The sequence below is a fragment of the Cupriavidus sp. GW822-FHT02D05 genome (assembly GCF_058802485.1).
In genome coordinates, this window is sequence record NZ_JBXAOE010000027.1 from 57,022 (window position 1) to 113,057 (window position 56,036).

A 56,036-nucleotide genomic window follows, 5' to 3' on the forward strand; every position below is an offset into this window, starting at 1 on the left:
CTCAGTGGAGATAGTCCAGATGCAAGCCAGATTCCTCGCCGCGGTGCCCGCCGCCCTGCTCGCCGCGCTGTGCTCGAACGCGGCTTTTGCCCAGGTCGATGTCAGCAACGCCTGGGCGCGCGGCACCGTGCCGGCGCAGACCGCCACCGGCGTGTTCATGACCCTGCATGCGCACGAGCCCGCCAAGCTGATCGGCGTCAGCACGCCGGCGGCAGCCACAGCCGAAGTGCATGAGATGAAGATGGATGGCAACGTGATGCGCATGCGTGCCATCGGCGCGCTCGACCTGCCCCGCATGCAGGACGTCGAGCTCAAGCCGGGTGGCTATCACGTGATGCTGATGGGTCTCAAGTCGCCGCTGAAGAAGGGTGACACCGTGCCGCTGACGCTCAAGATCGAGCAGGGTGGCAAGGTGACCGAGCAGAAGGTCGACGCCGAAGTGCGCGACCTCACCGCAACGGCGCCGGCCGCCGGCGCGCACGGTGACCACAAGCACTGAAGCACTGAGCCGTACAGGCAGCTAGCTGGGCTGCCTAGCTGCGCAGGCTGATCGCGTCGTCCGGCTCGTCGCCTGCGGCCACCGCGATCACGCGGTCGCGCAGCCAGCTATGGCCGGGATCGGCGTCGGTACGGTCGTGCCAGATCAGGCTGAAGCCAAAGCCCGGCAGGGGGAAGGGCGGATCGAACACCGCGAAGCGCGGGTCCTCCTCGAACGCGGCCAGGCTGCGGCGCGCAGTGGTCAGGACCAGGTTGGTGCCGGCAATCAGCGCTGGCGCCACGCTCCAGTGGGGCAGCACGCAGGCAATCTTGCGCCGCCCGCCCACCTTGGCCACAGCGGCGTCGATGGCATCTACGCGCTCGCTGTGGGCCGCCACCAGCACATGCGAGCGGGCCAGGTACGCCACCTGGTCAAGCTTGCCCAGGCCGCGCACCGTGGCCGCATCCACCATGCAGGCATAGGTTTCCTCAAATAGCTCCGTGCAGTGCACGCCTTCCGGGGGCTGCCCGAACACGCCCAGCGCCAGGTCGATCTCGCCGTCCGCGACCTTGGCTGTCATGGCTTCGCGGCTGGCCTGGCTGACCACCAGGTCGATGCCAGGCGCGATCTTGCGCACCGCGCGCAGCAGGCCGGGCAGCAGCGCCATGGCGCCGTAGTCGGACATGGCCAGGCGGAAGCTGCGGCGCGCCGTGGCGGGCTGGAAGCCGGAAGGCCCCAGCAGGATGCGTACCTGCGCCAGCGCCTCGGCCAGCGGGCCCGCCAGTTCGTGGGCGCGCGCGCTCGGCACCAGGCCGCCCTGGCCACGCACCAGCAGCGGGTCGTCCAGCAACTGGCGCAGGCGGCCCAGCGCGTGGCTCACCGCAGGCTGGCTGAGGTGCAGGCGCAGCGCGGCGCGCGAAATATGTCGTTCGGCCAGCAGGGCTTCCAGCACCACCAGCAGGTTCAGGTCGATACCGCGGAGATCATTCATGCGGCGCATATTAACGCTACGAAACGAGAATTGGTAATTCGCGGCGCAATATTTCACACTGGGGCATCCAATTTTTGGCGAAGGAGATGCCACAATGCCTGGTATAAATCACTTTTCGCCGGCGCTTGCCGGCCTCGTTCCCGTCCTGGTGGCCATTGTTTCCGGGGCGGTGATCCCCTTTCAGGCCGGCGCCAACGCCGCGCTCGGGCGCAGCCTGGGCCATCCGCTATGGGCCACTGTGGTGTCGCTGCTGGTCAGCCTGGCGGTGGTGGTGCCGCTGCTGTGGCTGCTGAAGGTTCCGCTGCCCTCGCTGGCGGTGGGCGGGCCGGGCTGGATGTGGGTCGGTGGCGTGGCGGGCGTGTACTACATTACCGTGGCACTGGTGCTGGCTCCGCGCCTGGGCGCAGGCGGCTTTATCGCGGCGGTGGTGGCGGGGCAGATGGTGGGCGCGCTGCTGCTGGACCAGTTTGGCCTGGCGGGTTTCGCGGCGCGCGCCGTGACGCCGGGGCGCATGGCCGGCGCCGCGCTGGTGGTGCTGGGGGTGGTGGTGATGCAGTTCGCCGCGGCGGGCGCGGGCAGCACAACGCCAGCGCAGTCGGCGAACTGATCAGCCCTTGGTTTGCGCCTGGCCGGCATCCTCGCGGCGGCGTGCCAGGCAGGCGGGGCAGAGGCAGTGCTGGCCCGGCACGATCTGGCGGGCGGGCAACAACGGCTGGGTGGCGCACCAGCAGTGGGGCAGGCCGGCGGCATAGCCGCAGACAAAGCCGGCGCCGCAGGCGCTGCAATGCTCGATGGGGCGCAATTGCCCCGTCAGCACCGTGGCCGGATCGCTCACGGCTTGTCCCCGGGCAGCTCGTCTTCCTGGCCCAGCCGGGACATGGCGGAGCGCATCAGCCTCATCTGGCCCGAAAAATTGGTGCATGCATCGCAGATGGCCATGTGTCCGCGCATGCGCACGCGCTCGAACCAGCTCAGCGGCCGGTCCATGCTTTCCATGGTCAGGTGGTGGATCTCGCGGCAGTTTGGCAGCAGCCGGCGGTGGGGTGGCGTGTCAGGCATGGCTTCCTTCGGTCGGAGAGGCGGTTTCGGGCCGGGGCAGCTTGCCTGGCTGCCCCGGCCTGCTTACAAGCTCGGGCGAGCGTCAGGCGCTCACGCCTTCTGCCCAAACCAGTTCAGTTCCAGGCACTCGCGCAGGCGCATGCGGGCTCGGTACAGCATGACCCAGGCATTAGTCGTCGTGATCTCGAGTTCCTGACAGATTTCTTCGGTTTCCAGCTCCAGCCATTCCCGCATCATGAAAATCCGGCCGATCTTGGCGGGCAGCTTGTCCACGCACAGCTGGAGGATCTCGAAGAACTCGCGGCGCTCCAGCGCGCGGTCCGGGTTGCCCCAGTCGGAAGGTGGCGTATGGTAGTGGCCGTTCTTGGCGAACAGGGCGTCGAAGGCATCGATATCCGACTGCGCCTCGCCGTCTTCGTCGCCGCCGCCCAGCGTCAGGCGTACTTCGCGCCGGCCGCTGCGCAGCGTATCGATGATCTTGTGCTTGAGGATGCCGATGAGGTAGGTCTTCAGCGCGGACTGGCCGCTGAAGCGCTCCGGGTGTTCCAGCGCGGCTACCAGGGTGTCGGAGACGGTATCCTCGGCCAGTGCCTGGTCGCGTAGTTGCAGGCGGGCGAAGCGCAGCAAATGGGGGCGCAGGGCGCTAAGATCGTCGGGGTGCAGGCTCATTGTGTTGCCGCTATTCGGTGGCGATGCGACTGTTGGACAACCGTTGGACAACTGTTGCGTGGATAGAACGCCATGGTGCGCCGCAGTACGCATGCACCGGTTTTGAACCCCCGCTGCACCACCGTCTGCACGCGTGCGCCACGGTTTCTTGTAAAATCGGCGCCTGCCGCGGCCGGAGGTGGCCTATTCGGGGTAAAAAGCCCCTTAACCAATCGCTCACCGCCGGTCAGAATTGCCATGATACCTGTTGAATCTCACGGATGTCCCTTGCCATGAACGCCGACACCCCTGGGCCTGCCGCTACCGCGGTGGCCGCAATTGCCCCAGCCCTCAAGGCCGAAATCCTTGCCGAGGCGCTGCCCTATATCCGCAAGTTCCACGGCAAGACCATTGTGGTCAAGTACGGCGGAAACGCGATGACCGAGGAAAAGCTCAAGCACGGCTTCGCGCGCGACGTGATCCTGCTCAAGCTGGTCGGCATGAACCCGGTCGTGGTTCACGGCGGTGGCCCGCAGATCGACGAAGCCCTGAAGAAGGTCGGCAAGGTCGGCACGTTTATCCAGGGCATGCGCGTTACCGATGAAGAGACCATGGAAGTGGTCGAATGGGTGCTTGGCGGCGAAGTGCAGCAGGACATCGTCATGCTGATCAACCAATATGGCGGCCAGGCCGTGGGCCTGACCGGCAAGGACGGCGGCCTGATCCGCGCCAAGCGCCTCAAGATGCCGGACCGCGAAAGCCCCGGCGCCTTCATCGACATCGGCTTCGTGGGCGATATCGAGGCCATCAACCCGGCGGTGGTCAAGGCCCTGCAGGACGACGCCTTCATCCCGGTGATCTCGCCGATCGGCTTTTCCGACGACGGCCAGGCCTACAACATCAACGCCGATGTGGTGGCGGGCAAGATGGCCGAGATCCTCAAGGCCGAGAAGCTGGTCATGATGACCAACATCCCGGGCGTGATGGACAAGGCCGGCAACCTGCTGACCGACCTGTCGGCGCGCGAGATCGAGGAGCTGTTCGCGGATGGCACCATCTCCGGCGGCATGCTGCCCAAGATCTCGTCGGCGCTGGACGCGGCCAAGAGCGGCGTGAATTCGGTGCACATCATCGATGGCCGCATCGAACACTCGCTGCTGCTTGAAATCCTGACCGAACAAGCGTTCGGTACCATGATCCGTTCGCACTAGAACGCATCTACGGCAGCGCGCGTCGCGCGCTGCCGCTTCACTTCTTTTTCTTCCTGCGTGCCCACTATTTCCCCGCCCTTGCGCCGCAGCCTGCGCGGTGCGCGCCGACGCCGCCCAGCGGGCGACAATTCCGGCCGCACGGTCTGGCTGTTCGACCTCGACAACACGCTGCACGACGCGTCGCATGCGATCTTTCCCGCCATCAACCAGTTGATGACGGCGTATGTCGCGCGCGTGCTGGGCAGTGACGAGGCCACCGCCAGCGAAGTCCGGGTGAAGTACTGGCAGCGCTATGGCGCGACGCTGCTGGGCATGATCCGCCACCACAACGTGGACCCGGCCGACTTCCTGCGCGCCGCGCATGATTTCCCCGAGCTGGCGGAGATGGTGCGGGTGCAGCGCGGCCTGGTCGGCCACCTGCGCCGCCTGCCCGGGCGCAAGATCCTGGTGACCAACGCACCGGAGCAATACGCGCGCGCGGTCATGAAGGTGGCTGGCATCCAACAGTGTTTCGAGCGGGTGGTCGCGATTGAGGACATGTGGGTGCACGGCCATCTTCGGCCCAAGCCGGACCGGCGCATGTTGCGCCGGTTGCTGGTGCAGCAGCGGGTGGCGCCGCACCGTGCGGTGCTGGTGGAAGACACGTTGTCCCACCTCAAGCGCTACGCGGGCACGGGCATTCGCACGGCCTGGGTGACGGGCTACCTGCGCACGCTGGCGCCATCGCGTCCGCACGACGTGCCGATGCCCGCGGGCTCCGCGGTGGCGGGCGCCAGCGGTGACGCCGTGCTGCGCAGCACGCTGGATGCGCAGGACCGGCAGCACACCGGCCACGCCGCGCAGGAACATTCGGTGACGCTGGTGGCGGCCGAGACGCAGGATCCGCCCGCGCTGGCGACTGGCACGACAGCGCCGCAGGCGCTGCCGGCATCGGCGCCGCGCGTGCGGGCGCGGATCGTAAATCGCCCCGGCTATGTGGACGTAAAAGTACAATCCATGCATCAACTCCAACGACGAATGCGGAGAATCGGGTCATGATGCACAGTAACGGGCACCCATCGGGTGCGGCTCCGGCCGCTGCCGGGCAGGGCGCAGGCGCGGACGGGGCGCCGGCACGCAAACGCCCGCGTCCTGGCGAGCGGCGTGTGCAGATCCTGCAGACGCTGGCCGGGATGCTGGAAGTGCCGCGCGGGGAAAAGGTCACCACCGCGGCGCTGGCGGCCAAGCTCAGCGTATCGGAGGCGGCGCTGTACCGCCATTTCGCCAGCAAGGCGCAGATGTTCGAAGGCCTGATCGGCTTTATCGAGCAGACCGTCTTCGGACTGATCAACCAGATCACCACCCAGGAAGAGCATGGTTTGCGCCAGGCGCACGCCGTGGTGCGCATGCTGCTGTCCTTTGCCGAGAAGAATCCCGGCATGACGCGCGTGCTGACCGGCGAAGCGCTGGTGGGCGAGCATGATCGCCTGCAGGAGCGCATCAACCAGGTAGTGGACCGGATCGAGGCCTCGCTGCGGCAGTGCCTGAAGATCGCCATCAGCCAGGGTGCGTTTCCGCCCGACGCCGATGTGCCGGTGCGCGCCGCGCTGATCGTGGCGACCGTGCAGGGGCAGTGGCACCGCTACGCCAAGAGCGGCTTTCGCAAGCTGCCGAGCGAGAACGCGGACGCGCAGTTGCGCGTGTTGCTCGGCTAGGCCGCGCCATCGGCCATGAGAAAGGGCAGGCTCGCGCCTGCCTTTTTTTCGTCATCAGGCCGCCGGCACATGGATGCTGGCCTTGATGTGCTTCAGGTTGGCCACGATGGTAAACGTCATCACGATCAGCAGGGACCAGGAACTCCACTTGCCCACATGCACCGCCGACCACGCGCCAAGCTGGTTGGGGTAGTGCCATACCGCGAAGAACGTGCTGATGTTCTCCGCGATCCAGACGAACAGCCCGATCAGCACGAAGGCCAGCAACAGCGGCATCTCGCGCTCGCGGTCCAGCGGGCGGAAGCGGACTGTGGTGCGCGCGTACAGGCCTGCGATGCCACAAGCCAGGTACCAGCGGTAGTCACCGATAAAGTGATGGGTGAAGAAGTTCGCGTAGACCAGCGCCGCCATCAGGCCCGCCATCCAGTACGGCGGGTGATGGCGCACATTCACGTCCAGCATGCGCCAGGCCTGGATGATGTAGCTGCCTACCGCCGCGTACATGAAGCCCGAGAACAGCGGCACGCCCAGCACCTTGGTGTACGCAAAATCCGGGTAGCTCCAGGACTGGATGCCACCCGAGACCTTGAACACCTCCAGCGCGAAGCCCACGACGTGGAACAGGCTGATGGCCTTTAGTTCGTCCAGCGTTTCCAGGCGCGCCCACACCATCGCCGCCTGGATGCCGAGCGCGGCTGCCAGCAGCAGGTCGTAGCGCGGGATACCAAGCAGGCCGCCGCGCGGGACAGCGAACACGCAGAGGAAGAACAGCCCCGCGAACAAGCAGGAGCGCGCCTCCTTGACGCCGAAGGCCAGGAACTCGCACAGCCCGCGCCGCGCGCCGGTGAGCGCAAGGCCAGGGCGTGGCGCGGTCAGGATACGGTCGAGCCGGTTATGCGCGGGGCCATGGTCGTAGTGCAGCCCAGGGCGCAAGCGGGGCGAATCGCGCATGCGTGTAGCGGTGGTTGTCATGCTGGCGTCAGTCCGCACAGGCGCGCACCGGCACGCGGCGATCGACAGGCCTGATGCGATCGCACCAGCGGCGCAGCGCAGCACCGAGCGTGGCGAACGCCAGCAGCGGCAGGCCGATCCACGCACACTCCAGCCAGAAGCGCGCAGCGCCAAACAGCCCCGCGCCGGCCAGCGGCAGCGGCCGCCATGGCAAGGTCACGCGCTGCGCCGTCAGTGGGTAGAAGAGCGCCGTGCCGATGCCGCGGTCGGTCAACAGGTCCAGCAAGGGATGCGACACGGTGCTCAGTGCGATGAACAGGAACGCGATGCCGCGCTGCCAGCCGCAGCGCCGCGCCGCCAGCGCGGCCAGCAGGCCAAGCGCCACCGCGAAGCCGATCGAGTGGGTCAGGCCGCGGTGGCCCAGCAAGGTGTTGTAGCGCACCCCGGCGTACCAGACGTTGAGCATGTCGACATCCGGCACGATGCTCGCCGCGACGCCAGCCAGCACCAGGCCGGCCGGCACCCGCCGCCGTCCCAGCACGGCCGCCAGCGCGAGTGGCGGGGCGCAATGAAGGTAGGTTGGCATGGCGTTGCGCCTTCGCTCAGGCTGATGCCGAGGCGGCAGCGCCGGCGTCTTCTTCGCCGGCCGGGGCGGCAGGCTTGTCGCGCAGCGGCTGCCATGCGGCGCCCGCGGCGTACCAGTCGATGCGCCGGGTCATGACCATGATGGCAGCCAGGATCACGAACATCAGCAGCGAGCCCAGCATCAGCGCATTGTCCTCCGACAGCAGCAGGCCATAGAGCGCGCCGTACAGCACCGTCAGCAGCGTGGCAAAGGCCAGCCCGCGCCGCCAACTCTGCAGCACGAACGACAAGTAGAAGCCCAGCAACCCGATGCAGGCACCGCTGGCCGCCAGGTAGGCCAGCGCGAACGAGATATGCTCGGACAGGCTCAGCAGCAACAGGAAGAACACCGCGAGCGCCAGGCCCACCAGCAGGTACTGGATCGGGTGGATGCGCAGGCGCTTGATGAGCTCGAACATGAAGAAGCCGGCGAAGGTCAGCAGCACGAACATGGCGCCGTACTTCACCGCGCGCTCTGCCTGCAGGTAGATGTTGACCGGATCGATCAGCGTCACCGACACCGTTTCCAGCGTGCCGTCGCCCGAGCCAGCGAGCTGGCCGCGAGCCTTGGTGTTGTACGAGGTCACGCTCCAGTTGCTGCGAAAGCCTTGCGCGGTCACGCTGCGGGTGCGAGGCAGGAAGTCACCGTCGAAACTCGGATGCGGCCAGGCGGAATCGAGCGAGATATCGTTCTGGTCGCCCACCGGGGTGAAGGCCAGCGACTGCGCGCCCAGCAGCGGCAAGGTCAGCGAGAACGGCACCACGCGCTGGGCCTGTGCGGACCTGCCATCCAGGCCGGGCTTGGCGGCCTTGGCGGGCGGCAGGTCGATCTCGGCGTGCAGGCCTTGGGACAGGCTCTTGAGCAGTGCGCCTTGCTCCAGCTTAAGCGCCTTGCCGTCCAGCTCGAACGCAGGCGCCGCCATCAGGCCGCGCGTGTCGCTGATGCCGATCGTGATGTATGGCTGGCCCACCTCAAAGCCGACGTGGCCGGCCGAGCGCGGCAGCTCGGCCGGATCGGGCAGCGCGATGGTGCCCTGCCAGCGGCTTTGCATCTCGTACACCAGCACCTTGTGAATGCCGCGATAGCGCTCGCTCGGCGTGACCTCGCCCTTGACGCGCAGCGTGGTGGGGAAGACCAGCAGCTGCCCGGCCTCCGCCTGCAGCACGGTGGCATTCGGCCGCTTGGGGTCGCTGCTGTCCGTCACACGCAGGATCTCCTTGTACGGCAGCACCAGCACCGGGCCGGTCAGGGTTTGCGGGCCGGCGTAGCTCTGCCAGACGCTGCGCACCGCTTCCTCGCGGTAGTGCTTGCGGTCCTGCACGGCGTTGCCCACGAGGTGCAGCGGGATCAGGATCAGCAGGATCAGGAACGCCGTGATGGCGGACTTGAAAAACAGGATTCGGTTCATGGCGGCAGGCGCGCGGGAGTGACGATGCCGCTAGCTTAGGCTTGCCATGTGAGCCGCCGCGGAAGCCTGCGTGAAGCGATTCGCGCGCTTGTGTGTTGAGTGTGAAGCCGCTATGCCGCAGGCAGCGTCAGCGTCGCGCACGCGCCACCCTCGGCGCGGTTGGCCAGCGTGATGTCACCGCGATGCAGCGTGGCGATCTCGCGTACGAAGCACAGGCCCAGCCCGGTGCTCTTGTCTTGCCCGCCGGGGCGCGGCAGCGAATAGAAACGCTCGAACAGGCGCGCCAGCGCATAGTCGGGAACGCCGGGGCCGTGATCGGTGACGCGCACGGCGATCATGTGAGCGGGCTCATTGCCGTGCGCCACGGACACGTCGACCGTGCTGGCCGCTGGCGCAAAGTCGATGGCATTCTCCAGCAGGTTGCCCAGCGCCTGGTGCAGCAGGAACGGATCGCCCCTCACCACCGCTGCGGGCTGGCCCGGCGGCAGCAAGCGCAGCGTCAGGTCGCGCTGGCGCGCGCGCGGCTCCAGCTCATGCAGCAACTGCTCGATCAGCGGCTCCAGCGCAACCGGCGCGTGGGTCTCCAGGCTCTGGCGTTGCTCCAGTGCCGCGAGCGCCAGCAGCTTGCGGATCATTTCCTCAAGCCGCTGCGCCTGCCGCCGGATATTGGCGACGAAGCGGTTGCGGTCGGCGGCCGGCATGTCCTCCTGCAGCAGCTCGGCGGCGCCGCCGATGGCCGCCAGCGGGCTCTTCATCTCGTGCGTCAGCGTGTGGATATAGTGCTCGACGTACTGCTTGTCCTCCAGCCGCAAGCGCATGCTCTCCACCGAGCGCCCCAGCTCGGCCAGCTCGCTGGCGCCGCGCAGCGGCATCTCGGCACGCTCGCCCGACGCCACCGCACGCGCGTAGCGCTGCAGGCGGCGCAGGCCGTGCACCAGCCACAGCGTGCAGGCCAGGCCGATCACGAACGCACCGCCCATCAGCAGCAGGCCGTTGAGCAGGATCTTGCGCTGGCTGCGCTCGATGAACGGCGCCATGGTCACATTGGGCTTGGCCACGGTCAGCACGCCGATGGTCTTGTTGCCGTCGCGGATGGGGGCTGCCACGTGCATCACCGTGCTGGCGTCGTCGTCGGGGTTGGCGCGGGTGCTGCGCGCGCCGTACTCGCCGCGCAGCGTGCGGTAGACGTCGTTCCAGCGCGAGTAATCCGCGCCCACGGCGGCCTCGCCGGAATCGAAGCGCACGATGCCGCGCTCGTCCGTGATGTAGATGCGGTAGCCCACCGCATCCTTGTGCATGCCCCACACATTGGCGTCGACCTTGTCCTCGCGCAGCCGCGCCAGGCGGCGCGCGAAGGCGCCGTTGGCAATGCGGCCGCTCTTCATGTCGTCGGCGGCCAGCACCGCCAGCACGTGGGCGGTGTCGACCAGCGTGTCTTCCATGGCCTGCCGCACGCCGGGCTTGACCTCCTGCACGAACACCCGCAGCGTGAGGAAAGCCGCCAGCCCGACGATCAGGAAGAAGCCGAGGAAGATGCGAAGCCCGATATGCATGCGTAGCCGTGGGTGCGTTGTGAGTGAAGTGAAGGAGGGACTCAGCCTTCGAGCGAATACCCCATGCCGCGATGGGTGCGGATCGAATCGCACTCGGGATCGAGCGCGCGCAGCTTGGCGCGCACCGTCTTGATATGCGTGTCGACGGTGCGGTCGATGGTGTCGACCGCGTCGTGCCAGACCAGGTCCATCAGCTGCGCGCGCGAATAGATGCGCCCGGGGTGCTGCAGCAGCAAGGCCAGCAGCCGGTACTCGTAGCGGGTCAGGTCGAGCCACTGGCCGCGCCAGGCCAGGCGCGCGCCGTCGGCATCGAGCGTGAAGCCTTCAGGCGGCGCCGGGGCTTGCACCGGCTCCTGCGCTGTTGCGCGCTTGCCGGCACGCCGCAGGATCACGCGTACCCGCGCCGCCAGCTCGCGCGGCGAGAAGGGCTTCACCACATAGTCGTCGGCACCGATCTCCAGGCCGACGATGCGGTCGATTTCCTCGTTGCGCGCGGTGAGGAAGATCACCGGCACATCGGAGAAGGTGCGCAGCGTGCGGCAGACTTCGAAGCCATTGATGTCGGGCAGGCCCACGTCCAGGATCACCAGGTCCGGCGCCTGCGCGCGCAGGCGCGCCAGCGCGGCGCTGCCGAGCGCGCAGTGCTCGACCGTCATGCCTTCGGTGGAGAGCGCATAGAGGATGGTGTCCGCGATCGCGGATTCGTCTTCGATGACCAGGATGCTGGGTGGTTTCGTCAAGGCTGGATTGGCGTTTGGTTAGCGTCTGGCGGCGCGCCGCCGCCGGCGCGTTTGTTTGCTCTATAATAAGCGGGTCGCGCCGATTTGAAGACTGGCTTGCGGGCGCGCGGCGGCATGGTAACCCCTGGAGGATTGGTTTTGGGGGTTCCGGCAGCCAATATAAATGCGGCTAAAGAGGTGGGTCGGTTCCCTGCCACGCAAGGCACCGGCACGCGGGACGCAAGACCCGTGCAAAACCCGATTTGGCTGCGCCGTCGTTGATGCTGTGCTTGATGTCAGGTTTGATGTCATCCGCAGGCAACGTCCACGCAAGGCCGGTCGGGTTTTTTTACGCCTGTTTGCCAACGGGCTTATTCCATGACAGACGTAGCTCCGCCTCCTGCCGCGCTTGCCCTGCCGACCGACTCGGTCGGCATCGTCGCGCCGCAGTGCATGCATTTCACCGAGCCGTTGAAGCTGCGCAACGGCACCTCGCTCGCCGACTACGACCTGATGGTCGAGACCTACGGCACGCTCAACGCCGCCCGCTCCAACGCCGTGCTGGTGTGCCACGCGCTTAACGCCTCGCACCACGTGGCCGGCGTGTACGAGCACGACCTGCGCGATGTCGGCTGGTGGGACAACATGGTCGGCCCGGGCAAGCCGCTCGACACCGACCGCTTCTTCGTCATCGGCGTCAACAACCTTGGCTCCTGCTTCGGCTCGACTGGCCCGATGAGTGCCAACCCCGCCACCGGCCAGCCCTACGGCGCCACCTTCCCGGTGGTCACCGTGGAAGACTGGGTCAATGCCCAGGCGCGCGTGGCGGACCGGTTCGGCATCACCCAGTTCGCGGCGGTGATGGGCGGCAGCCTGGGCGGCATGCAGGCGCTGGCCTGGAGCCTGATGTACCCGGATCGGCTGCGCCACTGCATCGTGGTGGCCTCCACGCCCAAGCTGTCGGCGCAGAACATCGCCTTCAACGAGGTCGCGCGCAGCGCCATCCTGTCGGACCCCGATTTCCACGGCGGCAACTACTACGCGCACGGCGTCAAGCCCAAGCGCGGCTTGCGCGTGGCGCGCATGATCGGCCATATCACCTACTTGTCCGACGAGGACATGGCGGAGAAATTCGGCCGCGAGCTCAAGACCGATGACATCCGCTTCTCCTTCGATGTCGAGTTCCAGGTGGAGAGCTACCTGCGCTACCAGGGCGACAAGTTCGCCGAGTACTTCGATGCCAACACCTACCTGCTGATCACGCGCGCGCTCGACTACTTCGATCCGGCGCTGGCCTTCGGCGGCGATCTCACGCGCGCGGTGTCGCAGACGCAGGCCAGCTTCCTGGTGGCCAGCTTCACCACCGACTGGCGCTTCGCCCCCAATCGCAGCCGCGAGCTGGTCAAAGCCCTGCTCGACAACAAGCGCCCGGTCAGCTATGCGGAGATCGATGCGCCGCACGGGCACGATGCCTTCCTGCTGGACGACCCGCGCTATCACAACCTGATGCGCGCCTACTACGAACGCATTGCCGAGGAGATAGGCGCATGAATGCCGCGGCCAACCCCAATATCCTGGCGCTGCGCCCCGACTTCCGCGCCATCGCGCGCTGGATCGAGCCCAATTCCACCGTGCTCGACCTGGGCTGCGGCGACGGCAGCCTGCTGCGCGTGCTGCAGGACGAGCTCGACGTGCAGGCCTACGGCATCGAGATCCAGGACGAAGGCGTGCTGGCATGCGCGCAGAAGGGCGTGCATGTGATCCAGCAGAACCTGGAAGGCGGCCTGGCGCTGTTCGAGGACAAGAGCTTCGATACGGTGATCCTGTCGCAGACGCTGCAGACCATCCACAACACTGCGCAGGTCCTGCGCGAGACGCTGCGGGTCGGGCGCGAATGCATCGTGTCCTTCCCCAACTTTGGCTACTGGCCGCACCGGCTGTCGGTGTTCCGCGGGCGCATGCCGGTGTCGGAGGCGCTGCCGTACCAGTGGTACAACACGCCGAACGTGCGGGTGCTGACCATCAGTGACTTTGAGTCGCTGGCGTCCAAGGTCGGCCTGCGCATCCTCGACCGCGTGGTGATGCACGAGGGGGTGACGGTCAACTGGGGCTCGAACTGGCGCGGCAGCCTGGCGGTGTACCGGGTTTGCGCCGCCTGAGCCGGCGAGGGCGGGGGCTGCGCTTAGCCGCCCGCCGTGCTAGTCGTGGGTCTCCAGCGCGGCCTGCGCCACCAGGTAGTCAATCAAGGCGCGCACCTTGGGGGCCAGGTGGCGGGTTGGCGTGTAGACCGCGAAGGCCGTGCCCACGTAGGGCTCGAGGATTTCCCAGTCGTCCAGCACCGGCACCAGGCTGCCCGACGCCAGCGCCGCGGCGGCCGAGAAGTCCGGCACCAGCCCGATGCCCCCGCCGGCCTGCGCCATGGCGACAATGGCCGCGCTGTTGTTGAGCGTGACCTTCGGCGGGATGCGCAGCGCCACGGTCTGCCCGTCGCGCTTGCGCCGCAGGCTCCAGCGCTCGCCAAAGGCGCCATAGCCCAGGTAGAGGCAGCGATGCCCGGCCAACGCCGCCGGCTCGGCTGGCGTGCCATGCCGCGCCAGCCAGCCGGGTGCTGCCACCAGCCGGTAACGCACCGCGCGGATTGGCCGCGCCGCCAGCCCCGGCGCCAGTTCGCGCGCAATGCGGATGGCCACGTCCACGCCTTCTTCCACCAGGTCCACCAGGCGGTCCGCCAGTGTCAGTTGCAGGTCCAGCGCGGGAAAGCGGTCCAGCAGGGCCGGCAGCCGCGGCGCCAGCCAGGCCTGCCCGAACACCACCGGTGCGCTGACCCGCAGCACGCCGTGCGGCTCGCCGCCGTGGTCGCTGGCCAGCGTGCTGACTTCCTGCGCCGCGGCCACCATCCGGGCGCACGCGGCGTGCACTGCCTGTCCGAGCTCAGTCAGGGTGAAGGCGCGCGTGGTCCGTTGCAGCAGGCTCCCGCCGATGGCCGCTTCCAGCCGCGTCACATGGCGGCTGACGGCGGAGGGTGTCATGCCAAGCTCGCGGGCGGCGGCGGAGAAACTGCCGCATTCCACCACCCGGGCGAACACGGCCATGGCGTTGAGTTGCGCGACCGGCATGGACTGGCTCCCGCATTTGTGATTACAGATCAAATGGTAATTGCTTATCGGATGGATTGTTGACCTGAATGCACGATGGAACAATGACGTCCAAGCGTACGAAGCTCCGTAGGAGACATCCATGAATATCGATCGATCTGGCGCCGCCGTGGTTTCCCCGGCCGCCACCCCGGCCCCGCAGGCCACGGAACCCGCCCGGCGCGGCGGTGCCTGGCGCATGGTGGCCGCCATGGCCTTGTCGGGCACCATCGGCTGGTTCGTGGTGACCAGCGGGCAGTCGCCGCTGGACGTCGTGTTTTTCCGCTGCATCTTCGGCGGCGCCGCGCTGCTGGGCACGCTCGCCCTGCGGCGCAGCTGGCAGCCCATGCGCACCCGCGACTGGGGCTGGCTGGCGCTGGGCGGCGTTACGCTGATCCTCAACTGGCTGGCCTTGTTCTCTGCCTATTCGTACAGCGGCATCTCGGTGTCCACCGTGGTCTATCACACCCAGCCCTTCTTCCTGCTGCTGCTGGCGGCGCTGTTCCAGCGCGAGGCCATCGCGCCCGGGCGGCTTGCCTGGCTGGTGCTGGCCTTTGGCGGCGTGGTGCTGATTACCGGGCTGGAGCACGGCGGTGCCACCGGCGGCATGCTGGCCGGGGTCGGGCTGGCGATGCTGGCGGCGTTGCTGTACGCCATCACCACCATGGCCACGCGCCGGCTCAAGGGGATTCCGGCGGGGCAGATCGCGGGCCTGCAGATGGCGATGGGGGTGGTCATGCTGTTCCCCCTGGCGCATCCGGCGGTCGAGACGTTCGGCGGGCGGACCTGGGGGGCATTGCTGGCGCTAGGCCTCGTGCATACCGGCGTGATGTACACGCTGCTGTATGGCGCCTTCCAGCGCCTCAACGTGCTGTCGATCGCCACGCTCTCGTTTGTCTATCCGCTGGTGGCCATCGTGATTGACGTGCTGGTGTTTGGGGTGGTGCTCACGCCGCTACAGCTCGCTGGCATGGCGCTGATCCTGTTGGCGGTGATCGGCAACCAGCTCGGCTGGAATCCGCTGCGGCGGGCGCGGGGCTGACCCGGCGGCGGATTGGAGGGGCGCCCGGTTGACGCGGTGCCAGCGCCTGTCTGCCGTTTGCAGTATTATCGAACGATCGTACTTTTTTTGGTCCCCAACATGTCCGCCACGCCAGCCAGCCAGACCATCCATTCCTTCGACCACGCGATCGCGCTGGAGCCGGCGGGAGGCAATCTTTTCCACGGCCGCACCACGCCGGCCTACTGGAACATGATCGGCCCCTTCGGTGGCATCACTGCGGCCACCTTGCTGCAAGCCGTGCTGCAGCATCCCGAGCGGCTGGGCGATCCGTCCGCGCTGACCGTCAACTTTGCCGGCCCGATCGTCGAAGGGCCGTTCGTGATCGAAGCGCGTCCGGTGCGCACCAACCGCAACACCCAGCACTGGACCATCGAGCTGCGCCAGGGCGACGAAGTGGCGACCACGGCTACCGCCTTCTTCGCCGTGCGCCGCGAGACCTGGAATTGCGGCGAGGCCGTGTTCCCGCAGGTGCCGCCGGCAAGCGATGTCGCCCCGATGGCCGGTTTCGCACCGGTGCGCTGGCTGGATGCGTATGAGTTGCGGCCGGTGCGCGGCGCCAAGCCGAATGTCGAGGCCGGCACCGAGAACCCGGACAGCGTGACCCAGTTCTGGCTGCGCGATGCGCCCGCGCGTACGCCGGACTTCGCCGCGATGGCGGCATGGTGCGACACCTTCTACCCGCGCATCTTTCTCAAGCGCGCCGGCTTCGTGCCGGCCGGCACGGTGTCGCTGACCACGTATTTCCATGCCGACGCCCCGACCCTGGCCGCGCTGGGCAACAGCCACGTGCTGGGCAGCGCCCAGGCGCAGGTGTTCCGCCAGGGCTTCTTCGACCAGAGCGCGCAGATCTGGAGCCCGCAGGGAGAACTGCTCGCGACCTCGCACCAGATCGTCTACTACAAGCAGTAAGAGGCCATTCTGAAACAGCCTCCAGGCGAGTAAGCGTTCGCGCTGCTGGGTGTCGGGGGCTAGGCCGCGGCGCGGGCCCGGGCTTCGTAGCGATGCACGGTGTTGCGCATCGCCCATAGCAGCACGACGCCGGGCACCGCCGCCACCACGGTGCTCAGGTAAAAGGCCGACCAGCCGAAGGCCTCCACCAGGTAGCCCGAGCTGGGGCCAACATAGACGCGCCCGACCGAGGCCAGCGCCGAGAGCAGCGCGTACTGGGTGGCCGAGAACGAGCGGTTGCACAGCGTCATCAGCAGCGCCACGAAGGCCGCCGTGCCCATGCCGCCACAGAGGTTCTCCACCGCGATGGTGGCGCCCATGGTCCACAGGTGCGGCGGCGTCACCGCCAGGATCCAGTAGCCGAGGTTGGACACCCCCTGCAAGATGCCGAACAGCATCAGTGAGCGGTACAGGCCAAGGCGCACCATCAGCGTGCCGCCGAACAGCGCGCCCACAATGGTGGCGGCCAGCCCTAGCGTCTTGTTGACCAGGCCGACTTCACCGGCCGAAAAGCCCACGCCGCGGATCAGGAAGGTGGTGGACAGGCTGCCGGCAAACGCATCGCCCAGCTTGTAGAGCACGATCAGCAGCAGCAGCCACCAGGCGCCCGGGCGCGAGAAGAAGTCGCGCAGCGGGCCCAGGATGGCTTCCTCCATGGAGCGTGGCGTGCGCGCCGGCGATTCCGCCTCGGGCGCCCACAGCAGGCTGACGATGCCGATGCCCATCAACCCCGCCATGAGCAGGTACATCTGCTGCCAGCCCATCACGCGGTCGGCCAGCCACAGTGCCAGCCCGCCCGACACCAGCATCGCCAGCCGGTAGCCCAGCACCTTGACCGCCGCTCCCACGCCACGCTCCGGCGCGCGCAGCACGTCGGTGCTGTAGGCGTCGAACACGATGTCCTGCGAGGCAGACAAGAAGGCCACCAGCGTGGCCAGCGCCGCCAGTGTCCACAGCGCCTCGTGCGGCGGGCAGAAGGCCATGCCCGCGATGCCCAGCACCAGCCCGATCTGGGTCACCAGCAGCCAGCCGCGGCGCCGGCCCAGCAGCGGCGGCGTATAGCGGTCCATCAGCGGCGCCCACAGGAACTTGAAGATATAGGCCTGGCCCACCAGCGAGAAGAAGCCGATGGTCTTGATATCCAGCCCTTCCACCGTCATCCAGGCCTGCAATGTGCCGGAGGTGAGTGCCAGCGGCAGCCCGGACGCGAAGCCCAGCGTGAGCATGGCGCCGATGCGGCGATTGCGGAAAATGTCGAGATAGGCTTGAAAGGTCATGAATCAGGATGGCGAGCGGGGCTGTCGGGGCAATCGGGGCAATCAGGCTGGGCAAGGCGCCGTGTATTATTGCATTACCGTCAGCGCCGCCCCGATGCGCGGGATGCGCAGGGCCCGGACCGTGTCCTGGCCGCATCAACCCTTGCCCACCCTGCTTGCCGAAAATCGCATCCAAGGAATCGTCCATGTCCGATCGCCAGCGTTGTCAGTACCGCCACCGGCGGGCCGGGATTGCGTTGCCACGTCGACTGGCCGCGCTGGCGCTGGCGGCCAGCGCCGCGCTGAGCATGAGCGCGGTCCAGGCCCAGGGCCAGGCCCAGGGCCAGGCCCAGCCGCAGGACGCTGAAGATGGCATCCGCGTGCAACGCGGCGGCGCGTCCATCCGCCAGATCGTGCCGGTCGAGGTCATCGAGCAGCAGGCCTCGCAGGAGTACGAGCAACTCAAGGAAGAGGCGCAGGCCAAGAAGACGCTGGTTGGCGACAACAACCCGCAACTGGTGCGCCTGCGCGCCATCGCCAAGCGCATCCTGCCGCAGACCCCGCGCTGGAACGAGCGCGCGAAGCAATGGAAGTGGGAAGTCAACCTGATCAACTCCAAGCAGGTCAATGCGTTCTGCATGCCCGGCGGCAAGATCGCCTTCTACTCCGGCCTGCTCGACCAGCTCAAGCTGACCGATGACGAAGTCGCCATGGTGATGGGGCACGAAATCGCCCATGCACTGCAGGAGCATGCGCGCGAGCGGGCGGCCAAGTCCGAGATCACCAACCTGGGCGCCAACGTGATCTCGCAATTGTTCGGTTTCGGCAACCTCGGCAATATGGCACTTGGCACCGGCGCGCAGTTGCTCACGCTGCGGTTCTCGCGCTCGGACGAGACCGAGGCCGATCTGGTTGGCATGGACATCGCCGCGCGTGCCGGCTACGACCCGCGCGCCGCCGTGTCGCTGTGGCAGAAGATGGGGGCGGTCTCGCAATCGTCGGCGCAGTCGGGCTCGGAGTTCCTCTCCACCCATCCATCGGGCCGCACCCGCATCGCCGAGCTGGAAAAGCACCTGCCTGAGGTGCTGCCGCTCTACGCGCGCGCGATCGATTCCAGCGTCGGCCAGCTGCCGGCCTATCGGGCCAATATGGCCAACCTGAGCGGCGCGCCGGTCGACAGCGGCGACGACGACCGGCAAAAGCCACTAAAAAAGTAAAGACGCCTGAGAGGCGCTCTTTATGGCGGATCCTGTACGATAAATACATCGAACCGGGGCAATGAGGAGAAGACCATGAAGCGTTGGGTGCGATTCAGCCTGATGGCCGGCGCGTTGCTGGCAGGCGGCAGCGCGCAGGCGGCCGACCAGCTGCTGAGCCTGCCGATCGACAAGGCGCTGGCGACACCGGGGGCCAAGGAACGCGTGGACCCGTCGATCCGGCTGCTGTTCGGTTTCAACAAGCTGCCGGGCGCGCAGGACGGCCAGTCTTTCAAGACAGTCAAGCGCATGCGCCGGCCTATCGACAACAGCCGCTCCACCGGCGGCCCGCCGCCGCCGGCCGACGACGAGTTGTGCGCCACCCTCTTCGTGCAGGCGGTGCAGGAGTTGCAGCAGCGCGCGACCAAGGAAGGCGGCAACGCCGTGGTCGATATCCGCAGCAACTGGAAGGACGACGAGACCGCCAGCGACAGCACCTACGTCTGCGCCAAAGGCAGCGCCTACCTTGGCGTTGCGCTCAAGGGCGTCGCGGTCAAGGCCGGGATCTGACCGACGGGATTTCCCGGGGCGAAAAAAAGCCGGCGAAACCATCGCCGGCTTTTTTTCATTCGTTCGGCTGGTGCCGCCGCACTAGCGCTTAAGCGTGTCAGGCGCTCAGGCCAGTCGCCTCGTCCGCCCCGACATGCACGTTCATGCATTGCACCGCAGCGCCGGCAGCGCCCTTGCCCAGGTTGTCCAGGCGCGCCATCAGCACGATGCGCTCGGCCGAGCCGAACACGAACAGGTCCACGCGGTTGGTGTCGTTGCTGGCCTGCACGTCGAAGAAGCCGCCGTCCAGGTTGGCCTCGTCGCCCACCGGCATCACGCGCACGAACTGCTCGCCTTCGTAGTGCTTGCGGTACAGATCGGCGATCTGTTCCGGCGTGACCTTGCGCGCCAGGCGATCCGGGTACACCGGCACCGTCACGGCCAGGCCCTTGAGGAAGTTGCCGACGATCGGGTTGAAGATCGGCGCCTGCGCCAGGCCGGCCTGCACGCGCATCTCGGGCAGGTGCTTGTGCGCGAGGCCGAGCGAGTAGGGGCGCGGGCTGTCCAGCTTCGGGTTACCGCCGGCTTCGAACTCGGCAATCATTTGCTTGCCGCCACCGCTGTAGCCGGTCAGCGAGAACGCGGAGACCGGGTAGTCGGCCTGCATCACGCCGGCTTCCACCAGCGGGCGCACTGCCATCAGGAAGGCGCTGGCGTGGCAGCCCGGCACGGCGATGCGCTTGCTGGCGCGGATCTTCTCGCGCTGGCCGCGCGTGAGTTCCGGCAGGCCGTAGGCCCAGCTGTCGGTGGTGCGGAACGCCGTGCTGGCGTCGATCACGCAGGTATTGGGATTGGTCACCAGCGCCACGGCCTCGCGGGAGGCAACGTCGGGCAGGCACAGGAAAGCGACGTCGGCAGCATTCAGAAAGCGTGCTCGTTCGGCCGGATCCTTGCGCTTGTCATCGGCGATACGCAGCAGCTCCACATCGGAACGGCCGGAGAGATAGTCGAGCAACCGGAGACCGGTGGTGCCTTCCTGACCATCTACGAACACTTTGAAAACCATGGCGGACTCACTCGGAAATACGAAGGGTCCCATGCCGGAATCGGATGGGAAGCAGCATTGTAACTAGGTTGGGGGAACTGGTGCAGGACACGCGCGACGTGCCCCGACGTGTCCAATACGTACAAGGGCGAAACGGCCACCGTTCCCGCGCTCTCGGGCGGCTTTTGTCCGGCGTGCGGGGAAATCATGACTGGCAGGACCAAACCGCCGCTGGCGCTGGTCAAGCTGCTCAAGGTGCTGGAGCGGCACCCGGAGCTGCTTGGAGAGGTGCGCTAGGCGTAACAGGTGCGCCCTCGGCCGCACCTGTTATAGCGGGAAGTCGTAGTCGATCGACAGCGGCGCGTGATCGCTGAACTTCTCGTCCTTGTAGATCGAGGTGGCGCGCGCGGTCTCGGCGATCTTCGTCGTGGCCAGGTGGTAATCGATGCGCCACCCGACGTTCTTCGCATAGGCCTGGCCGCGGTTGCTCCACCAGGTGTACTGCTCGGGGCGCGGGTCCAGCTTGCGGAACACGTCCACATAACCATGCACGTCGAACAGCTCGCCGATCCAGCTGCGCTCTTCCGGCAGGAAACCTGAGTTCTTCAGGTTGCCCTTCCAGTTCTTGATATCGATTTCCTTGTGGGCGATGTTGACGTCGCCGCACAGCACGATCTCGCGCCCGCTGGCCTTGAGCTGCAGCAGGTGGGGCAGGAAGGCTTCCATGAAGCGGAACTTCGCCTGCTGGCGTTCTTCCCCGCTGGAGCCCGAGGGCACATAGACCGAGATCACGGCGAGGTGCGGATACTGCACCTCGACATAGCGGCCTTCGTTATCGAATTCGTCGATGCCGAAACCGGTGATCACGCGCTCCGGCTTGTGGCGCGTGTAAAGGCCGACACCGCTATAGCCTTTTTTCTCCGCATAATGGAAGTAGCCGTGGTAGCCGTGTGGCGCCAGGAACGCTTCCGTCATGTCGGCAGCCTGCGCCTTGAGCTCCTGGACGCAGACCATGTCGGCGTCCTGCTTGCCCATCCATTCGAAAAAGCCTTTCTTGGCCGCGGAGCGGATGCCGTTGAGGTTGGCGCTGATAATCCGTAACATCTCGGGAAATTTTGAAATCAGAGAGAAAAGATGACGCAGCAGACGACGCCGCAGTCCGGCGCTGGCGACCTGAGCCAGACCTTCATCCGCTTCGCGCTCGACGCCGGCGTACTGTCCTTCGGCGAATTCGTGACCAAAGCGGGCCGCAAGTCGCCGTACTTCTTCAATGCGGGCCTGTTCAACCAGGGTGCGATGTTGGGCCAGGTGGCGCAATTCTATGCGAAAACCCTGCTGGCATCCGGATTGGAGTTCGACGTGCTGTTCGGGCCGGCCTACAAAGGGATCACGCTGGCGTCCGCCACCGCGGTGGCGCTGGCCGGGCTCGGACGTGACGTCGGCTTCGCCTACAACCGCAAGGAAGCCAAGGATCATGGCGAGGGCGGCACGCTGGTGGGCGCCAAGCTGCAGGGCAAGGTCGTGATCATCGACGACGTGATCTCGGCCGGCACCTCGGTGCGCGAGTCGATGGCGATGATCCGCGCGGCTGGCGCGGAGCCGGCCGCGGTGCTGATCGCGCTCGACCGCATGGAAAAGAGTGGCACCGCCGATCAGGTCGGCACGCATTCTGCAGTGCAGGATGTGCAGCGCGAATATGGCGTGCCGGTGATCTCCATCGCCAGCCTGAAGGACCTGCTGGCTTACCTGGACGCATCGCAGGATCCCGCGCTGGGCGGCTCGCGCGAGGCAGTGGCTGCCTATCGGCAGCGCTACGGCGTATAGTCTGGAATCTGTTGCCTGCCGCTTGCAACGCTTTGTCGCAATGCAGCAGATAACAGGGAACCGCGCAGGAAAATCGCCGGTCTGACTGATCTCGCTGGCCGCCCCCCCGGATACCCGGGGACGCCAGCGATTCGCCTTGCCGCCCGGCAAGGCGGCGCAGCATCTCTTCAGGAGGTTGGCTGGCGATGGACATCAAGACGATCCGCGAGCAGGCATTCGCCATGCCGCTCACCAATCCGGCCTATCCGATGGGGCCATACCGCTTCATCCATCGCGAATTCTTCATCATCTCCTACCGTACCGATCCCGAGCTGTTGCGCGCGGTGGTGCCGGAACCCCTGGAGATCGCCGGCGCGGTGGTCAACTATGAATTCATCCGCATGCCAGACTCCACCGGGTTTGGCGATTACACCGAATCGGGCCAGGTGATTCCCGTCACCTACCAGGGCAAGCCCGGCAACTATACCCACGCCATGTATCTCGACGACCATCCGCCACTGGCGGGCGGGCGCGAGCTATGGGGCTTTCCGAAGAAGCTGGCCAGCCCCACACTGGCGGTCCACACCGATACGCTGGTCGGTACGCTCGACTATGGCCCGGTGCGCGTCGCCACCGGCACCATGGGCTACAAGCACCGCGAGCTCGACAAGGACGCGCTGGGCCTGGCGCTTGCGAGCACGCCAAACTACCTGCTCAAGATCATTCCGCACGTGGACGGCTCCGCGCGCATCTGCGAGCTGGTCTGCTACTTCCTGAAAGACGTGCAGATGAAAGGCGCGTGGACCGGGCCTGCGGCGCTGTCGCTGTCGCCCCATGCGCTCGCGCCGGTGGCTGGCCTTCCGGTGCTGGAAGTCCTCGGCGCCAAGCATTACGTTGCCGACCTCACCCTGGGGCTGGGCGAGGTGGTGTTCGACTACCTGGCCTGAGCGGCCAGGCATCCAACGATTTCCAACGGTTTCCATCGGTCCCGGCCCCTCCGGCCGGCCCGGCTAACCTGAATCATCCAGACAGGAGAAACGTCCATGAAGCTCCAAGGAAAATCCGCCATCGTGACCGGCGCTGCCAGCGGCATCGGCCGCGCCATTGCTGAGCTGCTGGCCAAGGAAGGCGCGGCGGTCGCCATCGCCGACCTGAATCTCGAGGCTGCGCAGAAGGCCGCCGCCGATATCGAAGCTGCCGGTGGGCGCGCCATCGCCGTGGCGATGGACGTCACCAACGAGGACGCGGTCAACAGCGCTACCGAGGAGGTGGCCAAGGCGTTCGGCGGCATCGACATCCTGATCTCCAACGCCGGCATCCAGATCGTCAACCCGATCCAGAACTACGCCTTCTCCGACTGGAAGAAGATGCAGGCCATCCACGTCGATGGCGCATTCCTCACCACCAAGGCCGCGCTCCAGCATATGTACAAGGACAAGCGCGGCGGCACCGTGATCTACATGGGCTCGGTGCATTCGCACGAGGCTTCGCCACTGAAGTCCGCCTACGTTGCCGCCAAGCACGCGCTGCTTGGCCTGGCGCGCGTGCTGGCCAAGGAAGGGGCGGAGTACAACGTGCGCTCGCACGTGATCTGTCCGGGTTTCGTGCGCACGCCGCTGGTCGACAAGCAGATTCCGGAACAAGCCAAGGAGCTTGGCATCAGCGAAGAAGAGGTGATTCGCCGCGTCATGCTCGGCGGCACCGTGGACGGCGTCTTCACCACCGTGGACGACGTGGCGCAGACCGCGCTGTTCCTGTGCGCCTTCCCGTCGGCGGCGCTGACCGGGCAGTCCTTTATCGTGAGCCACGGCTGGTACATGCAGTAAGCGGCAAAAAAGCGGCCGGGCGGCGGTACCGCCTCCCGCCGCCATGACCGCATGCAAGGTCGGAAAGCAAAGTCATCAAGGAGGGGTCGTGGCAGGTGGACGTCGGCAGAAGCTGGATAAAGTGGCACAGGAAAATACAGTGGCACAGAAAAAGGGCACGCCGAAGCAGGCTGCAAAAAGCGCTGCGGCGGCCGTGGTAGCGAACCCGGCGGCACCCGCGCTCAAACGCGAGGCGCCAAAGCCCGAGGCGCTACGAGAGCCGGAGCCCAACCTCCTGCCTCCCGGCGGCTGCGCGCCGCCGGACCTCGCGCCCGAGGGTGCCAGCCGCATGCGGCCGGTTCACCATGAATACACGGTCAGGGCGTTGGTGCTGCAGGGCGGCGGCGCGCTCGGCTCGTATCAGGCGGGCGTGTACCAGGGACTGGCGGAGGCGGGCATCCAGCCTAACTGGGTGGCCGGGATTTCAATCGGCGCACTGAACGCAGCCGTGATCGCGGGCAATGCGCCTGAGCGCAGGGTCGAGCAGCTGCGTGCCTTCTGGGACTACATCTGCCAGCAGCCCTGGCTGCCCAGCCTGCTGCCCTACGAGGTGGCAGCACAGGGCGCCGCGCACTGGCCTGATCCGCTGCGCATCTGGTTCGACGGCATCGAGGCCGCGCGTGCCATCTTCGAGGGGCAGCGGGGCTTCTTCCAGCCTCGTCCGTGGTCCAGCCTGGTGGAGCGCCAGTGCGGCCCCGCCAATGCCAGCTATTACGACACCAGCCCGCTCAAGGCCACGCTGGAGCGCTTTGCCGATTTTGATCGCATCAACTCGCACCATAACGAGATGCGCGTGTCGGTGGGCGCGGTGAATGTGCGGACCGGCAATTTCGCCTATTTCGACAACACCCGACGCAAGCTGCATGCCGAGCATTTCATGGCCTCCGGCGCTTTGCCGCCCGGCTTTCCCGCGGTGGAGATCGATGGCGAGTTCTATTGGGATGGCGGCCTGGTGTCCAACACGCCGCTGTCGGAAGTGCTGACGGCCCAGCCCCGGCGTGACGCGCTGATCTTCCAGGTGGACCTGTGGAGCGCGCGGGGCAAGCTGCCGCACAACCTGCTGGACGTGGCCGAGCGGCAGAAAGACATCCAGTACTCCAGCCGCACGCGCACCATCACGGATTACATGAGCGAGCAGCAGAACTACCGGCGCATGCTGAGCGAAGTGATGGCGCTGGTGCCGCAGGGGCAGCGTGACAACGACTGGTACCGCAAGGCGGCGGAGTACGCATGCGATGCACGCCGCAACGTGATCCAGCTGATCTATCGCGACAAGACGTTTGAAGGCAACGCCAAGGATTATCAGTTTGGCTTGCTGACAATGAACGAGCACTGGACCAGCGGGCTGGACGACATCCGGGAAACGCTGAAGCATCCGGAGTGGCTGGCCATGCCGACGCACGAGAAGCCGTTTGTCACGCACGACATCCATCGCGGCAACGGGCATGCCTGACCCAAAGCGAAGGGGCTGGCCTGGTCCCTTCGCGTTGCCCTGGTGCCTCAGACCACCTTCAGCTTCGCCAACGCCGGCTTTCCCGGTGGATACGCCGGCTTCAATTTCTCGAACACCGCCATCAGGATCTCCGCCACCATCAGGTTCCGGTGCGTCTTCGAATTCGCGGGCACGATATACCACGGTGCTTCCGGCGTGCTGGTCGCGGCAATGGCGGCCCCATAGGCGGTCTCGTAGTTTTTCCAGTACTGCCGCTCTTCCAGATCCTTCGGGTCGAACTTCCACTGCTTCTGCGGATCCGCCAGCCGCGCTTCCAGCCGGGCCTTCTGCTCGTCCTTGGAAATATGCAGGAAGCACTTGACGATGGTGGTGCCGGTTTCCAGCAGCATCGTCTCGAATGCCCGTAGCTGCTTGTAGCGGCGCTCGCATTCGGCTTCGTCGATCCACTCGTGCACTCGCGTGATCAGCACGTCTTCGTAGTGGCTGCGGTTGAAGACCACGATCTCGCCGGCGCGCGGCACCTGGGCATGGATGCGCCACAGGTAGTCGTGCGCGAGTTCTTCGGCGGTGGGGGATTTGAAGCTGACGACGCGGATGCCGAGCGGGTCGAAGCTGCGAAAGACGCCGCGCACGGTGCCATCCTTGCCGCTGGTGTCCATGCCTTGCAGCACGATCAGCAGCTTGCGCTGGTGCTCGGCATAGAAGATGTCCTGCTGCGCGTCGAGCTGGGTGCTCAGTTCGGTGAGGCGGGCCTGGTCGGCGACCTTGTCGCCGCTGGAGAACGGCTTGGCGTCGGGGTTGAAGTCGGCCAGGCTGAAGTTCTTGCCCGAGGTGATGCGGAAATCGGCGAGCGACATTGGCACTCCATGGAGGGTGCGGCCGTGGCTGGCCGCAAGCTCCTATGGTCAGGCAGGCAGCCGGTCCAGGTCAATGCTGCCTTCGAACACCGTGGTCGCAGGGCCGGTCATGCGTACCGGCTCGCCTTCGCCGTCCCAGGCAATCGTCAGGTCGCCGCCATGGGTGTGCACCAGCACCGGCGAGTCCAGCAGGCCGCGGCGAATGCCGGCGACGACCGCCGCGCATGCGCCCGTGCCGCAGGCCAGGGTCTCGCCGGCCCCGCGCTCGAACACGCGCAGGCGGATCGTGTGGCGCTCCACCACCTGCATGAAGCCGGCGTTGACGCGGTTGGGGAAGCTCGCGTGATGCTCGATGATGGGGCCGTCCTGCAGCACCGGGAACGCCTCGGTGTTGTCCACCACCTGCACCGCGTGGGGGTTGCCCATCGAGACTGCCGAAATCCACCCGGTGCGGCCGTTCACTTCCAGCCCGTACAGCGTATCGCGGCCTTCGGCCTTGGTCGGCAGGCCTTCGGGGCGGAACGGCACGCGGGCGGGTTCGAGTTCCGGCGCGCCCATGTCGACCGTGACCTGGCCGTCGTCCTGCAGCGTCAAGGTGATCACGCCGTTCATTACCTGCACGCGCACCGAGCGCTTGTCGGTCAGGCCGTGGTCGGTGACGAAGCGCACGAAGCAGCGCGCGCCATTTCCGCAGTGCTCCACTTCACCGCCATCGGCGTTGAAGATGCGGTAGCGGAAGTCGACGTCGTCCCTGGTGGGTTTCTCGACCACCAGGATCTGGTCGGCACCCACGCCGAAATGCCGGCTGGCGAGCGCGCGCCACTGCGCCGGGGTCAGGTTCAGGGTCTGGTGGATGCCGTCAAGCACGACGAAGTCGTTGCCGGCGCCGTGCATCTTGGTGAACTGGAGTTTCATAGTGCGATTGTAGTCGGGCCGTCCGGCGCTTGCTGGCGGCGTGTCGAGGGTGGCGCGGGCTGCATGTTTGCCTGGCGATGCCGCCGCCGCGCCCACGTGGTCAGTAGTTTTCGCGCTCGCCGTCGGGGCGGTGCTTGAAGCGCTTGTGCACCCAGTAATACTCAGTCACGCGGGGGCGGATGCAGTCTTCGAAGAAGGCATTCATGCGGCGGGTGTCCTCGGTCACGCTTTCGCCAGGATAGTTTTCCCAAGCCGGCAGGATACGCAGCACATAGCCTTGGTAGTCGGGCAGCATCTCGGTATAGATCGGCACAACCTTGGCCCCCGTCAGCCGCGCCAGGCGTGATACCGAGGTCAGGGTCAGGGCCTCCACGCCAAAGAACGGGATGTACTCCGAGTCGCGCTCGCCAAAGTCCATGTCGGCGATCAGCTGCAGGGCCTCGCCCTTGCGCAGGCAGCGGATGATGTCGCGCGCGCTATCGTTGCGGGCAATCATCTTGGCGCCGAAGCGGCCGCGCGCGTGCTTGAGGAACCCGTCGAACAGGTCGTTCTTCTGCTTGGTGTAGAGCGACGCGCCGGAGCGTTTGACGTGTTCGCGCAGGTGGATGGTGAGGCGGATCGCGCCAGCTTCGACGCCGGAGAGATGCAGCGTGACGAGGATGTGGGGCGTGCCGTCCAGCGCCACCAGGTCGGCCTGGTCGTCGATCTGGACCCAGCGGCGCATCTGCGCCTCGCTGCCGGTCCAGAAGATGCCGCGCTCGGCAAAGCTGCGAAAGACGGTGCGGAAGGTTTGCCGCGAGAGCGTTTCGATCTCGGCGTCGGTCCGCTCGGGAAAGCACAGGCGCAGGTTGGTCTGCACCACGCGGCGCCGGCTGCTGGGAATGAGGTAGAGCAGGCTGCCCAGGCCTTCGCCGAAGCGTGCCACGAGCGGATAGGGAAGCTTGCCCAGCACGGTCAAGAGGCCGATGCCAAGCCAGGTGAAAATACGGCTCATCTTTGGTCGTTGGAGAGAGAGGCGGGTGCCGGTGCCGGCACCTCCAGGGGGTTGTGCGAGGCGTCGGCCGCCGGGGCCCGAGGGGGCTCCGCGGGCGGCAACTGCGCGCCGCCTGGATGCTTGTAGCGGTTGTAGCCCCACAGGTACTGCGTCGGGCATGTCTTCACCAGCTTCTCGACGGCCGCGTTGATCACCGCGACGGCTTCGGCCTGGTCATCGGGCAGCCGGTCCTTGATGACCTGCATATGGCCGAGGAAGCCGGCGCCGCGCGGCAGGCGCTCTGCAAAAATCACCGCGATTGGCGCACCCGTGAGCTGCTGCAGGCGCTGCACCAGCGTCATGGTGTAGGCTGGCTTGCCAAAAAACGGCGCCCAGGCGCCTTCGCCGCCGGTTGGGACCTGGTCGGGCAGGATGCCGATGGCCTCGCCTCGCTTGAGCGCCTTGACCAGCATGCGCACGCCGCGCGGCAGCGCCGGCGCCATGGCCAGGTTGGGGCGGGTGCGCATCTTGACGATCCAGTCGCGCAGCCAGGCCTGGTGTGGCGGCTTGTACAGGGCCGTGACCGGATGCCGCAGGGCAAATGCCTGTGGAAGCACTTCGAAGCAGCCAAGATGCGGCACCAGGATGATCAGCCCGCGGCCCTGCGCCATCAGCTTGTCGAGTTCCGGCCAGAGCCGGTCGGCAAAGCCGTACATGCGCACCTCGGGATTGCGCCGGCTCCAGAAATAGGGCATTTCCAGGATCATGCGCCCCGTCGAGCGGGCCGCCTCCGCCACCATTGCATCGCTGGCGTCAGGGTAGGCATGGCGAAGGTTTTCCCTGAGCCGCGTGCCATAACGTCCCGGCAGGCGTGCCGCCAGCAATCCGAGCGCACCGCCGATGGCGTGCAGCCAGGAGAGCGGCAAGCGGGAAATCAGCCAGAACAGAAAGGTCATCGAATTGCGATAGCGGCCCGGCGGGCCGGGTGGGTCATTAATGTTTTGCCGGGCGCTGCCGTTAGTGGGGCAATCAAAATGAATCTGGTGTTGTTACGGGGCCCACCGTACGGCTTGCACTGCCTGCAGGCTCGCGCCAGGCCGGAAACGCGTCGCCTATCGGGTGGCGCGGCCTGGCCGCGACAGCGTCCGGTATTTGGCAGGTGTGCCAGAAAACCGGGGTGCTGCAGCGTAGCTTGCAGGCGCGTATAATAGCGCGTATCGCCGAGTTAACTGACAACTTGCGGGGCGATACCGTTCTACCGGAACGGCATGAAAATACCGCTAAAGCGTCGCCGCCCGGGCTTAGAGGTTGGCGCGCAATAGCCAAACCTGGAGAAAAGTTCGTGGCAAACGACTTCTTGTTCACTTCGGAATCCGTCTCCGAAGGCCATCCCGATAAGGTCGCCGACCAAATTTCCGATGCTGTCCTCGATGCCATCCTGGCCCAGGACAAGTACGCGCGCGTGGCCGCTGAAACGCTGTGCAACACCGGCCTGGTTGTCCTGGCCGGGGAAATCACCACGACCGCCAACGTCGACTACATCCAAGTTGCGCGCGACACCATCAAGCGCATCGGCTACGACAACACCGAATACGGCATCGACTACAAGGGCTGTGCAGTGCTGGTCGCTTACGACAAGCAATCGCCTGACATCGCCCAAGGCGTGGACCGCGCCTCCGACGACTACCTGAACCAGGGTGCCGGCGACCAGGGCCTGATGTTTGGCTACGCCTGCGATGAAACGCCGGAGCTGATGCCTTTCCCGATCTATTATTCGCACCGCCTGGTCGAGCGCCAGTCGCAACTGCGCCGCGATGGCCGCCTGCCCTGGCTGCGTCCCGACGCCAAGTCGCAGGTGACCGTGCGTTACGTCGACGGCCGCCCGCACAGCGTGGATACCGTGGTGCTGTCGACCCAGCATTCGCCGGATATCACCCAGGCGCAGATCCGTGAAGCCGTGATCGAGGAGATCATCAAGCCGGTGCTGCCGGCCGAGATGCTCAAGGACACCAAGTACCTGGTGAACCCGACCGGCCGCTTCGTCATCGGCGGCCCGCAGGGCGATTGTGGCCTGACCGGCCGCAAGATCATCGTCGACACCTACGGCGGCGCTTCGCCCCACGGTGGCGGTGCTTTCTCGGGCAAGGACCCGTCCAAGGTCGACCGCTCGGCAGCCTATGCTGCCCGCTATGTCGCCAAGAACGTGGTTGCCGCCGGCCTGGCGCGCCAGTGCCAGGTGCAGGTCAGCTACGCCATCGGCGTGGCCCGCCCGATCAATGTGACGGTGTACACCGAAGGCACGGGCAAGATCTCCGACGAGGCGATCGCCGCGCTGGTGCAAGAGCACTTCGACCTGCGCCCGAAGGGCATCGTGCAGATGCTTGACCTGCTGCGCCCGATCTACGAGAAGACCGCTGCCTACGGCCACTTTGGCCGCGAAGAGCCGGAATTCTCGTGGGAAGCAACCGACAAGGTCGCGCTGCTGCGCGCTGCTGCCGGCCTGTAAGGCTGCCGCGAACCTCGCATCGGAAAAGCACCGCCTTCGGGCGGTGTTTTTTTTCGCGCTTGCGGTGGCGTTCCTGGCTTGCCACTGCCTTGTCCTGGATCAAGCGGGGCAAGGCGGGGCGTGGCGCGCCATGGCCGCGAGGGTAGAATCGCGGGATGGCAAGGCGGCCCGGCGAGTGGCGCTTTGTTCGCCTGCCGCGACGCGCGCGCACGCGCGCTCACGACCGCCGGAGCCCGCATACCGAGGATGCCCAATGTCACTTGATTCGACCCTTACCCCTTCCACGCCCCCCCCTGCCACTGCGCTCGGGGCGGCCGCGCCCGGGTTCAACCTGATCCGGCCCCAGCCCTATACCGAGTGGGCTCCGCAACTCGATGCCGGCACCAAGGCGGGGTTGCGCCGCGAGCTGGAGCAGGGCGCCGTGCTGTTCTTCCCCCAGCTGCGCTTCCAGTTCGAGCCTGGCGAGGAGCGTTTCCTGGACAGCCGCTGGTCGGACGGCAAGTCAAAGAACATCAACCTGCGCGCCAACGACCAGGCCGTGCGCGGTGCGACGGGCGGCGAGCAGGACCTGAAAGACCTGTACGTGCTGATTCGCCGCTATGCCGAGTACAGCGAGAAACTCGTGCTCAGCCTGTTCCCTGAATATGGCCCGCATATGGTGCGTGCCGGCACCTCGTTGCGCCCGAGCGAGATCGCCGGGCGGCCGGTGAGCTGGCGCAAGGACGACACGCGGCTGCATGTGGACTCGTTCCCGTCGAACCCGATGCTGGGCCAGCGGCTGCTGCGCGTGTTCCACAACATTGACCCGCAGGCGCCGCGCGTGTGGCGGGTGGGCGAGCCGTTTGGCGATTTCGCCAAGCGTTTCGTCCCGAAGACCAAGGGCATGTGGCCGGGGCAGGCGCGGGTCATGGAGATGCTGCATATCACCAAGCGCCGGCGCTCGGAGTACGACCATCGGATGCTGCAGTTGCACGATCTTGCGAAGGCCGACCTGGAGTATCAGGCCAATGTCCCGCAGCAGGAATTTCAGTTCCCGCCCGGGTCGACCTGGATTGTATTCAGCGACCAGGTGCTGCATGCGGCTATGCGGGGCCGGGCCATGATGGAGCAGACTTACTACCTGTCGCCGAAGGCGATTTCAGACCATACGCATTCGCCGGAAGCGGTGCTGGCGCGGATGCTGGGGCGGCCGATGGTGGTGGGTTGAGTCTGGGTGGTCGTTACGCCAGCGGGCCGGAAAACACCACGGGCTTTGCTTTGCGTGGCTCCTAGCTAAGCCACCCCTCTCCCCGGCCCTCTCCCCCTGAGGGGAGAGGGAGAGACAGCCGTCGTCATGGCGCGCAGCGTTGGCCCGTTCGGCGGCTTCGATCAACGCCGCAGGTTTTCCTTGTCATTCAGCGCATCAGCAGCTTGATCATCGTTTCAAACCGCTTGCCATAGGGTGGCTTCAGCAGCCCGGCGCCATTGATGCCGGATTGGCGGAAGATCGGCTTGAGCTTGGAGAAGGTCTCAAAGCCCGCCTGGCCGTGATATGCGCCCATGCCGCTGGGGCCCACGCCGCCGAAGGGGAGGTCTTCCTGGGCGATATGCAGCAGCGTTTCGTTGATGCTGACGCCGCCCGCCACGGTTTGCGCCATGACGTGGTCGATCGTGCGGCGGTCTTTCTCGAACAGGTAGAGCGCCAGCGGGCGTGGGCGGGCGTTGATGTAGTCGATGGCCTCTTCCAGCGTGCGGTAGGTCACCAGCGGTAGCACCGGGCCAAAGATTTCCTCGCGCATCACGGTGGCGTCGGCGGGGACATCCAGCAGCAGCACTGGCGCGAGGCGGCGGCGCTCCGGGTCCGATGGCACCTGCGACAGCGGCACCACGCGCGCCCCGGCGCGGGCGGCATCGCTCACCAGGCCGTCCAGCCGCGCGAAGTGCCTCGGGCTGATGATGGTGGTGTAGTCGGGGTTGCCCGCATGGCCCGGCTGGCCCGGCAGGTCCGGATAGAGGCGGGCGGCGCAGGCGCGGGCGGCTTCGACGAAGGGCTCGCGCAGTGCCTCGGGCAGCAGCACATAGTCCGGCGCGATGCAGGTCTGGCCGGCGTTGAGCAGCTTGCCCACCAGGATGCGTTCGACCGCGCGTTCCAGATCGGCGCCAGGGCCGACGATGGCCGGCGATTTGCCGCCCAGTTCCAGCGTGACCGGCGTGAGGTTGGCGGCCGCCGCACGCATCACATGGTGGCCGACCTGGGTTGAGCCGGTAAACAGCAGGTGATCGAAGGGCAGGGCGGAAAAAGCGCTCGCCACTTCCGCGTCGCCATTGATCACCGTGACCTCGTCGGCGGCGAAAGCCTGTTGCGCCAGGCGCGCGAACAGCGCGGCGAAGCGCGGCGTGTACTCGGAGAGCTTGACCATGGCGCGGTTGCCCGCGACCAGCGCGCCCACCAGCGGGCCCACGGTCAGGTAGAGCGGGTAGTTCCACGGCACCACGATGCCGATCACGCCCAGCGGCTGCGGCATCAGCCGCGATGTAGCGGGCTTGAACCACAGCCCGGTGCGCATGCGCCGCACCCGCATCCAGCGCTTGCCATGACGCAGCGCATCGTCGATCCCGGCCACGCTGGGAAAGGCTTCGAGCAGCGCGGTTTCCTGGCGCGGGCGGTTGCCGAAATCGGCGCTGATGGCTTGCGAGATCTCGTCCATGTGCCCGGTCACCAGCTTGCGCAGGCGCCGCAGCCGGTCGGCGCGCACGGCCCAGGCCGGGGCCTGGTCGCGGCGCGAGGCGGCGCGCATGGCGTCGAATACGGATGACATCTCGGGCACTTCTCTCATGTCGCGCTCTCCTTGGGGTCGTGCGCTGCCCTTGGCGCGCGCGGCGTTTCGATCCCCGCACCATATGCCATGCGGCGGCGCCTGACAATGGAGGCCGGCCACTAGCCGCGTGCTTCAAACAACCGTATACACCGACCCGCCTTCGTCCTTTCCAGTGCCCTGGCAAAGCCCTACACTGATTTCGCGGCATGCTTTCGGCGTGCCAGCCAGACCGGGTTGACCGGCATGCGCGGCCTGCCGAAGCGTTCGGCGCAACCCCGGCACACTGACCTCGGACCAGGCGGGGAAACGGATGGAAACCACCTTTGACTATCTCGTCGTTGGCGGCGGTTCGGCGGGGTGTGCCCTGGCCGGGCGGCTGGCCGACAGCGGCAGCGACAGCGTGGCTGTGCTCGAGACCGGCGGCCACGATCACCATGTGCTGGTGTCGACGCCGGCGGGCTGCGCCGCCATGCTGCCACGTGCCGGCAGCCATAATTACGGCTACCGCACCGTTGCGCAGCCCGGGCTGAACGGGCGCCGTGGCTACCAGCCGCGCGGGCGTGGCCTGGGGGGCAGTTCCTCGCTCAATGCCATGATCTACACGCGAGGCACGCCGGCGGACTACGACCGCTGGGCTTCGGCCGGCTGCGACGGCTGGGCCTGGGACGATGTGCTGCCCTATTTCCGCCGGGCCGAATGCAATGAGCGCGTGACCGGGCGCGACGACGATCCCTGGCACGGCGGCAGCGGCCCGCTCCATGTGTCGGACCTGCGCACGCCCAATCCCTTTGGCCAGCGCTTTATCGAGGCGGCCCAGCAGGCTGGCTATCGCCGCAACGACGACTTCAACGGCGTGGACCAGGAGGGCGCTGGCTGGTACCAGGTGACCCAGCATGGCGGCGAGCGCTGGAATGCCGCGCGCGCCTACCTGCACCGCGGCGACACCGCAGACCGCGCCAGCAATGGCGGGCGCGAGAACCTGGCTGTGATGACGGGCGCGCAGGTGCTGCGCATCGCGTTCGAAGGCCGCCACGCGGTGGGGGTGGTGGCGCGGCTGGATGGCCGCGAGACCCTGTTGCGGGCGCGCCGCGAGGTGATCGTGTCGGCCGGCGCGTTCGGCTCGCCGCAACTGCTGATGGTGTCAGGCGTCGGCCCTGCCTCGCATCTGCGCGAGCTAGGCATTCCCGTGGTGCACGACCTGCCTGGCGTGGGCGCCAACCTGCAGGACCATCTCGACGTCATCGTGCACAAGCGGGTGGCGGCGTCCGAGCTGTTCGGCGTCTCGGTGGGCGGCGCGTTTCGCCTGCTGGCCGAGATATTGCGCTACCGGCGCGAGCGCACCGGCATGCTGACTTCCAATTTTGCCGAGGCAGGCGCCTTCCTGAAGAGCCACGCCGGGCTGGACGAGCCGGACCTGCAACTGCATTTCGTGGTCGGCATGGCCGACGACCATATGCGCCGAATCCACCTGGGCCATGGCTATTCCTGCCACGTTTGCGTACTGCGCCCGAAAAGCCGGGGCGAGGTACGGCTGGCTTCGCCCGATATCCGCGAGGCGCCGATGATCGACCCGTGCTTCCTGTCGGACCCGCGGGATCTCGACGGCCTGGTGGCCGGCGTGCGGATTGTGCGCCGAATCCTGGCCCAGCCGCAACTGGCGGCGTTCGGCGGCAAGGAGCTGTATTCGGCGCACTTGCCAGCCGATGGCGGCGACGACAGCGCGATCCGCGCGATGATCCGCGCCCATGCCGATACCATCTACCATCCCGTCGGGACGTGCCGCATGGGCATGGACGAATACGCGGTGGTCGATCCGCAACTGCGCGTGCGGGGCGTGGAAGGCTTGCGCGTGGTGGATGCGTCGATCATGCCGACGCTGATTGGCGGCAACACCAATGCGCCGGCCATCATGATCGGCGAGCGCGCGCATGACCTGATCCGGCACGGCCCGCGCGTGGTGTTGCGGATGGCGGAGGTATTGGCCGTGTGAAGGGCCGTGTGAAGGGCGGGGGTCCGCCCCTCACACCCGCGCTCAGGCCGTAGCCAGGCGGAAGGTCGATACCGTGTCGCGCAGCTTGCCGGCCTGGTCATCCAGCGACTGCGCGGCGGCGGCCGCTTCTTCCACCAGCGCGGCATTTTGCTGCGTGACTTCGTCCATCTGGCCCACCGCCTGGTTGACCTGCTCGATGCCCGCGCTTTGCTCGTCGGAGGCAGCAGCGATCTCGGCAATGATGTCCGATACGCGCTTCACCGCGTTCTGGACTTCGCTCATGGTCTTGCCGGCATCCTCGGCTTGCGCCGAGCCCGTGCGCACAGTGTTGACCGAGCTGTCGATCAGGTCCTTGATTTCCTTGGCGGCGCTGGACGAGCGCTGCGCCAGGCTGCGCACCTCGCCGGCCACCACCGCGAAGCCCCGGCCTTGTTCGCCGGCGCGCGCGGCTTCCACCGCGGCATTGAGCGCCAGGATGTTGGTCTGGAAGGCGATGCCCTCGATCAGGCTGGTGATCTCCGCGATGCGGTTGGAACTGGTGCTGATCGCGCCCATGGTTTGCACCATCTGCTGCACGGCGGTGCTGCCGTGTTCGGCCACGCTGGCGGCATTGCCAGCCAGGCCGCTCGCCTGGCGCGCGTTGTCGGCGTTCTGGCGCACGGTGGTGGTGAGCTCTTCCATGCTCGATGCGGTCTGCTCCAGCGAGGCAGCCTGTTGTTCGGTCCGTGCCGACAAATCGGTATTGCCCGCGGCGATCTGGCGTGCCGCCACGCCGACGGAGTCGGTCGAATGGCGCACCTCGCGCAGCGCCACGGCTACCCGCTCCAGCAGGCGGTTGAAGGCAGCCGCGGTACGGCCGATCTCGTCCAGGCGGCCCACCGGTGCGCGGCGTTCCAGGTCCAGGGAGTCGCTGACGTATTCCAGGGTCTCCTCGATTTCGGCCAGGCTGCCGTGGATGCGGCGATACAGCGTCACGGCCAGCAAGCCGGTGACCAGCACTGCCACGACGATGACCGCCGAGAACACGCGAACCGCCGTGGTGTACTGCTCGCGATTTTGCGTCACGGCGAGCTCGCCCAGGTCGCCGTTATAGTTGATGTGATCGTCGATTGCCTTGCGCAAGGCGATCGATGCGTCGTTCAGTTCGCCGCTCACCAGCATGGCGTGGGCCGTGGCGAAATCGTTGGCGCGCGATTTCTCCAGCATGGCGGCACGCCCGGCGCGGTAGCGCTTGAGCGCGGCGCGGTCGGCTTCGAGCATCTTGCGGTCGGTATCGTCGCTGATGTCGTCGCGCTCATACTTTGCGGCGGTGGTGTCGAACTTCTCGTCGGCGCGGGCCAGGGCGGCTTCCGCTTCGGCCTTGGCCTTGGGGTCTTCGCTCATGGCGTGCCTGTAAAGCGAGATACGCATGGCGTTGACGTTGTCCTTGAGGGTGCCCAGGGTGCGTACGCTACCTAGCGTGTTGTCGTTGAAGTACTCAAAGCGCTGTTCCGACTCGCTGAGTTGCCAGATGCCGCCGAGGCCCACAACGAGCAAGGCGAGCAGGGCCAAGGATAAAGATAGCAACAGGCGTTGGCTGATGTTCATGTCGGGATGTCGGCACCCGCCGTGTAGCAGGGCGCGCCGCTTGGTCATTTAAAGGGGATCAATACGCACTTATGTATTAAGTGCATGACATTAATACCAAGGGATTTACGGCAGGACCTGCGCCGCCTGTAGCGCGATGGCCAGAAAAAAAAGCGTGACGAGGCGTGTGGCGCGGCCGCGTGCCTCAGGCCGGCCAGGCACGTGCGATCACCCGCGCCAGCGCGGTATCGTCGCCCTCCAGCGTGCCGAACACGCGGCCATGCTGGCGTCCCAGCCGGCTGGCCACGAAGCGCTCGGCATCGTCGGTGTCGGCGTGGGCGAGCATCAGCGCCGCTTGCGCGGTCAGCACCAGGCCCTGGGCAAAGCGCCGCGCGCCGGCTTCGAGGTGATCCGGCGCGTCGCGCAGCATCGCCTGCAGCGAGGCGAGTTCGGCCCGCACCGCCGGATGGCCGCCGGCGCGCCGGCCGAGGTCCTGCAATAGCCGCCCCGCGTCCTCGGGATTGCGCTGGAGCGCGCGCAGCACGTCCAGGCACATGATGTTGCCGGAGCCCTCCCAGATCGAGTTGACCGGCGCCTCGCGGTACAGCCGCGCCATCGGGCCTTCCTCCACGTAGCCGTTGCCGCCCCACACCTCCATGGCTTCGCCCGTCACCTCGATGGCGCGCTTGCAGACCCAGAGCTTGGCCGCCGGCGTGACGATGCGCTTCCAGGCGGCGGCCAGCGGATCGGCATCGGCGCGCTCGAAGGCGTGCGCCAGTTCCATCATGAGCAGGGTCGCGGCCTGGCTTTCCAGCGCCAGGTCGGCCAGCACGTTGCGCATCAGCGGCTGCTCCGCCAGCAGGCGGCCGAACGCCATGCGATGCCGCGCGTGATGGATGGCCTGCACCAGCGCCGCGCGGATGATGGCGGCGCTGCCGATCACGCAATCCAGCCGGGTATAAGTGGCCATCTCGATGATGGTCGGGATGCCGCGGCCTTCCTCGCCGATCAGGATGCCGGTGGCCTCGCGGAATTCCACTTCGCTGCTGGCGTTGGAGCGGTTGCCCAGCTTGTCCTTGAGACGCTGGATCTGCACCGGGTTCTTGCTGCCGTCGTCGCGAAAGCGCGGCACGAAGAAGCACGACAGCGGCCCATCCTCCGCGCCCATGCGCGCCACCACCAGGTGGGCATCGCACATCGGGGCGGAGAAAAACCACTTGTGCCCGGTGATCGCGTACTCCGCGCCGCGGCCCTCGCCACGTACGGCGCGCGCGACGGTGGTGTTGCTGCGCACATCGGAGCCGCCTTGCTTTTCCGTCATGCCCATGCCGATCATCACGGCGTGCTTGTCGCGCCAGGGCAGGTCGCGCGGATCGTGCTCGGTGGCAAACAGCTTCGGCCCCAGTTCCGCGAACAGCGCCGCTTCCTTCTGCAGCACCGGGATGCTGGCGAACGTCATGGTGGGCGGGCACAGGGATCCGGATTCGGCCTGCGCCTGCAGGAAATAGCCGGCGGCGCGCGCCACCCACGCGCCCTCCCTGGGCTGCGCGAACGGCAGCGCTTGCAACTGCTGGCTGCGCAGCAGGGCCAGCAAGGCGTGCCATGCTGGCGGAAATTCCACTTCGTCGATGCGCTCGCCGGTGCGGCTGTGCGTATGCAGCTCGGGCGCGTGGCGATTGGCCTCGGCCGCCCACTGCTGCACATCGGGTTTGCCCAGGCGCGCGCCGAAGACATCGAGCGCACTGGCGTGCCAGCCGCCTCCAAGCCGCTCCAGCGCGGCGCGCAGCGCGGGGTCGCCGGTGAACAGGTTGTAGCCGGTCAGGTCCGGGACCTGGTTGAACACGCGGTGGGTGGCGGCTTCGGTCATGAGGTCTCCTGTGCAGTCTTCTGCGCGCGCGGCGCATGGGCATGCCTGATTGCATGGTAGAGCAAGCGGCGCGCTATGTGCGCGGGCTCGCGCTGTGTCCGGCCCCCAACACTTTGCGCCGTCATGGCAGGGCTCGCGGGCCGGGCGCTTGCCGTTCGCCGCTCCCCAGAGATACACTGCACGCTCCCTTCTCGACGCTGCTGCGCAGAAGGTACTTTTTGCCCCGGTTCCCCGGAGGCACTCCCGTACCTTGTATTCCCAGCAGCCATGTCCTCACTTCCCCGTCTTGAAAAAGCCCTGCAGCGCCAGGGCATCCATGTCGAGCGCAGCCAGGGTGTCTATCACCTGCGCAACGAACACGCGCAAGCCTCGGTGCTGTTGCCCGCCACGCTTGCCCTGGAAGCGAAAGCCGTACGGCAGTTGCTCGACTTCGCCGCGGTGCGTTCTGCGGACGGCCACCACGGCGTTTGCAAAGCCTGCGCCACGCCGGACTTTCATCCCGGCGGCATCGCGCCGGTAGGATCGATCGTTGCCACCGACGCGGATTTCGTCATTCCCGCCGCGATCGGTACCGACATCAACTGCGGCATGCGCCTGATCACCACAGGCCTGAAGCAAGCCGCCCTGCTGCCGCAGCAGGATGCCCTTGTGAGCAGGCTGACGCGTGCCCTGCTCGATAACGGCCGCGACGTGCCGGTGCATAGCGCCGCATTCCGTGCCTTGTTCGACGAGGGACCCGCCGCGTTCATCGATCGCGTGGCCCCCCAAGGCTTGTGGGCGCAGGTCGATCGTGACCGGCTGGAGGCCGAACTTGCCGCTTGCGTCGGGCTGGATGCGTTTGGCGGCAGTGCCCGCTATGCGCCGGATGCGCACGTCGGCAATCGCGAGGTCTTTCGCGATCCCTGTCTCGGCACGCCGGGCGGGGGCAATCATTTTGTCGAACTGCAGGTCGTGGACGAGATTTTCGACAGGCACGCCGCGTATCGCGTTGGCCTGGCGCCCGGCGATGTCGTGGCGATGATCCACAGTGGCTCGCGCGATGTCGGCTTCTACGTGGGCCGGCGCTGGATGGACCGGGCGCGCCAGGCCTGGCCCACCGGCCTGAAGCATCCGACTAGCGGGCTGTACGGCTTGGCGGGCAGCCTGGCGCACGAGTACCTGGTGGCCATGGGTACGGCGGCACGCTATGCCTGGGCCAACCGGGTAGTGCTGGCCGAACTCGTGCGCAAGGAGCTGGCCGAATTGTGCGGCGCGACGGCTTCGCGACTGGTGGTCGACGTGCCGCATAACGTGGTGCTGCGCGAAAACGGCCTCAATATCCACCGCAAGGGCGCGACACCCGCGCATGACGGCGACCTGGCCCTGATCCCCGGTTCCATGGGGGATGCTTCCTATATAGTGAGCGGTTTGGGTCACACCGATTGGCTCTCGTCATGCAGCCACGGCGCCGGCCGCAGTGTCCGGCGCCAGGCCTTGCGCCGCTTGAAAAGCGATCATGCCAACGCCGAGTGGCGCTGCGTCACGCTGCGCGAGGAGCGCAGGGTGGAAGAAGCGCCCGAGGCCTACAAGCCGATCGGTCCGGTGCTGCAGGCACAGGAAGAGGCCGGGCTGATCGAAGCCGTGGCGCGGTTGAAGCCTTGGGTGACCTTCAAGGCTTGAAATCACGGCGGTGCTCGAATGGTGTTCGAATGGCAGTGCATGCGCACGCTAAGTCATGGTGCATTGCAGCGTAATGGTGTGCATGCCATTGTCTGGGGGCCGCATGGCCCTCAGCCATACCTCGACGCACGACACTCCAGATTGAAACAGGGGTGGTCAAGCCCCGAGCCTTGTGCTTAAATTCACCCCGTTGGATGAAACAGGGGTGCCGTACGGATGGGCCGTGCGGCTGAGAGAGTCCCTTCGAACCCGATCCGGCTAGTACCGGCGTGGGAAGTTTCATGGTTACCGAACAGCTCCTGCCTTCTCCAAGGCACATGACCCGGCCACACCGCCGCGGCCATGCTCACAGGGCTCCTGGTTTCGTCCATCCCCGCAAGAGAGAGGACGACACCCATGGCCCGCACAAATACCGCCCCCGCCGCATCTTTCGAGTCGCTTGAAACCGATCTCGACAAAAAGTTTGCCTATCCGGCATCCAGCAAGACCTACCTGACCGGCAGCCGCCCCGATATCCGCGTGCCGCTGCGCACGATCCTGCAGACGTCCACGCGCACGGACAAGGGCGAGATGTCCAATCCGCCGATTCCCGTGTATGACACGTCGGGCCCGTACAGCGATCCGGACATCCATATCGACCTGAAGGCCGGCTTGCCCTCGGTACGCGGCAAGTGGATCGAAGAGCGCGGCGACACCGAAGTGCTGTCCGGCCTGTCGTCGGAGTACGGCCTGGCGCGCGCCGCCGATCCGGCCACCGCCCACCTGCGCTTTGCCCAGCTGACCAACCCGCGCCGCGCCAAGGCCGGCGCCAACGTGTCGCAGATGCACTATGCACGCCGCGGCATCATCACGCCCGAGATGGAATACGTGGCGCTGCGCGAGTCGCTGAACCTGCAAGCGCTGTACGACAAGCCCGAATACAAGGCGTTGCTGCGCCAGCACCCCGGCAATGCGCTGGGTGCCGCGCTGCCGCTGCGCCCGGAAGACATGACGCCGGAATTCGTGCGCCGCGAAATCGCTGCCGGCCGCGCCATCATTCCCGCCAACATCAACCACACCGAGCTGGAGCCGATGGCGATCGGGCGCAATTTCCGCGTCAAGATCAACGGCAACCTGGGCAACTCCGCCGTGACGTCGTCGCTGGCCGAGGAAGTGGAAAAGATGGTGTGGTCGATCCGCTGGGGCGCCGACACCATCATGGACCTGTCCACCGGCAAGCACATCCATGAGACCCGCGAGTGGATCCTGCGCAACTCGCCGGTGCCTATCGGCACGGTGCCCATCTACCAGGCGCTGGACAAGACCGGCGGCGTCGCCGAGGACCTGACCTGGGAAATGTTCCGCGACACGCTGATCGAGCAGGCGGAGCAGGGCGTGGACTACTTCACCATCCACGCCGGCGTGCTGCTGCGCTATGTGCCGATGACCGCGGACCGTGTCACGGGCATCGTCTCGCGCGGTGGTTCGATCATGGCCAAGTGGTGCCTGGCGCATCACAAGGAAAACTTCCTGTACACGCACTTCGACGAGATCTGCGAAATCATGAAGGCGTACGACGTGTCGTTCAGCCTGGGTGATGGCCTGCGTCCGGGTTGTATCGCCGACTCCAACGACGATGCACAGTTCGGTGAGCTGCGCACGCTCGGCGAGCTGACCGACAAGGCCTGGAAGCACGATGTGCAGGTCATGATCGAAGGCCCGGGCCACGTGCCGCTGCAACGCATCCAGGCCAATATGGATGAAGAGCTCAAGCACTGCTATGAGGCCCCGTTCTACACGCTCGGACCGCTGGTGACGGACATCGCCCCCGGCTATGACCACATCACCAGCGGCATCGGTGCGGCCAACATCGGCTGGATGGGCACCGCCATGCTGTGCTACGTCACGCCGAAGGAACACCTGGGCTTGCCGGACAAGGAAGACGTGCGCGAAGGCATCATCACCTACAAGATCGCCGCTCACGCGGCCGACCTTGCCAAGGGCTGGCCGGGCGCGCAGCTGCGCGACAACGCACTGTCCAAGGCACGTTTCGAGTTCCGCTGGGAAGACCAGTTCAACCTCGGCCTGGACCCGGAACGCGCGCGTTCGTACCACGACGCCACGCTGCCGGCCGAAGGCGCCAAGATCGCGCATTTCTGCTCGATGTGCGGTCCCAAGTTCTGCTCGATGAAGATCACGCAGGAAGTGCGCGACTACGCTGCCTCGCTCAAGCCCGAAGCCGAGCAAGGCATGCAGGAAAAGTCGATCGAGTTCGTCAAGAGCGGCAGCAAGATCTACTCGTAAGGCGTAGGGCCATGGTGCGGCGCATGTCCGTGCAGCGCCGCACGCGAAGTACCGTGCCCCTTCCCCGAAGGGGCACGCCATGACTTAAAGGAGGCCGGTGCTCGCCGCGCCATCGCGGCGAGCACCGGCACAACCATCCCCATGACAACGCAGTCGTTTGATGTGGCCGTGCTCGGCGCCGGCCTGGCCGGGCGCCTTTCCGCCTGGCAACTGGTGCGTGCCGGCCTGCGCGTGGCGCTGGTCGAGCGCGGTGGCCCCGACGGCGTTGGCTCCGCCGCGCACGTCGCCGCGGCAATGCTCGCGCCCCTGGCGGAATCCGCCATTGCCGAGCGCCGCATCGTCGAGCTTGGCACCGCCAGCGTCGACTTGTGGCGCACCTGGGTGGCCGAATTGCCGGAGCCGGTGTTCTTCCAGGAAGACGGCACGCTGGTGGTATGGCATACCCGCGACCGCAGCGAGATGTCGCTGTTTACCAGCCGGGTGCGCGCCGTGGCGCCGCCCGAACTGGTGGCCGAGCGCATGCGCGCGCTGGACGGCAATGGCGTGGCCGCGCTCGAGCCCGCGCTCGCGGGCCGTTTCTCCCAGGGACTGCTGCTGGCCGGCGAAGGCCAGCTGGACAATCGCGGCACGCTGCGCGCATTGCTGGCTTGCGCGGTGGCAAGCGGGCTGCATTGCGTCTGGGAGGCTGGTGAAATCGAAGCGGGCGACCTGCCCGCGCTGGGTATCTGCGCGCGCACCGTGCTGGATTGCCGTGGCCTGGGCGCCCGCGCCGCCTGGCCGGGGCAGCCCGCCGCGCACGGCAGCATGCCGGGATTACGCGGCCTGCGCGGTGAAGTCGTGCGTGTGCACGCACCCGAGGTCAAGCTGCATCGCCCGGTGCGCCTGCTGCATCCGCGTTACCCGATCTATATCGCGCCCAAGCCCAACGACCTCTACGTGATCGGCGCCACCGAGCTCGAAAGCGAAGATGATTCGCCGATGAGCGTGCGCTCCGCGCTGGAGCTGCTTTCCGCGGCGTATTCGCTGCACCCCGCCTTTGGCGAGGCGCGCGTGCTGGAACTCAATGTGCAGCGCCGCCCGACGCGCCCGGACCACCTGCCGGCCATCCGGGTCGACCAGCATGCCCGCATCGTGCGCCTCAATGGCCTGTACCGGCACGGCTTCCTGATCGCCCCGGCGGTCACCGAGGCCGCCTGCCAGGTGGTGCGGGCTCTGCTCGACGACGATCCTGCCGCGCATGCCGTGCCCGCTTCGGTGCGCTGGCCGGGCATGATCGCGGCCGCGCTCGATACCGTCGCCGGCTCGCCGGTGCTGCACTGAACGACAATGACCATGGATATCCTGCTCAACGGCCGTCCGCTCGCCCTTGCCGATAACGCCACGCTGGCCGATGCGGTGGCGGGCGCCGGCATCGCGCCGCCATTTGCCGCCGCGCTCAACGGCCAGTTCGTGCCACGCGCCGCGCATGCGGCCACCGTGCTCGCCGCCGGCGATCGTATCGACCTCGTGCAACCCGTGACGGGAGGCTGACCCCAAATGACCTTCAATTCCGCAGAACCCCGGCGCGACCTGTTCGCCGACCCCTTCGTGCTCTATGGCGAGTCGTTTGCCTCGCGCCTGTTGCTGGGTACCGCGCGCTATCCGTCTCCCGCCACGCTGCAGGCCGCGGTGGAGGTGGCCCGGCCCGCCATGCTGACGGTGGCGCTGCGCCGCCAGGGCTCGGTCGGCGATGGCGAGGGCGGCCAGGCTTTCTGGCAGATGCTGCGCTCGCTGAACGTGCCGGTGCTGCCCAATACCGCTGGCTGCATGGCGCCGCAGGAAGCCATCACCACCGCCATGATGGCGCGCGAAGTGTTCGAGACCGACTGGATCAAGCTTGAGCTGGTGGGCGACGATTACACGCTGCAGCCCGATACGCTCAACCTGCCCGCCGTGGCCGAGACGCTGATCAAGGAGGGCTTCAAGGTGCTGCCGTATTGCACGGAGGACCTCGTGCTGTGCCGCCGCCTGCTGGACGTGGGCTGCCAGGCGCTGATGCCCTGGGCCGCGCCCATCGGCACCGGGAAGGGCGCCGTCAATCCGCACGCCATGCGCCTGTTGCGCGAACGCTTGCCGGATACCCCGCTGATCGTCGACGCCGGCCTCGGGCTGCCGTCGCACGCGGCCCAGGTGCTGGAGTGGGGCTACGATGGTGTGCTGCTGAACACCGCAGTGGCGCAGGCTGCTTATCCGGTCAACATGGCACGCGCCTTCGCGCTGGCTGTGGACGCGGGCCGCACCGCCTACCTGGCCGGCCCCATGCCGGAGCGCGATATCGCGCAGGCCAGCACCCCGGTGGTGGGCATGCCGTTCTGGCACGCCGAAGGCGCGGAGGACCGCGCATGACCCGCAATCTTCTCCCGGCCGGCATCGACGCCGCGCTGCGCGACACGCTGCTGGCGCGCTATGGCGCCACCTTCGGCACCAGCGACAAGGCCTGGCGCGCGTGGGTGCAGGGCAACGCCCCCGCCGCGCTCGGCGATGCCGACGTGGTGCTGTTCGACGGCGAGGCCGACGAGGCCACGCTGGCGCGCATTGCCGGCGCCGGCGCCATCGCCATCGAGAGCGACCGCGAAGGCGGGCAATGGAGCGACACCGTGCGCTCGCCGATGGGCACCTGGGTCTTCAGTGCCCATGCCGACGACGACACCGCGCATTCGCCGGCCTTCGTCGCCGCGCTGCTGGCTTGCCTGGCGCTGCATTTCCCCGCGCACGATGCGCTCTGCCTGGCGCGCGCCTGGCAGCCGGGCTCGCTGGACTGGCCGGTGGACTTCGCGCGCTTCCCGCACGTGCGCCACGCCGCGCTGGTCGCGCCGGAGCAGCGCGCCGAGCCCTTCGCACCGTGCCCGCCGCTGGGTTTGTACGCGGTGGTGCCCAGCGCCGAATGGATCGAGCGGCTGGTGCCGCTGGCGGTGCCCACCGTGCAGCTGCGCTTCAAGTCCGACGACGTGCAGGCCGTGCGCAGCGAGATTGAGCGCGCCGCCAAGGCCGCGCGCGGCAGCGCTTCGCGCTTGTTCATCAACGATCACTGGCGGGCTGCCATCGACTACCACGCCAGCCAGGGTGGCGACAGCGGCATCTATGGCATCCACCTCGGCCAGGAAGACCTCGACGAGGCCGACCTCGATGCGCTGCGCGCCTCCGGGCTGCGCCTTGGCGTGTCCACGCACGGTTATGCCGAGATGCTGCGCGTGGCCACCATCGGCCCGAGCTACCTGGCGCTGGGTGCGATCTTCCCGACCACCACCAAAATCATGCCGACCGCGCCGCAGGGCCTGGGCCGCTTCCACGCCTACGTCAAGCTGATGCAGCCCGTGGTGCCCTCGCTGGTGGGCATCGGCGGCGTCGATGCGGCGCGCTTGCCGGAGGTGCTGGCGGCTGGCGTTGGCAGCGCGGCCGTGGTGCGCGCGATTACCGAGGCGGCTGACGTGCCTGCGGCGGTGACGAATCTGCTGGGGATGTTTCCGGCGGCGTGATGCATGGGGCCCGGAGGATGGGCAAGCACGCGTGCGTGTGACTGTCCATACTCTGGGCCAGCGCCCGCCCTCTCCCCCGGCCCCTCTCCCACAAGTGGGAGAGGGGAGCAAACCAGCGGGCCTGAACGAAGCCGCAGAACGGGCCAAAGCTGCGCGCCATGACGACGGCTGTCTCTCCCTCTCCCCTCAGGGGGAGAGGGCCGGGGAGAGGGGTGGCTTAGCTAGGAGCCACTTGAAGCGGAGCCCTCGGTTTTGTCCCGCACGACGCTTATCGGGCTTCCGCCCTCTCCCGCGCAGCGGATGAGGGGGGGAGCCCGAACTTGCCACATACCGCCGCGCCCCGATGCCAGTCATTCGCTTAGCAACTCCCGAAGACGTACCCGGCCTGCCTGCCATCGAACGCGCGGCGGCTGAACTATTCCCCGAATCCGACCTGCCTCCCGCGCTGCGCCAGCAAGTCACGCCGCTCGAAGACCTGCAACGCGCGCAGCGTGAGCGCCGCCTGTGGGTCGCTATCGCCCCCGACGGCACGCCAGCCGGCTTCGCGCTCGCCAGCGTGCTTGGCCAGCATGCCTGCCTTGATGAGATGGACGTCCACCCCGCCCACGCCCGCCGTGGCATTGGCCGCGCACTTGTGCGCGCCGTAGCCGATGGTTTGCGCCGGCAAGGCCTGCAGTCGCTCCATCTCACCACCTTCAGCCACCTGCCGTGGAACGCGCCGTTCTACGCAAGCCTCGGCTTTCGCCATCTCGATGAAGCCGATCTCAGCCCGGCGCTCTGCGCCGCACTGGCGCGCGAGGCGGCGCTCGGCTTGCGCCAACGCATCGCCATGCGCCTGGCGTTGTGAGCCACGCCGGCGCCGAACGGCGTTACGATAGTGCCGTGCCATCCACTCCGGCGAACCCCATGATCTCGTCCCAGTTCATCAGCCGCGTCACCCTGCGGCGCGACATCGTCGACAGCTTCGAGCGCTACCCCTTCAGCCTGCCCGCGGTGCGCACGCTGGAAGCGATGGAGATGCACCCCAAGGTGACCTTCCTGGTTGGCGAGAACGGATCGGGCAAGTCCACGCTGATGGAAGCCATTGCCGTGGCCATGGGTTACAACGCCGAGGGCGGCTCGCGCAATTTCAGCTTCGGCACGCGTCGGTCGCATTCGGTGCTGCACGAATACCTGCGCGTTGCGCGCGGCTTCAAGCGCCCGCGCGATGGCTTCTTCCTGCGCGCGGAGAGCTTCTTCAACGTGGCCACGGAAATCGAGCGCCTGGACCAGGAGCCGGCCTTCAGCCCGCCCGTCATCAACGCCTACGGCGGGCGTTCGTTGCACGAGCAATCGCATGGCGAATCGTTTCTCGCGCTGATGATGCATCGCTTTGGCGGCAATGGGCTCTACCTGCTCGACGAGCCCGAGGCGGCGCTGTCGCCGCAGCGGCAACTGGCGGTGCTGTCGCGCATCCATGATCTGGCCGAAGACGGCTCGCAGTTCATCATCGCTACGCACTCGCCGATCCTGATGGCCTATCCCAACGCGTGGATCTACACCTGCTCGCCGGACGGCATGGCGCAGATCGACTATCAGGACACCGAACACTTTCGCGTGACGCGCGATTTCCTGGCCAATCCCGAGCGCATGCTGCGCGTGCTGTTTGGCGACGAGCCGGGCGGCGAGAGAGGGCCGATCTAAATGCTCCGCTATCCCACGCTGATCGTTTCCCTGTTGATGCTGCTTCTTACATTCAGTGCCGGGGATGGGCACTGGATCGCCGGTGCTGGCATGCTTGACCGAGCGTTACAGGGCGGCGCCTTTGTCTGGATTTTCCTGTTTTGCTTCCTGGCCTACATTCCGCTCCTGGTGCTGGTAGCCAGCTACACGCTGCGGGATCTGCTGGCGCTCTACCTGTATAAGAACCGGCGCGCTGTCGTCAGCCTGTTCTTGTTTTCCGTGATGCCAACCATTGCGCTTTACCGCTTCAATGCCTGGTTTGTCCGGGAGATCCTGTAGGCGCTGGAAAACGCCTGCGCTCAGCCGCGCGCGCCACGCGCCAGGATCTTGTACAGATGCGAGCGTGAAATGCGCAGTTGCTCCGCCGCGCGCTTCTTGTTGCCACCGTGCCGCGCGACGGCCTGCAGCACGGCCTCGTACGCGACTTCCCGCAGGTCCGCCGGCGATGCGGCGCGCGCGTTGATCCCAGCCTCATCCGCCGCCTCGTCCAGTGCCTCGCCATACGGCAACGGCGGCTCGCTCAGACCGTACGCCACCGCGCTTTCCTCGCCCCGGGCGAAATCCGCCGCGCGCAGCACGCGTGCGTCGCAGAACACCAGCGCTTCTTCGATCTTCTGCCTGAGCTGGCGCACATTGCCCGGCCATCGCCGCTCGGCCAGATAGCGCGGCACCTCGGAGGCCACTTCCGGCACCGGCACCTGGTTGCGCGCGCAGAAGCCGCGCACGAAATGGGTCAACAGGGCAGGGATGTCCTCGCGCCGCTGGCCCAGCGCGGGAATGCGCAGCACCACGCCGCTCAGGCGGTAGTACAGATCCAGGCGGAAGCGTCCGCCATCGATCAGCGCCTGGATGTCGCGGTTGGTTGCCGCTACCAGCCGGAAGTCCACGCGCTGCGCCTGCCGGCTGCCCAGCCGTTCCACCATATGGTCCTCCAGCACGCGCAGCAGCTTGACCTGCATCTCCATCGGGATATCGGCAACCTCGTCGAGGAACAGCGTGCCGCCTGCCGCCTGCTCCAGCTTGCCGGCCTGCCCAAGGCGATGGCTGCCGGTGAAGGCGCCCGCCGCATGCCCGAACAGCTCGGCCTCGATCAGCGTGGCGGGCAGCGCGGCCAGGTTCAGGCTGACCAGCGGCTTGCCCTGGGCCGCGCGGCTGGCGCCGTGGATGGCGCGTGCCACCAGTTCCTTGCCGGTGCCGCTTTCGCCGAGGATCAGCACCGGCACGTCCAGCCGCGCTACGGTGTCGATCTCTCGGCGCAGCCGCTGCATGGGTGCGCTATCGCCAATCAGCAGGCCGGGGCCGGCGCCGGCCTGCTGCTCGCGCAACGCGTCGAGCTCGCGTTGTGTTTGCGCCAGTTGCGAGCGCAATTGCGTCATCTCGCGGTGCATGCGGCCGATGGCTTCAGGCTCCTTGAAGAGGATCTGGCCGATGGCGCCAAGCACCTCGCCTGCGGCACTGATCGGGATGCGGTTCACCACGCGTGTCACCCCGTTCATCTCCTGCAACTGCCCGATCTCGGCTTTGCCGCTGACGGCCACCTGCGCTAGGCGCGAATTGGGGATGACGTCCACCGCGGGCCGGCCCGTGCCTTCACCGGTGCGCAGGCCGAGGAATTTTTCGTGCACCGGGCTGATGAAGCGCACGTTGCCCGCGCGGTCCGCCACGGTGATGGCCTGGTAGGGGTTGGTGATGAAGTGATCGAGGATCGCGCCGGCAAAGGGTACCGCGCCGAGGAAGTCAAAGAGGGCTGCGTCACGCTCGGCAGGGCGCAGCAGGATGACCTGCCGCTCGCGGTCGCTCAGACGCATGGCGATGAAGCGGTGCGCGGGCTTGCTGTCGGGGCCAGGCAGGCTGCATTCGAACAGGCGGCCGGCATCCTGGGGGGAGTTGCCGTCGCCGGCGAGCCCTGCGCTGGCGGCTAGCGCGGCGGTTGCCAGCGTGGCGTTGGCGGCGAGTCCCAGGCTGGCTAGTACGTCTCCCGCGTGGCTGGCGACCAGTACGCCGAGGTTGTCTTCAGTGCCGGGGAAAGTGTCTTCGGGTGTCGCTGATGACGACATGTTGTGTCTCCGTCGTGGGCACTTTTGTGTCCTTATTGCGGACACAATATCAGCGAGCCATAAAAAGAACAATGAAATCAAGGGCCGGTGCGCCTGGCACGTTTGCTGCATTTATGCGTCTAGATAGCCCACGACCATAACAACAGCACTAAGGAGACCGCCGTGTCCTGGCAGCCCGAAATCGATGAACTGGCCTACCGCAAGCAACTCGCCGCGCAGCTCGGCGGCCCCGACAAGGTCAAGCGGCACAAGGACGCCGGCAAGCTGACCGTGCGCGAGCGCATCGACGCGATCGCCGATGCCGGATCGTTCCGCGAGGTGGGCGCGCTCACCGGCAGCGGCCAGTACGACAGCAATGGCCGCCTGGTGGGCCTCACGCCCGCCAACCTGGTGATGGGGCGCGCCAAGGTGGACGGCCGCCCGGTGGTGCTGGTGGGCGATGACTTCACCGTGCGCGGCGGCGCCAACGACGGTGCCGTTGGCGAGAAGCTGATCCATGCAGAGAAGATGGCGCACGACCTGCGCTTGCCCATGGTGCGGCTGGTAGACGGCACCGGCGGTGGCGGCTCCGTGCGCAATATCGAGAACAAGGGCTACACCAACATCCCCACCATGAAGGTGTGGCAGCACGTGGTGGAGAACATGTCGCTGGTGCCGGTGGTGTCGCTGGCGCTGGGCTCGGTGGCCGGCATGGGCGCGGCGCGCGTGGCCGCGAGCCACTACTCGGTGATGGTCAAGGGCACCGCGCAATTGTTCAACGCCGGCCCGCCGGTGGTGGCGCGCATTGGCCAGGTACTGGAAAAGAACGAGCTCGGCGGCAGCCAGATCCATACGCGCAATGGCGTGGTCGATGACGAAGTGGCGAGCGAGGAAGAAGCCTTTGCGCGCGCGCGCCGCTTCCTGTCCTACCTGCCGGGCTCGGTGCATGAACTGCCGCCGCGCGTTGAGCCAACCGACGATCCCGCCCGCCGCGATGAGTGGCTGCTCAGCGCGATCCCGCGCGACAGCCGCTCCGTCTACAAGGTGCGCCCCATTGTCGAGACGCTGGTGGACCAGGGCTCCTTTTTCGAGATGGGCCGGCACTGGGGCCGCGCCATCGTGACCGGGCTGGCCCGCGTGGATGGCTGGCCGGTGGCGGTGGTGGCGAGCGATCCGTATCACTACGGCGGTGGCTGGGACGGCCCCACCGCGGAGAAATTCATCCGCTTCGTGGACCTGGCCGAAGCCTTCCACCTGCCGGTGATCAATATGGTCGATATCGCCGGCTTCCAGATCGGCCTGGAAGCCGAGAAGGCCGGCACCATGCGCTACGGCGTGCGCGCGCTGGCCGCGGTGTACCAGGCCACCACGCCGTGGTGCTCCGTGATCCTGCGCCGCGCCTATGGCGTGGCGGCGGCGGGGCACCAGCATATGGGCCGCTTCAACTTCCGCTATGCATGGCCGTCCGGCAACTGGGGCTCGCTGCCGATCGAGGGCGGGCTGGAGGTTGCCTACAAGGCCGAGATCGAAGGCGCCGACGACCCCGTGCAAAAGCGCGCCGAGATCGAGCAGCGTGTGCGCAGCCTGACGTCGCCGTTCCGCAGCGCCGAAGCCTTCGTGGTGGAAGACATCATCGACCCGCGCGATACGCGCTCGCTGCTGTGCGAGTTCGCCAACCTGGCGGCGCCGCTGCGCGAGCCGGGCGTGCGCAAGTTCGGCATCCGGCCCTGAGACGAGAGACCGTCCGGCAAATCAGACACAAACAAAATAATGGAGACCGCCTTGCCCAATCACCGACCTATCCTTGCGCACCGCCCCACCCTCAATGCCATCGTTACCGCCACGCTGGCCGTTGGCGCCGCACTGCCGGGCGCCACCGGCGCGCAGGCGCAGGAGCACTGGCCGCAGAAGCCCGTCACCATCGTCGTGCCGTTTCCCGCCGGCGGCATGACCGACCTGCTGGCGCGCCGCATCGCGCGCGACATGCAGGCCGAGTTCAAGCAGCCGTTCGTGGTGGATAACCGCGCCGGCGCCAGCGGCCAGATCGGCACCGAGATCGTCGCGCGCGCCAACCCGGACGGCTACACGCTGCTGGTCAGCGCCACGCACCAGGTGATCAATCCCGCGGTGCGGCCCAAGCTGCCGTACAACGCCAGCAAGGACTTCACCCCGATCGCGCTGTTGGCGACCACGCCCAACGTGCTGGTGGTGAACAACAATGTGCCGGTGTCGAACCTGCAGGAATTCCTTGCGTACGCGAGGAAGCAAAAGGAAGGCTTGTCGTTCGGCTCATCCAGCATTGGCGGCGCCACGCATATGTCGGGGGAGTTGCTGCGGCTGATGACCAACACGCCGCTGACGCATATTCCCTACAAGGGCGCGGCGCCGGCGCTGTCGGACCTGCTCGGCGGCCAGATCCCCGCGCTGTTCCATGACGTGATGACGATGGCGCCCTATGTGAAGGACGGCAAGGTCAAGGCCATCGGCGTGACCTCGGCCAAGCGCAGCGAGGCCTTGCCCAATGTGCCCACCATTGCCGAGCAGGGCGTGCCCGGCTACGAGGCCACCACGTGGATTGGCTTCTATGGCCCGGCCAACCTGCCCAAGCCGCTGGTGGAGCGCCTGAACCGCGACGCCGTGAAGAGCATGAACACGGCGGAATCCAAGGCTAACCTGGCGCAGAGCGGCACCACGCCCGGCACGCTGAATGCCGAGCAGTTCGGCGCGTTTATGCAGGCGGAACTAGTCAAGTGGAAGCGCGTGGCCACCGAAGCCAAGGTGAAGGTGGATTGAGATGAGCGACAACATGCTTGAACTGCTGGCCCCGCGTTCGGTTGCCATCCTTGGCGCCTCCGATAATCCGATCAAGGCCGGCGGCCGGCCGATCGATTACATGCGCCGCTACGGCTTTGCCGGGCGTGTGTATCCGGTCAACCCCAAACGCGCGCAGATCCAGGGCCTGCAGGCCTATCCCGAACTGGCCGCGCTGCCCGATGCGCCCGATGTCGTGGTGATCAGTGTCGCGGGGCAGGAGGTCGAACAGGCCATCGACCAGTGCCTGGCGGTCAATGCGCGCGCAGCGGTGATTTATTCCTCGGGCTTTGCGGAGCTTGGCGAAGCCGGCGCGGCGCAGCAGCGCAGGCTGGTCGAGCGCGCGCGCGCGGGCGGTTTGCGCTTGTTCGGCCCCAATACGCAGGGCGTGGCCAACTTCCGCGATGGCGCCATCCTGCATTTCTCCACCATGATCAACGAGGAAGCCGGCCAGGACGGGCCGGTCGCCATCGTCAGCCAGAGCGGCGCGGGCTCTTCCATCGTCTACGGTGGCCTGCGCCGCAAGGGCATCGGCGTGCGCTATATGGTGGCGACCGGCAATGAGGCGGACATCACTGCCGCAGAGGTGCTGCGCGCGGTCGGCGCCGATCCGGACATCCGGGTGCTGCTGCTCTATATCGAATCGCTGAAAGACCCGGCTGTGCTGGCGCAGGCCGCGCGCGTCGCGCATCAGCGCGACATTCCCATCCTCGCCGTCAAAGCTGGCCGCACGCAGGCCGGGCAACTCACCGCCAGCTCGCACACCGGCGCGCTGGCCGGTGAGGATGCACTAGCCGACGCCTTCCTGCGCCAGCACGGCATCCAGCGTGTGGCGGATTTCCGCGAGCTGGTCGAGTACAGCCAGGTGTTTATCGGCGGGCAGCGTCCGCGTGGACGCAAGGTAGTGGCGATCAGCAATTCCGGCGCCACATGCGTACTGGCGGCCGATGCCGCCGAGGATCAGGGCCTCGCGCTGTGCCAGTTCGAAGGCGAGGGGGAAGCCGCGCTCAAGGCAGTGCTTCCAGCGTTTGTGTCGGCGCGCAATCCGATCGACATGACCACTGCGCTGCTGGGCCAGCCGCACATCTACGGGCAGACGCTGGAAGTGGTGGCCGCGCAGCGCCAGGCCGACATGATCTACGTGGGCTTTCCTATCGGCGGCGAGGGCTACGACTTTGCCGATTTCTCCGCGCAGACCGGCCGCTTTGCCTCGGCCAGCGGCGTGCCGGTGGCGGTCAGCGCCAACCAGGAGTGGGTGGCGCAGGCGTTCCGCGCGCAAGGCGTGCCGGTGTTCGACAGCGAGCGTGCCGCCATGCGCGCGCTGGGCATGCTCGCGCGGCACGCGGCGATGAATGCCGCCGCGTTGGCCGAGCCCGCCGCGCTGCCGCCGGTGTTCGCCAAGGACAATGCGGCTCCCAACGTATCGCTCGACGAAGTGGCAAGCCTGGCGGCGCTGGCGCAGGCCGGTCTGCCGGTCGTGCGGCACCGCCTGTGCCGCAGCGTGGATGACGTGCGCCGCGCGCTGGGCGAACTGGGCACGCCAGTGGTTGCCAAGGGCGTTTCGTCCGATATCACGCACAAGTCCGAGCTAGGGCTGGTGCGCCTCGGCCTTGCCGACGAGGCGCAGGCACTGGCTGCCTTCCATGACCTGGACCGTATGCTGCGAGGGCTGTCTGCCAGCCAGGGCATCCAGCATGGCGGCGTCTTGCTGGCGCGCCAGCAACGCGGCGCTTTCGAGCTGGCGGTGGGCGCGCACATCGACGACGTCTACGGACCGGTGGTGATGGTGGGGCAGGGCGGCGTGCTGGTCGAAGCGATAGACGACGTGCAGTTTCTCGTCGCGCCCTTCAACGCCGCGCAGGCGCGCGAGGCCATCGGCCGGCTGCGCATTGCGCGCGCCTTCGGCGCGCTGCGCGGCATGGAGGCGGTCGATGTGGACGCGCTGGCGCAAATGCTGGTGCGCGTGGGCGACTGGATGGTGGGCGCGCAAGGACAGGTACGCTCGGTCGACGCCAATCCGGTCATGGTGAGCCGCGCCGGCGTGGCGCCGGTGCTGGTCGACGCGGTAGTGATCCGCGCGGGAGAGACTTCATGATTGCCACGACGAAGGCTTGCGAATCGGTACGTCCGTTGCGTCCCTTGCGTCCCTTGCGTCGCGTGCTGGTCGCGAATCGCGGCGCGGTAGCGGCGCGCATCATCCGCGCGCTGCGCGGGCTGGGCCTGGAATCGGTCGCGGTGTACTCGGATGCCGACGCTGGCTTGCCCTACCTGCGTGAAGCCGATGCCGCGCTGCGCCTGGGCGAAGCGCCGCCGCTGGCCAGCTACCTGGACCAGGACAAGCTGCTGGAAGCCGCGCGCGCCAGTGGCGCCGATGCGGTGCATCCCGGCTATGGCTTCCTGTCGGAAAACGCCGCTTTCGCCGAGCGCGTGGAAGCCGCCGGCCTGTGCTTTATCGGCCCGTCCCCGCACTGGATCCGGCGCCTTGGCCACAAGACCGAAGCGCGCGCTTTCATGGCTGCGCAAGGCATGCCGCTGGCGCCCAGCTCCGAGGTGCTGCCCGACGACATGGACACCGTCGCCGCTGCGGCAGAGCGTATCGGCTATCCGGTGCTGATCAAGCCCGCCGGCGGTGGCGGCGGCATCGGCATGGTGCCGGTGCGTGACGCGGCCGGCTTGGCCGCTGCCTGGCAGCAGGCGCGCTCGGTGGCGCAGCGCAGCTTTGGCCAGGCCGAGCTGTACCTGGAGAAGCTGGTCGAGCAGCCGCGCCATATCGAGTTCCAGGTGCTGGCCGACCGCCACGGCGGCGTGCGCATCCTGTGGGAGCGCGATTGCTCCGTGCAGCGCCGTCATCAGAAAGTCATCGAGGAAGCGCGCGCGCACGGGCTGGAC

Annotated in this window: 53 protein-coding genes and 1 riboswitch (1 of these 54 running past the window's edge); of the genes, 32 read left to right on the forward strand and 21 right to left on the reverse strand. The window is 67.1% G+C overall.

Features of this window, described 5'->3' with window-relative positions; translation table 11 throughout:
* Positions 1-19 precede the first annotated feature (19 nt).
* Positions 20-499 (forward strand): copper chaperone PCu(A)C, encoded by a 480-nt coding sequence (locus AC1RQK_RS29805; RefSeq protein WP_492812875.1) that lies wholly within the window; start codon positions 20-22, stop codon positions 497-499.
* 34 nt (positions 500-533) lie between these two features.
* Here AC1RQK_RS29805 and AC1RQK_RS29810 read toward each other — a convergent pair whose 3' ends face one another.
* Entirely contained in the window at positions 534-1,469 is a 936-nt protein-coding gene (locus AC1RQK_RS29810) for a LysR family transcriptional regulator (protein WP_174426049.1), read from the reverse strand.
* Between the two features lie 94 nt (positions 1,470-1,563).
* Between AC1RQK_RS29810 and AC1RQK_RS29815 the strand changes: the two genes are divergently transcribed.
* On the forward strand, positions 1,564-2,076 hold the full coding sequence (locus tag AC1RQK_RS29815) for a DMT family transporter (RefSeq protein ID WP_492812877.1): 513 nt from the start codon (positions 1,564-1,566) through the stop codon (positions 2,074-2,076).
* On the opposite strand, the gene AC1RQK_RS29820 is transcribed toward AC1RQK_RS29815, so the two are convergent.
* From AC1RQK_RS29820 to AC1RQK_RS29830, 3 genes are all read right to left on the reverse strand, one after another.
* Complete coding sequence (locus AC1RQK_RS29820) at positions 2,077-2,304, reverse strand: cysteine-rich CWC family protein (protein ID WP_492373909.1); 228 nt, start codon at positions 2,302-2,304, stop codon at positions 2,077-2,079.
* Positions 2,301-2,528 (reverse strand): zf-HC2 domain-containing protein, encoded by a 228-nt coding sequence (locus AC1RQK_RS29825; RefSeq protein ID WP_492812879.1) that lies wholly within the window; start codon positions 2,526-2,528, stop codon positions 2,301-2,303. The genes AC1RQK_RS29820 and AC1RQK_RS29825 overlap by 4 nt, the downstream gene beginning before the upstream one ends.
* A 90-nt stretch (positions 2,529-2,618) precedes the next feature.
* Positions 2,619-3,197 carry a sigma-70 family RNA polymerase sigma factor gene (locus AC1RQK_RS29830; protein WP_183032177.1) on the reverse strand — a complete coding sequence of 193 codons (579 nt, stop codon included), beginning with the start codon at positions 3,195-3,197 and terminating at the stop codon, positions 2,619-2,621.
* A gap of 260 nt (positions 3,198-3,457) precedes the next feature.
* Here AC1RQK_RS29830 and argB point away from each other — a divergent pair, with 260 nt between their 5' ends.
* From argB to slmA, 3 genes are read left to right on the forward strand one after another with little or no spacing between them, the layout of a single operon-like run.
* Positions 3,458-4,387, forward strand: coding sequence for an acetylglutamate kinase (argB, locus tag AC1RQK_RS29835; protein ID WP_006162725.1), 930 nt, complete (start codon positions 3,458-3,460; stop codon positions 4,385-4,387).
* 57 nt (positions 4,388-4,444) lie between these two features.
* A complete protein-coding gene (locus tag AC1RQK_RS29840; RefSeq protein WP_492812882.1) occupies positions 4,445-5,425 on the forward strand; it encodes a pyrimidine 5'-nucleotidase in 981 nt (326 codons plus the stop codon).
* Positions 5,422-6,081, forward strand: a complete 660-nt coding sequence (gene slmA / locus AC1RQK_RS29845; RefSeq protein ID WP_043343042.1) for a nucleoid occlusion factor SlmA — start codon at positions 5,422-5,424, stop codon at positions 6,079-6,081. The genes AC1RQK_RS29840 and slmA overlap by 4 nt, the downstream gene beginning before the upstream one ends.
* A 54-nt stretch (positions 6,082-6,135) precedes the next feature.
* Here the strand turns inward: slmA and AC1RQK_RS29850 are convergent, their stop codons facing one another.
* The 5 genes from AC1RQK_RS29850 to creB all read right to left on the reverse strand — a co-directional run bounded on the left by AC1RQK_RS29850 (position 6,136) and on the right by creB (position 11,358).
* Positions 6,136-6,957, reverse strand: coding sequence for a DUF817 domain-containing protein (locus AC1RQK_RS29850; RefSeq protein WP_492373954.1), 822 nt, complete (start codon positions 6,955-6,957; stop codon positions 6,136-6,138).
* Positions 6,958-7,060: 103 nt separating this feature from the next.
* A complete protein-coding gene (locus tag AC1RQK_RS29855; protein WP_492812884.1) occupies positions 7,061-7,618 on the reverse strand; it encodes a metal-dependent hydrolase in 558 nt (185 codons plus the stop codon).
* 16 nt (positions 7,619-7,634) lie between these two features.
* Positions 7,635-9,065 carry a cell envelope integrity protein CreD gene (gene creD / locus AC1RQK_RS29860; RefSeq protein ID WP_492373914.1) on the reverse strand — a complete coding sequence of 477 codons (1,431 nt, stop codon included), beginning with the start codon at positions 9,063-9,065 and terminating at the stop codon, positions 7,635-7,637.
* Between the two features lie 110 nt (positions 9,066-9,175).
* On the reverse strand, positions 9,176-10,618 hold the full coding sequence (gene creC / locus AC1RQK_RS29865; RefSeq protein ID WP_492812886.1) for a two-component system sensor histidine kinase CreC: 1,443 nt from the start codon (positions 10,616-10,618) through the stop codon (positions 9,176-9,178).
* A gap of 41 nt (positions 10,619-10,659) precedes the next feature.
* Positions 10,660-11,358: a two-component system response regulator CreB gene (creB, locus tag AC1RQK_RS29870; protein WP_492812888.1), complete on the reverse strand. Its 699-nt coding sequence runs from the start codon at positions 11,356-11,358 to the stop codon at positions 10,660-10,662.
* 357 nt (positions 11,359-11,715) lie between these two features.
* Here creB and metX point away from each other — a divergent pair, with 357 nt between their 5' ends.
* Both metX and metW read left to right on the forward strand, forming a co-directional pair.
* The gene (gene metX, locus AC1RQK_RS29875; RefSeq protein ID WP_416050246.1) at positions 11,716-12,888 is read left to right on the forward strand and encodes a homoserine O-succinyltransferase MetX; all 1,173 of its coding nucleotides are present in this window, start codon (positions 11,716-11,718) and stop codon (positions 12,886-12,888) included.
* Positions 12,885-13,496 (forward strand): methionine biosynthesis protein MetW, encoded by a 612-nt coding sequence (metW, locus tag AC1RQK_RS29880; RefSeq protein ID WP_492812891.1) that lies wholly within the window; start codon positions 12,885-12,887, stop codon positions 13,494-13,496. Before metX ends, metW begins: the two co-directional genes overlap by 4 nt.
* 39 nt (positions 13,497-13,535) lie before the next feature.
* Here metW and AC1RQK_RS29885 read toward each other — a convergent pair whose 3' ends face one another.
* A complete protein-coding gene (locus tag AC1RQK_RS29885; RefSeq protein WP_492812893.1) occupies positions 13,536-14,453 on the reverse strand; it encodes a LysR family transcriptional regulator in 918 nt (305 codons plus the stop codon).
* A 121-nt stretch (positions 14,454-14,574) separates the two neighbouring features.
* Between AC1RQK_RS29885 and AC1RQK_RS29890 the strand changes: the two genes are divergently transcribed.
* A complete protein-coding gene (locus tag AC1RQK_RS29890; RefSeq protein WP_492812895.1) occupies positions 14,575-15,513 on the forward strand; it encodes a DMT family transporter in 939 nt (312 codons plus the stop codon).
* A gap of 99 nt (positions 15,514-15,612) precedes the next feature.
* Entirely contained in the window at positions 15,613-16,443 is an 831-nt protein-coding gene (locus AC1RQK_RS29895; RefSeq protein WP_492373919.1) for an acyl-CoA thioesterase, read from the forward strand.
* Positions 16,444-16,502: 59 nt separating this feature from the next.
* On the opposite strand, the gene AC1RQK_RS29900 is transcribed toward AC1RQK_RS29895, so the two are convergent.
* The gene (locus AC1RQK_RS29900; RefSeq protein WP_174426061.1) at positions 16,503-17,759 is read right to left on the reverse strand and encodes a muropeptide transporter; all 1,257 of its coding nucleotides are present in this window, start codon (positions 17,757-17,759) and stop codon (positions 16,503-16,505) included.
* A gap of 185 nt (positions 17,760-17,944) precedes the next feature.
* On the opposite strand from AC1RQK_RS29900, the gene AC1RQK_RS29905 reads away from it, so the two are divergent.
* Both AC1RQK_RS29905 and AC1RQK_RS29910 read left to right on the forward strand, forming a co-directional pair.
* The gene (locus tag AC1RQK_RS29905; RefSeq protein WP_492812898.1) at positions 17,945-18,955 is read left to right on the forward strand and encodes a M48 family metallopeptidase; all 1,011 of its coding nucleotides are present in this window, start codon (positions 17,945-17,947) and stop codon (positions 18,953-18,955) included.
* 75 nt (positions 18,956-19,030) lie between these two features.
* Entirely contained in the window at positions 19,031-19,504 is a 474-nt protein-coding gene (locus tag AC1RQK_RS29910; RefSeq protein WP_492812900.1) for an excinuclease ATPase, read from the forward strand.
* Positions 19,505-19,601: 97 nt separating this feature from the next.
* Here the strand turns inward: AC1RQK_RS29910 and argC are convergent, their stop codons facing one another.
* On the reverse strand, positions 19,602-20,549 hold the full coding sequence (gene argC / locus AC1RQK_RS29915) for an N-acetyl-gamma-glutamyl-phosphate reductase (RefSeq protein WP_183032188.1): 948 nt from the start codon (positions 20,547-20,549) through the stop codon (positions 19,602-19,604).
* A 108-nt stretch (positions 20,550-20,657) separates the two neighbouring features.
* Between argC and AC1RQK_RS29920 the strand changes: the two genes are divergently transcribed.
* On the forward strand, positions 20,658-20,825 hold the full coding sequence (locus AC1RQK_RS29920; RefSeq protein ID WP_492812903.1) for a type II toxin-antitoxin system MqsA family antitoxin: 168 nt from the start codon (positions 20,658-20,660) through the stop codon (positions 20,823-20,825).
* Between the two features lie 30 nt (positions 20,826-20,855).
* On the opposite strand, the gene AC1RQK_RS29925 is transcribed toward AC1RQK_RS29920, so the two are convergent.
* Complete coding sequence (locus AC1RQK_RS29925; protein ID WP_492373923.1) at positions 20,856-21,632, reverse strand: exodeoxyribonuclease III; 777 nt, start codon at positions 21,630-21,632, stop codon at positions 20,856-20,858.
* 30 nt (positions 21,633-21,662) lie between these two features.
* On the opposite strand from AC1RQK_RS29925, the gene pyrE reads away from it, so the two are divergent.
* From pyrE to AC1RQK_RS29945, 4 genes are all read left to right on the forward strand, one after another.
* A complete protein-coding gene (gene pyrE / locus AC1RQK_RS29930) occupies positions 21,663-22,352 on the forward strand; it encodes an orotate phosphoribosyltransferase (protein WP_492373924.1) in 690 nt (229 codons plus the stop codon).
* A 185-nt stretch (positions 22,353-22,537) separates the two neighbouring features.
* Positions 22,538-23,278, forward strand: coding sequence for an acetoacetate decarboxylase (locus tag AC1RQK_RS29935; protein WP_492812905.1), 741 nt, complete (start codon positions 22,538-22,540; stop codon positions 23,276-23,278).
* A 96-nt stretch (positions 23,279-23,374) separates the two neighbouring features.
* Positions 23,375-24,157: a 3-hydroxybutyrate dehydrogenase gene (locus AC1RQK_RS29940; RefSeq protein WP_441640848.1), complete on the forward strand. Its 783-nt coding sequence runs from the start codon at positions 23,375-23,377 to the stop codon at positions 24,155-24,157.
* 328 nt (positions 24,158-24,485) lie between these two features.
* A complete protein-coding gene (locus AC1RQK_RS29945) occupies positions 24,486-25,649 on the forward strand; it encodes a DUF3734 domain-containing protein (protein ID WP_492812938.1) in 1,164 nt (387 codons plus the stop codon).
* A 47-nt stretch (positions 25,650-25,696) separates the two neighbouring features.
* Here AC1RQK_RS29945 and AC1RQK_RS29950 read toward each other — a convergent pair whose 3' ends face one another.
* From AC1RQK_RS29950 to AC1RQK_RS29965, 4 genes are all read right to left on the reverse strand, one after another.
* Positions 25,697-26,506 (reverse strand): polyphosphate kinase 2 family protein, encoded by an 810-nt coding sequence (locus AC1RQK_RS29950; RefSeq protein ID WP_492812908.1) that lies wholly within the window; start codon positions 26,504-26,506, stop codon positions 25,697-25,699.
* A 48-nt stretch (positions 26,507-26,554) separates the two neighbouring features.
* Positions 26,555-27,421: a diaminopimelate epimerase gene (gene dapF, locus AC1RQK_RS29955; protein WP_459372642.1), complete on the reverse strand. Its 867-nt coding sequence runs from the start codon at positions 27,419-27,421 to the stop codon at positions 26,555-26,557.
* 100 nt (positions 27,422-27,521) lie between these two features.
* On the reverse strand, positions 27,522-28,415 hold the full coding sequence (locus AC1RQK_RS29960; RefSeq protein ID WP_492373927.1) for a lipid A biosynthesis lauroyl acyltransferase: 894 nt from the start codon (positions 28,413-28,415) through the stop codon (positions 27,522-27,524).
* Positions 28,412-29,350 (reverse strand): lysophospholipid acyltransferase family protein, encoded by a 939-nt coding sequence (locus AC1RQK_RS29965; protein ID WP_492812911.1) that lies wholly within the window; start codon positions 29,348-29,350, stop codon positions 28,412-28,414. Before AC1RQK_RS29965 ends, AC1RQK_RS29960 begins: the two co-directional genes overlap by 4 nt.
* 386 nt (positions 29,351-29,736) lie before the next feature.
* Between AC1RQK_RS29965 and metK the strand changes: the two genes are divergently transcribed.
* Positions 29,737-30,900 (forward strand): methionine adenosyltransferase, encoded by a 1,164-nt coding sequence (gene metK / locus AC1RQK_RS29970; protein WP_043343105.1) that lies wholly within the window; start codon positions 29,737-29,739, stop codon positions 30,898-30,900.
* Positions 30,901-31,153: 253 nt separating this feature from the next.
* On the forward strand, positions 31,154-32,107 hold the full coding sequence (gene kdoO, locus AC1RQK_RS29975) for a Kdo hydroxylase KdoO (protein WP_492373929.1): 954 nt from the start codon (positions 31,154-31,156) through the stop codon (positions 32,105-32,107).
* Positions 32,108-32,294: 187 nt separating this feature from the next.
* Here kdoO and AC1RQK_RS29980 read toward each other — a convergent pair whose 3' ends face one another.
* Positions 32,295-33,716, reverse strand: a complete 1,422-nt coding sequence (locus AC1RQK_RS29980) for a coniferyl aldehyde dehydrogenase (protein WP_492373930.1) — start codon at positions 33,714-33,716, stop codon at positions 32,295-32,297.
* Between the two features lie 292 nt (positions 33,717-34,008).
* Here AC1RQK_RS29980 and AC1RQK_RS29985 point away from each other — a divergent pair, with 292 nt between their 5' ends.
* On the forward strand, positions 34,009-35,688 hold the full coding sequence (locus AC1RQK_RS29985) for a GMC family oxidoreductase (protein WP_492373931.1): 1,680 nt from the start codon (positions 34,009-34,011) through the stop codon (positions 35,686-35,688).
* Positions 35,689-35,730: 42 nt separating this feature from the next.
* Here AC1RQK_RS29985 and AC1RQK_RS29990 read toward each other — a convergent pair whose 3' ends face one another.
* Entirely contained in the window at positions 35,731-37,275 is a 1,545-nt protein-coding gene (locus AC1RQK_RS29990; RefSeq protein WP_492812914.1) for a methyl-accepting chemotaxis protein, read from the reverse strand.
* A gap of 184 nt (positions 37,276-37,459) precedes the next feature.
* Complete coding sequence (locus AC1RQK_RS29995) at positions 37,460-39,121, reverse strand: acyl-CoA dehydrogenase family protein (RefSeq protein ID WP_492812916.1); 1,662 nt, start codon at positions 39,119-39,121, stop codon at positions 37,460-37,462.
* Positions 39,122-39,388: 267 nt separating this feature from the next.
* Here AC1RQK_RS29995 and AC1RQK_RS30000 point away from each other — a divergent pair, with 267 nt between their 5' ends.
* The 9 genes from AC1RQK_RS30000 to AC1RQK_RS30040 all read left to right on the forward strand — a co-directional run bounded on the left by AC1RQK_RS30000 (position 39,389) and on the right by AC1RQK_RS30040 (position 48,579).
* The gene (locus tag AC1RQK_RS30000) at positions 39,389-40,780 is read left to right on the forward strand and encodes an RtcB family protein (RefSeq protein WP_492812918.1); all 1,392 of its coding nucleotides are present in this window, start codon (positions 39,389-39,391) and stop codon (positions 40,778-40,780) included.
* 191 nt (positions 40,781-40,971) lie between these two features.
* Positions 40,972-41,073: riboswitch (TPP riboswitch) on the forward strand.
* 103 nt (positions 41,074-41,176) lie between these two features.
* Positions 41,177-43,063, forward strand: coding sequence for a phosphomethylpyrimidine synthase ThiC (gene thiC, locus AC1RQK_RS30005; protein ID WP_441641114.1), 1,887 nt, complete (start codon positions 41,177-41,179; stop codon positions 43,061-43,063).
* A gap of 141 nt (positions 43,064-43,204) precedes the next feature.
* Positions 43,205-44,383: an FAD-dependent oxidoreductase gene (locus AC1RQK_RS30010; protein WP_492812920.1), complete on the forward strand. Its 1,179-nt coding sequence runs from the start codon at positions 43,205-43,207 to the stop codon at positions 44,381-44,383.
* 12 nt (positions 44,384-44,395) lie between these two features.
* Positions 44,396-44,593: a sulfur carrier protein ThiS gene (thiS, locus tag AC1RQK_RS30015; RefSeq protein WP_150989923.1), complete on the forward strand. Its 198-nt coding sequence runs from the start codon at positions 44,396-44,398 to the stop codon at positions 44,591-44,593.
* Positions 44,594-44,599: 6 nt separating this feature from the next.
* The gene (locus AC1RQK_RS30020) at positions 44,600-45,448 is read left to right on the forward strand and encodes a thiazole synthase (RefSeq protein ID WP_043343126.1); all 849 of its coding nucleotides are present in this window, start codon (positions 44,600-44,602) and stop codon (positions 45,446-45,448) included.
* The gene (locus tag AC1RQK_RS30025) at positions 45,445-46,578 is read left to right on the forward strand and encodes a thiamine phosphate synthase (protein ID WP_492812922.1); all 1,134 of its coding nucleotides are present in this window, start codon (positions 45,445-45,447) and stop codon (positions 46,576-46,578) included. Before AC1RQK_RS30020 ends, AC1RQK_RS30025 begins: the two co-directional genes overlap by 4 nt.
* A 343-nt stretch (positions 46,579-46,921) precedes the next feature.
* Positions 46,922-47,425: a GNAT family N-acetyltransferase gene (locus tag AC1RQK_RS30030; protein WP_492373936.1), complete on the forward strand. Its 504-nt coding sequence runs from the start codon at positions 46,922-46,924 to the stop codon at positions 47,423-47,425.
* A gap of 59 nt (positions 47,426-47,484) precedes the next feature.
* Positions 47,485-48,261 carry an AAA family ATPase gene (locus AC1RQK_RS30035; RefSeq protein WP_492812925.1) on the forward strand — a complete coding sequence of 259 codons (777 nt, stop codon included), beginning with the start codon at positions 47,485-47,487 and terminating at the stop codon, positions 48,259-48,261.
* On the forward strand, positions 48,262-48,579 hold the full coding sequence (locus tag AC1RQK_RS30040; RefSeq protein ID WP_492812927.1) for a hypothetical protein: 318 nt from the start codon (positions 48,262-48,264) through the stop codon (positions 48,577-48,579).
* A gap of 20 nt (positions 48,580-48,599) precedes the next feature.
* Here AC1RQK_RS30040 and AC1RQK_RS30045 read toward each other — a convergent pair whose 3' ends face one another.
* Positions 48,600-50,357, reverse strand: a complete 1,758-nt coding sequence (locus AC1RQK_RS30045; RefSeq protein ID WP_492812929.1) for a sigma-54 interaction domain-containing protein — start codon at positions 50,355-50,357, stop codon at positions 48,600-48,602.
* Positions 50,358-50,519: 162 nt separating this feature from the next.
* On the opposite strand from AC1RQK_RS30045, the gene AC1RQK_RS30050 reads away from it, so the two are divergent.
* The 4 genes in view from AC1RQK_RS30050 to AC1RQK_RS30065 are tightly spaced (at most 51 nt apart) and all read left to right on the forward strand, a layout consistent with a single transcriptional unit that may run on beyond the window.
* Positions 50,520-52,067, forward strand: a complete 1,548-nt coding sequence (locus tag AC1RQK_RS30050) for an acyl-CoA carboxylase subunit beta (protein WP_043343137.1) — start codon at positions 50,520-50,522, stop codon at positions 52,065-52,067.
* A 51-nt stretch (positions 52,068-52,118) separates the two neighbouring features.
* Positions 52,119-53,129 carry a tripartite tricarboxylate transporter substrate binding protein gene (locus AC1RQK_RS30055; protein ID WP_492373940.1) on the forward strand — a complete coding sequence of 337 codons (1,011 nt, stop codon included), beginning with the start codon at positions 52,119-52,121 and terminating at the stop codon, positions 53,127-53,129.
* Position 53,130: 1 nt separating this feature from the next.
* Complete coding sequence (locus AC1RQK_RS30060) at positions 53,131-55,242, forward strand: acetate--CoA ligase family protein (RefSeq protein ID WP_492812931.1); 2,112 nt, start codon at positions 53,131-53,133, stop codon at positions 55,240-55,242.
* A protein-coding gene (locus AC1RQK_RS30065; RefSeq protein ID WP_492373942.1) for an acetyl-CoA carboxylase biotin carboxylase subunit crosses the window boundary here: on the forward strand, positions 55,239-56,036 show its 5' portion. Its footprint extends 642 nt past the window's final position; the window shows 798 of its 1,440 coding nt (coding positions 1-798); its start codon is at positions 55,239-55,241; the stop codon falls past the right edge of the window. The genes AC1RQK_RS30060 and AC1RQK_RS30065 overlap by 4 nt, the downstream gene beginning before the upstream one ends.

Coding starts and splice junctions, on each gene's coding strand:
- AC1RQK_RS29965 (WP_492812911.1), bottom strand. CDS start 29,350: ATGACCTTTCTGTTCTGGCTGATTTCCCGCTTGCCGCTCTCCTGGCTG.
- AC1RQK_RS29910 (WP_492812900.1), top strand. CDS start 19,031: ATGAAGCGTTGGGTGCGATTCAGCCTGATGGCCGGCGCGTTGCTGGCA.
- AC1RQK_RS29815 (WP_492812877.1), top strand. CDS start 1,564: ATGCCTGGTATAAATCACTTTTCGCCGGCGCTTGCCGGCCTCGTTCCC.
- AC1RQK_RS29900 (WP_174426061.1), bottom strand. CDS start 17,759: ATGACCTTTCAAGCCTATCTCGACATTTTCCGCAATCGCCGCATCGGC.
- creD (WP_492373914.1), bottom strand. CDS start 9,065: ATGAACCGAATCCTGTTTTTCAAGTCCGCCATCACGGCGTTCCTGATC.
- AC1RQK_RS29935 (WP_492812905.1), top strand. CDS start 22,538: ATGGACATCAAGACGATCCGCGAGCAGGCATTCGCCATGCCGCTCACC.
- AC1RQK_RS29940 (WP_441640848.1), top strand. CDS start 23,375: ATGAAGCTCCAAGGAAAATCCGCCATCGTGACCGGCGCTGCCAGCGGC.
- thiS (WP_150989923.1), top strand. CDS start 44,396: ATGGATATCCTGCTCAACGGCCGTCCGCTCGCCCTTGCCGATAACGCC.
- AC1RQK_RS29980 (WP_492373930.1), bottom strand. CDS start 33,716: ATGAGAGAAGTGCCCGAGATGTCATCCGTATTCGACGCCATGCGCGCC.
- AC1RQK_RS30020 (WP_043343126.1), top strand. CDS start 44,600: ATGACCTTCAATTCCGCAGAACCCCGGCGCGACCTGTTCGCCGACCCC.
- AC1RQK_RS30030 (WP_492373936.1), top strand. CDS start 46,922: ATGCCAGTCATTCGCTTAGCAACTCCCGAAGACGTACCCGGCCTGCCT.
- AC1RQK_RS30000 (WP_492812918.1), top strand. CDS start 39,389: ATGTCCTCACTTCCCCGTCTTGAAAAAGCCCTGCAGCGCCAGGGCATC.
- argB (WP_006162725.1), top strand. CDS start 3,458: ATGTCCCTTGCCATGAACGCCGACACCCCTGGGCCTGCCGCTACCGCG.
- AC1RQK_RS29810 (WP_174426049.1), bottom strand. CDS start 1,469: ATGAATGATCTCCGCGGTATCGACCTGAACCTGCTGGTGGTGCTGGAA.
- AC1RQK_RS29990 (WP_492812914.1), bottom strand. CDS start 37,275: ATGAACATCAGCCAACGCCTGTTGCTATCTTTATCCTTGGCCCTGCTC.
- dapF (WP_459372642.1), bottom strand. CDS start 27,421: ATGAAACTCCAGTTCACCAAGATGCACGGCGCCGGCAACGACTTCGTC.
- AC1RQK_RS30025 (WP_492812922.1), top strand. CDS start 45,445: ATGACCCGCAATCTTCTCCCGGCCGGCATCGACGCCGCGCTGCGCGAC.
- AC1RQK_RS29960 (WP_492373927.1), bottom strand. CDS start 28,415: ATGAGCCGTATTTTCACCTGGCTTGGCATCGGCCTCTTGACCGTGCTG.
- AC1RQK_RS29895 (WP_492373919.1), top strand. CDS start 15,613: ATGTCCGCCACGCCAGCCAGCCAGACCATCCATTCCTTCGACCACGCG.
- AC1RQK_RS30040 (WP_492812927.1), top strand. CDS start 48,262: ATGCTCCGCTATCCCACGCTGATCGTTTCCCTGTTGATGCTGCTTCTT.
- argC (WP_183032188.1), bottom strand. CDS start 20,549: ATGGTTTTCAAAGTGTTCGTAGATGGTCAGGAAGGCACCACCGGTCTC.
- creC (WP_492812886.1), bottom strand. CDS start 10,618: ATGCATATCGGGCTTCGCATCTTCCTCGGCTTCTTCCTGATCGTCGGG.
- AC1RQK_RS29905 (WP_492812898.1), top strand. CDS start 17,945: ATGTCCGATCGCCAGCGTTGTCAGTACCGCCACCGGCGGGCCGGGATT.
- metW (WP_492812891.1), top strand. CDS start 12,885: ATGAATGCCGCGGCCAACCCCAATATCCTGGCGCTGCGCCCCGACTTC.
- AC1RQK_RS29885 (WP_492812893.1), bottom strand. CDS start 14,453: ATGCCGGTCGCGCAACTCAACGCCATGGCCGTGTTCGCCCGGGTGGTG.
- AC1RQK_RS30035 (WP_492812925.1), top strand. CDS start 47,485: ATGATCTCGTCCCAGTTCATCAGCCGCGTCACCCTGCGGCGCGACATC.
- metX (WP_416050246.1), top strand. CDS start 11,716: ATGACAGACGTAGCTCCGCCTCCTGCCGCGCTTGCCCTGCCGACCGAC.
- AC1RQK_RS29805 (WP_492812875.1), top strand. CDS start 20: ATGCAAGCCAGATTCCTCGCCGCGGTGCCCGCCGCCCTGCTCGCCGCG.
- AC1RQK_RS30060 (WP_492812931.1), top strand. CDS start 53,131: ATGAGCGACAACATGCTTGAACTGCTGGCCCCGCGTTCGGTTGCCATC.
- pyrE (WP_492373924.1), top strand. CDS start 21,663: ATGACGCAGCAGACGACGCCGCAGTCCGGCGCTGGCGACCTGAGCCAG.
- AC1RQK_RS29995 (WP_492812916.1), bottom strand. CDS start 39,121: ATGACCGAAGCCGCCACCCACCGCGTGTTCAACCAGGTCCCGGACCTG.
- thiC (WP_441641114.1), top strand. CDS start 41,177: ATGGCCCGCACAAATACCGCCCCCGCCGCATCTTTCGAGTCGCTTGAA.
- AC1RQK_RS29925 (WP_492373923.1), bottom strand. CDS start 21,632: ATGTTACGGATTATCAGCGCCAACCTCAACGGCATCCGCTCCGCGGCC.
- AC1RQK_RS29950 (WP_492812908.1), bottom strand. CDS start 26,506: ATGTCGCTCGCCGATTTCCGCATCACCTCGGGCAAGAACTTCAGCCTG.
- AC1RQK_RS29890 (WP_492812895.1), top strand. CDS start 14,575: ATGAATATCGATCGATCTGGCGCCGCCGTGGTTTCCCCGGCCGCCACC.
- AC1RQK_RS29825 (WP_492812879.1), bottom strand. CDS start 2,528: ATGCCTGACACGCCACCCCACCGCCGGCTGCTGCCAAACTGCCGCGAG.
- AC1RQK_RS30045 (WP_492812929.1), bottom strand. CDS start 50,357: ATGTCGTCATCAGCGACACCCGAAGACACTTTCCCCGGCACTGAAGAC.
- AC1RQK_RS29855 (WP_492812884.1), bottom strand. CDS start 7,618: ATGCCAACCTACCTTCATTGCGCCCCGCCACTCGCGCTGGCGGCCGTG.
- AC1RQK_RS29985 (WP_492373931.1), top strand. CDS start 34,009: ATGGAAACCACCTTTGACTATCTCGTCGTTGGCGGCGGTTCGGCGGGG.
- AC1RQK_RS29830 (WP_183032177.1), bottom strand. CDS start 3,197: ATGAGCCTGCACCCCGACGATCTTAGCGCCCTGCGCCCCCATTTGCTG.
- kdoO (WP_492373929.1), top strand. CDS start 31,154: ATGTCACTTGATTCGACCCTTACCCCTTCCACGCCCCCCCCTGCCACT.
- AC1RQK_RS30010 (WP_492812920.1), top strand. CDS start 43,205: ATGACAACGCAGTCGTTTGATGTGGCCGTGCTCGGCGCCGGCCTGGCC.
- slmA (WP_043343042.1), top strand. CDS start 5,422: ATGATGCACAGTAACGGGCACCCATCGGGTGCGGCTCCGGCCGCTGCC.
- AC1RQK_RS29945 (WP_492812938.1), top strand. CDS start 24,486: ATGCGGCCGGTTCACCATGAATACACGGTCAGGGCGTTGGTGCTGCAG.